The organism is Tabrizicola flagellatus, assembly GCF_046295235.1.
GTDB classification, from domain to species: Bacteria; Pseudomonadota; Alphaproteobacteria; order Rhodobacterales; family Rhodobacteraceae; genus Tabrizicola; species Tabrizicola flagellata_A.
In genome coordinates, this window is sequence record NZ_JBKBLV010000016.1 from 1 (window position 1) to 56,566 (window position 56,566).

49 protein-coding genes are annotated in these 56,566 nt (G+C 67.9%); 21 read left to right on the top strand and 28 right to left on the bottom strand.

Annotation, left to right across the window (positions count from 1 at the left end; all coding sequences use genetic code 11):
• Nucleotides 1-596: 596 nt before the first annotated feature.
• Nucleotides 597-2,159, top strand: coding sequence for a 2-isopropylmalate synthase (locus tag ACK4IU_RS08805; protein ID WP_409733879.1), 1,563 nt, complete (start codon nt 597-599; stop codon nt 2,157-2,159).
• Between the two features lie 72 nt (nt 2,160-2,231).
• On the opposite strand, the gene ACK4IU_RS08810 is transcribed toward ACK4IU_RS08805, so the two are convergent.
• Nucleotides 2,232-3,146 carry a LysR family transcriptional regulator gene (locus ACK4IU_RS08810; protein ID WP_409733881.1) on the bottom strand — a complete coding sequence of 305 codons (915 nt, stop codon included), beginning with the start codon at nt 3,144-3,146 and terminating at the stop codon, nt 2,232-2,234.
• Nucleotides 3,147-3,178: 32 nt separating this feature from the next.
• On the opposite strand from ACK4IU_RS08810, the gene ACK4IU_RS08815 reads away from it, so the two are divergent.
• On the top strand, nt 3,179-3,445 hold the full coding sequence (locus ACK4IU_RS08815; protein ID WP_409733883.1) for a DUF1127 domain-containing protein: 267 nt from the start codon (nt 3,179-3,181) through the stop codon (nt 3,443-3,445).
• A gap of 30 nt (nt 3,446-3,475) precedes the next feature.
• On the opposite strand, the gene ACK4IU_RS08820 is transcribed toward ACK4IU_RS08815, so the two are convergent.
• On the bottom strand, nt 3,476-4,234 hold the full coding sequence (locus tag ACK4IU_RS08820) for an SDR family NAD(P)-dependent oxidoreductase (protein WP_409733886.1): 759 nt from the start codon (nt 4,232-4,234) through the stop codon (nt 3,476-3,478).
• A 229-nt stretch (nt 4,235-4,463) separates the two neighbouring features.
• Here ACK4IU_RS08820 and ACK4IU_RS08825 point away from each other — a divergent pair, with 229 nt between their 5' ends.
• From ACK4IU_RS08825 to ACK4IU_RS08880, 12 genes are all read left to right on the top strand, one after another.
• Nucleotides 4,464-5,501 carry a rod shape-determining protein gene (locus tag ACK4IU_RS08825; protein ID WP_149589559.1) on the top strand — a complete coding sequence of 346 codons (1,038 nt, stop codon included), beginning with the start codon at nt 4,464-4,466 and terminating at the stop codon, nt 5,499-5,501.
• A 34-nt stretch (nt 5,502-5,535) separates the two neighbouring features.
• A complete protein-coding gene (gene mreC / locus ACK4IU_RS08830; RefSeq protein ID WP_409733889.1) occupies nt 5,536-6,537 on the top strand; it encodes a rod shape-determining protein MreC in 1,002 nt (333 codons plus the stop codon).
• Nucleotides 6,530-7,069: a rod shape-determining protein MreD gene (locus ACK4IU_RS08835; protein ID WP_149589561.1), complete on the top strand. Its 540-nt coding sequence runs from the start codon at nt 6,530-6,532 to the stop codon at nt 7,067-7,069. The genes mreC and ACK4IU_RS08835 overlap by 8 nt, the downstream gene beginning before the upstream one ends.
• Nucleotides 7,066-9,012 (top strand): penicillin-binding protein 2, encoded by a 1,947-nt coding sequence (gene mrdA, locus ACK4IU_RS08840; RefSeq protein ID WP_409733892.1) that lies wholly within the window; start codon nt 7,066-7,068, stop codon nt 9,010-9,012. The genes ACK4IU_RS08835 and mrdA overlap by 4 nt, the downstream gene beginning before the upstream one ends.
• Nucleotides 9,013-9,019: 7 nt before the next feature.
• Nucleotides 9,020-10,159: a rod shape-determining protein RodA gene (rodA, locus tag ACK4IU_RS08845; RefSeq protein WP_409733895.1), complete on the top strand. Its 1,140-nt coding sequence runs from the start codon at nt 9,020-9,022 to the stop codon at nt 10,157-10,159.
• A gap of 4 nt (nt 10,160-10,163) precedes the next feature.
• Nucleotides 10,164-11,078, top strand: coding sequence for a 2-hydroxyacid dehydrogenase (locus tag ACK4IU_RS08850; RefSeq protein WP_409733897.1), 915 nt, complete (start codon nt 10,164-10,166; stop codon nt 11,076-11,078).
• Nucleotides 11,079-11,182: 104 nt separating this feature from the next.
• Nucleotides 11,183-12,073, top strand: coding sequence for a DMT family transporter (locus ACK4IU_RS08855; RefSeq protein WP_409733900.1), 891 nt, complete (start codon nt 11,183-11,185; stop codon nt 12,071-12,073).
• Nucleotides 12,074-12,271: 198 nt separating this feature from the next.
• Nucleotides 12,272-13,639: a glutamine synthetase family protein gene (locus tag ACK4IU_RS08860; protein ID WP_409733903.1), complete on the top strand. Its 1,368-nt coding sequence runs from the start codon at nt 12,272-12,274 to the stop codon at nt 13,637-13,639.
• Nucleotides 13,640-13,649: 10 nt separating this feature from the next.
• The gene (locus ACK4IU_RS08865) at nt 13,650-14,147 is read left to right on the top strand and encodes a GFA family protein (RefSeq protein ID WP_409733904.1); all 498 of its coding nucleotides are present in this window, start codon (nt 13,650-13,652) and stop codon (nt 14,145-14,147) included.
• A 61-nt stretch (nt 14,148-14,208) separates the two neighbouring features.
• The gene (locus ACK4IU_RS08870; protein WP_409733906.1) at nt 14,209-15,585 is read left to right on the top strand and encodes an aldehyde dehydrogenase family protein; all 1,377 of its coding nucleotides are present in this window, start codon (nt 14,209-14,211) and stop codon (nt 15,583-15,585) included.
• A 4-nt stretch (nt 15,586-15,589) separates the two neighbouring features.
• Nucleotides 15,590-16,750, top strand: a complete 1,161-nt coding sequence (locus tag ACK4IU_RS08875) for an iron-containing alcohol dehydrogenase (protein ID WP_409733909.1) — start codon at nt 15,590-15,592, stop codon at nt 16,748-16,750.
• 40 nt (nt 16,751-16,790) lie between these two features.
• Nucleotides 16,791-18,023: an NAD(P)/FAD-dependent oxidoreductase gene (locus ACK4IU_RS08880; RefSeq protein ID WP_409733912.1), complete on the top strand. Its 1,233-nt coding sequence runs from the start codon at nt 16,791-16,793 to the stop codon at nt 18,021-18,023.
• Between the two features lie 92 nt (nt 18,024-18,115).
• On the opposite strand, the gene ACK4IU_RS08885 is transcribed toward ACK4IU_RS08880, so the two are convergent.
• On the bottom strand, nt 18,116-18,334 hold the full coding sequence (locus ACK4IU_RS08885) for a hypothetical protein (protein ID WP_409733915.1): 219 nt from the start codon (nt 18,332-18,334) through the stop codon (nt 18,116-18,118).
• A gap of 186 nt (nt 18,335-18,520) precedes the next feature.
• Between ACK4IU_RS08885 and ACK4IU_RS08890 the strand changes: the two genes are divergently transcribed.
• From ACK4IU_RS08890 to ACK4IU_RS08900, 3 genes are all read left to right on the top strand, one after another.
• Nucleotides 18,521-20,956, top strand: coding sequence for a heavy metal translocating P-type ATPase (locus ACK4IU_RS08890; RefSeq protein ID WP_409733918.1), 2,436 nt, complete (start codon nt 18,521-18,523; stop codon nt 20,954-20,956).
• On the top strand, nt 20,956-21,369 hold the full coding sequence (gene cueR / locus ACK4IU_RS08895) for a Cu(I)-responsive transcriptional regulator (RefSeq protein WP_409734056.1): 414 nt from the start codon (nt 20,956-20,958) through the stop codon (nt 21,367-21,369). Before ACK4IU_RS08890 ends, cueR begins: the two co-directional genes overlap by 1 nt.
• A gap of 62 nt (nt 21,370-21,431) precedes the next feature.
• Nucleotides 21,432-22,538, top strand: coding sequence for a hypothetical protein (locus tag ACK4IU_RS08900; RefSeq protein ID WP_409733921.1), 1,107 nt, complete (start codon nt 21,432-21,434; stop codon nt 22,536-22,538).
• A gap of 84 nt (nt 22,539-22,622) precedes the next feature.
• On the opposite strand, the gene galE is transcribed toward ACK4IU_RS08900, so the two are convergent.
• The 4 genes from galE to ACK4IU_RS08920 form a co-directional block, all read right to left on the bottom strand.
• A complete protein-coding gene (gene galE / locus ACK4IU_RS08905) occupies nt 22,623-23,609 on the bottom strand; it encodes a UDP-glucose 4-epimerase GalE (protein ID WP_409733924.1) in 987 nt (328 codons plus the stop codon).
• 87 nt (nt 23,610-23,696) lie between these two features.
• Nucleotides 23,697-28,349, bottom strand: a complete 4,653-nt coding sequence (locus ACK4IU_RS08910) for a hypothetical protein (RefSeq protein ID WP_409733927.1) — start codon at nt 28,347-28,349, stop codon at nt 23,697-23,699.
• Nucleotides 28,350-28,525: 176 nt separating this feature from the next.
• A complete protein-coding gene (locus ACK4IU_RS08915) occupies nt 28,526-29,284 on the bottom strand; it encodes an NAD kinase (protein ID WP_409733930.1) in 759 nt (252 codons plus the stop codon).
• A 116-nt stretch (nt 29,285-29,400) separates the two neighbouring features.
• Nucleotides 29,401-29,922, bottom strand: a complete 522-nt coding sequence (locus ACK4IU_RS08920) for a tetratricopeptide repeat protein (RefSeq protein ID WP_409734059.1) — start codon at nt 29,920-29,922, stop codon at nt 29,401-29,403.
• 237 nt (nt 29,923-30,159) lie between these two features.
• Between ACK4IU_RS08920 and glyA the strand changes: the two genes are divergently transcribed.
• Entirely contained in the window at nt 30,160-31,455 is a 1,296-nt protein-coding gene (gene glyA / locus ACK4IU_RS08925; RefSeq protein WP_409733933.1) for a serine hydroxymethyltransferase, read from the top strand.
• Nucleotides 31,456-31,498: 43 nt separating this feature from the next.
• Here glyA and ACK4IU_RS08930 read toward each other — a convergent pair whose 3' ends face one another.
• Nucleotides 31,499-32,422, bottom strand: a complete 924-nt coding sequence (locus ACK4IU_RS08930; protein ID WP_409733936.1) for an OST-HTH/LOTUS domain-containing protein — start codon at nt 32,420-32,422, stop codon at nt 31,499-31,501.
• A gap of 137 nt (nt 32,423-32,559) precedes the next feature.
• On the opposite strand from ACK4IU_RS08930, the gene ACK4IU_RS08935 reads away from it, so the two are divergent.
• Entirely contained in the window at nt 32,560-33,432 is an 873-nt protein-coding gene (locus tag ACK4IU_RS08935; RefSeq protein ID WP_409733939.1) for a DUF817 domain-containing protein, read from the top strand.
• A gap of 62 nt (nt 33,433-33,494) precedes the next feature.
• Here the strand turns inward: ACK4IU_RS08935 and ACK4IU_RS08940 are convergent, their stop codons facing one another.
• Nucleotides 33,495-33,866 (bottom strand): hypothetical protein, encoded by a 372-nt coding sequence (locus tag ACK4IU_RS08940; RefSeq protein ID WP_149588617.1) that lies wholly within the window; start codon nt 33,864-33,866, stop codon nt 33,495-33,497.
• A gap of 110 nt (nt 33,867-33,976) precedes the next feature.
• Between ACK4IU_RS08940 and ACK4IU_RS08945 the strand changes: the two genes are divergently transcribed.
• A complete protein-coding gene (locus ACK4IU_RS08945; RefSeq protein WP_409733942.1) occupies nt 33,977-34,750 on the top strand; it encodes an alpha/beta fold hydrolase in 774 nt (257 codons plus the stop codon).
• Here the strand turns inward: ACK4IU_RS08945 and ACK4IU_RS08950 are convergent.
• From ACK4IU_RS08950 to glpD, 10 genes are all read right to left on the bottom strand, one after another.
• Nucleotides 34,747-34,923 (bottom strand): hypothetical protein, encoded by a 177-nt coding sequence (locus ACK4IU_RS08950; RefSeq protein ID WP_409733945.1) that lies wholly within the window; start codon nt 34,921-34,923, stop codon nt 34,747-34,749. The two genes, ACK4IU_RS08945 and ACK4IU_RS08950, sit on opposite strands and share 4 nt — an antisense overlap.
• A gap of 109 nt (nt 34,924-35,032) precedes the next feature.
• Nucleotides 35,033-36,202 (bottom strand): iron-containing alcohol dehydrogenase, encoded by a 1,170-nt coding sequence (locus ACK4IU_RS08955; protein ID WP_409733947.1) that lies wholly within the window; start codon nt 36,200-36,202, stop codon nt 35,033-35,035.
• Nucleotides 36,199-37,683: a glycerol kinase GlpK gene (gene glpK, locus ACK4IU_RS08960; RefSeq protein WP_409733949.1), complete on the bottom strand. Its 1,485-nt coding sequence runs from the start codon at nt 37,681-37,683 to the stop codon at nt 36,199-36,201. Before glpK ends, ACK4IU_RS08955 begins: the two co-directional genes overlap by 4 nt.
• Nucleotides 37,684-37,922: 239 nt before the next feature.
• Complete coding sequence (locus ACK4IU_RS08965; protein WP_409733952.1) at nt 37,923-39,644, bottom strand: extracellular solute-binding protein; 1,722 nt, start codon at nt 39,642-39,644, stop codon at nt 37,923-37,925.
• 81 nt (nt 39,645-39,725) lie between these two features.
• Nucleotides 39,726-40,130, bottom strand: a complete 405-nt coding sequence (locus ACK4IU_RS08970; protein ID WP_409733954.1) for a DUF2160 domain-containing protein — start codon at nt 40,128-40,130, stop codon at nt 39,726-39,728.
• Nucleotides 40,131-40,132: 2 nt separating this feature from the next.
• On the bottom strand, nt 40,133-40,936 hold the full coding sequence (locus ACK4IU_RS08975; RefSeq protein WP_409733957.1) for a carbohydrate ABC transporter permease: 804 nt from the start codon (nt 40,934-40,936) through the stop codon (nt 40,133-40,135).
• Nucleotides 40,936-41,808 (bottom strand): carbohydrate ABC transporter permease, encoded by an 873-nt coding sequence (locus tag ACK4IU_RS08980; protein ID WP_409733960.1) that lies wholly within the window; start codon nt 41,806-41,808, stop codon nt 40,936-40,938. Before ACK4IU_RS08980 ends, ACK4IU_RS08975 begins: the two co-directional genes overlap by 1 nt.
• A gap of 3 nt (nt 41,809-41,811) precedes the next feature.
• Nucleotides 41,812-42,882, bottom strand: coding sequence for an ABC transporter ATP-binding protein (locus tag ACK4IU_RS08985; protein ID WP_409733962.1), 1,071 nt, complete (start codon nt 42,880-42,882; stop codon nt 41,812-41,814).
• A gap of 1 nt (nt 42,883) precedes the next feature.
• Nucleotides 42,884-43,972 carry an ABC transporter ATP-binding protein gene (locus ACK4IU_RS08990; RefSeq protein ID WP_409733964.1) on the bottom strand — a complete coding sequence of 363 codons (1,089 nt, stop codon included), beginning with the start codon at nt 43,970-43,972 and terminating at the stop codon, nt 42,884-42,886.
• A gap of 10 nt (nt 43,973-43,982) precedes the next feature.
• Complete coding sequence (gene glpD, locus ACK4IU_RS08995) at nt 43,983-45,629, bottom strand: glycerol-3-phosphate dehydrogenase (RefSeq protein WP_409733966.1); 1,647 nt, start codon at nt 45,627-45,629, stop codon at nt 43,983-43,985.
• 190 nt (nt 45,630-45,819) lie between these two features.
• On the opposite strand from glpD, the gene ACK4IU_RS09000 reads away from it, so the two are divergent.
• A complete protein-coding gene (locus ACK4IU_RS09000; protein ID WP_149588628.1) occupies nt 45,820-46,581 on the top strand; it encodes a DeoR/GlpR family DNA-binding transcription regulator in 762 nt (253 codons plus the stop codon).
• Here the strand turns inward: ACK4IU_RS09000 and ACK4IU_RS09005 are convergent.
• From ACK4IU_RS09005 to ACK4IU_RS09045, 9 genes are all read right to left on the bottom strand, one after another.
• Nucleotides 46,578-47,711, bottom strand: coding sequence for a glycosyltransferase (locus tag ACK4IU_RS09005; protein WP_409733969.1), 1,134 nt, complete (start codon nt 47,709-47,711; stop codon nt 46,578-46,580). The two genes, ACK4IU_RS09000 and ACK4IU_RS09005, sit on opposite strands and share 4 nt — an antisense overlap.
• The gene (locus tag ACK4IU_RS09010; RefSeq protein ID WP_409733971.1) at nt 47,695-49,338 is read right to left on the bottom strand and encodes a hypothetical protein; all 1,644 of its coding nucleotides are present in this window, start codon (nt 49,336-49,338) and stop codon (nt 47,695-47,697) included. Before ACK4IU_RS09010 ends, ACK4IU_RS09005 begins: the two co-directional genes overlap by 17 nt.
• A 289-nt stretch (nt 49,339-49,627) precedes the next feature.
• Complete coding sequence (locus tag ACK4IU_RS09015) at nt 49,628-50,347, bottom strand: DUF1868 domain-containing protein (protein ID WP_409733974.1); 720 nt, start codon at nt 50,345-50,347, stop codon at nt 49,628-49,630.
• Nucleotides 50,344-51,453 (bottom strand): ABC transporter ATP-binding protein, encoded by a 1,110-nt coding sequence (locus ACK4IU_RS09020; RefSeq protein WP_409733977.1) that lies wholly within the window; start codon nt 51,451-51,453, stop codon nt 50,344-50,346. The genes ACK4IU_RS09015 and ACK4IU_RS09020 overlap by 4 nt, the downstream gene beginning before the upstream one ends.
• A gap of 10 nt (nt 51,454-51,463) precedes the next feature.
• Entirely contained in the window at nt 51,464-52,393 is a 930-nt protein-coding gene (locus ACK4IU_RS09025) for an ABC transporter permease subunit (RefSeq protein WP_409733979.1), read from the bottom strand.
• Between the two features lie 10 nt (nt 52,394-52,403).
• Nucleotides 52,404-53,285 carry an ABC transporter permease subunit gene (locus ACK4IU_RS09030; RefSeq protein ID WP_409733982.1) on the bottom strand — a complete coding sequence of 294 codons (882 nt, stop codon included), beginning with the start codon at nt 53,283-53,285 and terminating at the stop codon, nt 52,404-52,406.
• Between the two features lie 70 nt (nt 53,286-53,355).
• Nucleotides 53,356-54,684, bottom strand: coding sequence for an extracellular solute-binding protein (locus ACK4IU_RS09035; RefSeq protein ID WP_409733984.1), 1,329 nt, complete (start codon nt 54,682-54,684; stop codon nt 53,356-53,358).
• Between the two features lie 180 nt (nt 54,685-54,864).
• A complete protein-coding gene (locus ACK4IU_RS09040) occupies nt 54,865-55,668 on the bottom strand; it encodes a metallophosphoesterase (protein ID WP_409733986.1) in 804 nt (267 codons plus the stop codon).
• Complete coding sequence (locus tag ACK4IU_RS09045; protein ID WP_409733989.1) at nt 55,665-56,492, bottom strand: sugar phosphate isomerase/epimerase family protein; 828 nt, start codon at nt 56,490-56,492, stop codon at nt 55,665-55,667. The genes ACK4IU_RS09040 and ACK4IU_RS09045 overlap by 4 nt, the downstream gene beginning before the upstream one ends.
• Between the last annotated feature and the right edge of the window lie 74 nt (nt 56,493-56,566).

Genomic DNA, 56,566 nt, shown 5'->3' on the forward strand with positions numbered 1-56,566 from the left:
AGAAGGGCTGCAAACGGGCCATCTGCGCATCGGTCAGCCAGAAAAGGTTGCTCATGATCCAGTCTCCCTGCGGAGGCTGAATCACGCCGCGAGCGGATGATCAATGGGTCCTGACCCTAGATTCGTCAAACAGAACGTGTGTTGGGCGTGGTCTTTTCAACCGATCTGGAATCTTCATACAGAAGTGTCCGACCTGACGTTACCAATCAGTGCCGATCGAAGGATATACAGATCAACCTATTGGTGGGCGCTGACGTAGGACAACACTCCCCATTAACCACCCCCTTAACAAACCCTTACCGTCCACACCCATTCCCCGGCAAAATCAACCCCTTACCCCCATCTGTCCACCGTGGACACCCCACCGGAGTCCCTTGCGGCCCCCGCCCCCAACAAACCCCCTTCCCTTCCCCGATTTCCCCCGTATAGTCGCCCCCCATGACCAGGGGCCATCATATCCACTCCCTCGGGGCCGTCTCGCGGCCTCTCCTGCCCCGTGGTCTCCTCCTTCTTAGCCGCCTCTGAGCGTGCCCCCGGGCGCGACCGCTCAGAGGTGACCAGCGCCCCCCACGCTCAGCTAAGACAAGGAACACCCCATGACCCAGGATAAGGTCGTCATCTTCGACACCACCCTCCGCGACGGCGAACAAAGCCCCGGCGCGACCATGACCCACGAGGAAAAGCTGGAGATCGCCGGCCTCCTCGACGAGATGGGCGTCGACATCATCGAAGCCGGCTTCCCCATCGCCTCCGAAGGCGACTTCGCCGCCGTGACCGAGATCGCGAAGCGGGCAAGGAACTCTACCATCTGCGGCCTCGCCCGCGCGAACTTCAAGGACATCGACCGCTGCTGGGAGGCCGTGAAGCACGCCCGCAGCCCGAGGATCCACACCTTCATCGGCACCTCCCCCCTCCACCGCGCGATCCCGAACCTGGACATGGACCAGATGGCCGACCGGATCCACGAGACGGTGACCCACGCGAGGAACCTCTGCGACAACGTCCAGTGGTCCCCCATGGACGCGACAAGGACCGAACCCGACTACCTCTGCCGGGTCGTCGAGATCGCGATCAAGGCCGGAGCGACGACGATCAACATCCCCGACACCGTCGGCTACACCTACCCGATGGAGTCGGCGAAGATCATCCGCATGCTGCTGGAGCGTGTCCCCGGGGCCGACACGATCGTCCTCGCGACCCACTGCCACAACGACCTCGGCATGGCCACCGCCAACGCCCTCGCCGCCGTGGAAGCGGGCGCCCGCCAGATTGAATGCACGATCAACGGTCTGGGTGAGCGGGCCGGCAACACGGCGCTGGAAGAGGTCGTGATGGCGATGCGGGTCAGGAACGACATCCTGCCGTTCCAGACGGGCATCGACACCACCAAGATCATGAACCTGTCGCGCCGCGTCTCGCAGGTCTCGGGCTTCCCGGTCCAGTTCAACAAGGCCATCGTCGGCAAGAACGCCTTCCTGCACGAATCCGGCATCCACCAGGACGGGGTCCTGAAGAACGTCCAGACCTTCGAGATCATGCGGCCCGAGGATATCGGGCTGACCCAGAAGAACATCGCGATGGGCAAGCACTCCGGCCGGGCGGCGCTGCGGGCCAAGCTGAAGGAGCTGGGCTTCGAGCTGGCCGACAACCAGCTGAACGATGTCTTCGTCCGGTTCAAGGCGCTCGCCGACCGGAAGAAAGAGGTCTATGACGACGACCTGATCGCGCTCGTCAGCGACGAGCAGACCAACGACGCCTACGAATACCTGCAACTCAAGAAGCTGCGGGTGGTCTGCGGGACCGAGGGGCCGCAAGAGGCGGACATGATCCTGTCGATCGACGGCAAGGACCACCATATCGACGCGACCGGCGACGGGCCGGTGGATGCAGCCTTCAACTGCGTGAAGATGCTCTTCCCTCACAAGGCGCGGCTTCAGGTCTATCAGGTCCACGCGGTGACCGAGGGGACGGACGCGCAGGCGACCGTCAGCGTCCGGCTGGAGGAAGAGGGGCGGATCGTCACCGGCTCGGCCGCCGATACCGACACCATCGTCGCCTCGACCCGGGCCTATATCAACGCGCTGAATCGGCTGATCGTGCGGCGGCAGAAGACCGCCCCGGGCGAGGATGTGAAGACGGTCTCATACCACGGGGAATGACGGATCTGCCCGAAGTGTCCACGGTGGACATTTCGGGCAAGCGTTTGAAAAAGAAAGACTCTCCTGTGGACGTTAACCTTCTGGAAAGGTCGGTCCACGCCCCCATTCCCGCACCCAGTCCACGAAGGCCCTGAGCGGCGGCAGAGGGTTGCGGCGGCTGGGATAGTAGAGGTAGCAGCCGGGAAAGGGCGGGGTCCAGTCGGCCAGCACCTGCACCAGCGCACCCGAGGCGAGGGGCGCGCGCACCTCGTCCTCGAAGAAATAGCCGATCCCCACCCCCGCCAGCACCGCCGCGATGCGCAGGTCGGTGTCGCGGGTCAGAAGCGGGCCGTCCACCCCGATCCGCAGCTCCTCGCCGTCCTTCTCGAACTCCCAGCGGTAGGGCGTGCCGGTCGAGGGCACCAGCGTCACGAGGCAGGCGTGACCGGCCAGGTCGCGCGGATGCAGCGGCGCGGGATGGCGGGCAAGGTAGTCCGGCGCGGCCACGCAGACCATGCGCAGCGGCCCGCCGAAGGGCACGGCGATCATGTCGCCCTCCAGCCGCTCGGCCAGGCGGATGCCGGCATCGAACCCCTGGGCCACGATGTCGATGAGCGCATCGTTCGAGGCCACCTCCAGCCGCACCCTGGGGTAGCGCGCCAGGAACCCCGGCACGATCCGCGCGAGAAGCGGGATCGCCACCCGCACCACATCCAGCCGCAGGGGGCCCGCCACCTCTCCCGCCGCGGCGAAGGCGGCGTCGAGGACGCCATCGAGATCGTCGAGCACCGGCAATAGCCGCTCGGCCAGCGCCAGCCCGGCATGGCTGGGAGCGACGCTGCGCGTGGTGCGGTTCAAGAGCCGCTGGCCCAGCCGGTCCTCGAGCGCGCGGATGGTCTGCGACAGGGCCGAGGGCGTCATCCCCAGCTGCGCCGCTGCCCGGGTGAAGCTGCCCTGCCGCACCACGGCGGCGAAGGCGCGCAGTTCGGCATAGTCGCTGCCGCGCATTGATTAGCCCCACTTCATGGCTCATTCGGATAATGTCCGATTATCGCGGCAATCCCGGCATGGCACAAGCGCGCATCCCGGATGAGGAGACTGTCATGTTCAAGCGGATCAAGGCCTGGTGGGCGGCGGAAACTGCCCTGATGCACTTGCAGGGGGTCAGCGACAGGATGCTGGCCGATATGGGGCTGGAGCGCGAGGACCTGCGCGCGCGGGTCCTGGGCCAGACGGCGCAGGTCACGGCGCCGGAGAGGCTCGGCTGCGGCACCTGCGGCATGCCGGCAGCGGGCAGTGCGGTATAGGCGCAGGAATTTTCGGAGAAATTTCTTGTGTCAGGCGCCCTTCATCTCCTGAAGCGTGTTGCCGCCGTCCACCACAAGCATCGCGCCGGTGACATAGGACGCCTCCTCCGAGGCGAGGAACAGCACGCAGGCGGCGACCTCGTCCGGGGTGCCGGGTCGGCCGGCGGGGGTGCGCTGGCCGGCGCGGATCTCGTCCTCGGAAGAGCTTTCGGTCTGGATCCAGCCTGGCAGCACCGCGTTGCAGGTCACGCCTCGCGACCCGTATTCCAGTGCGATAGACCGGGTCATGCCGGTGATCGCGGCCTTGGCGGTGGCATAGGCGGAAGAGCCGTCGATGGTGACGACCGGCCCGGTGACGGAACTGATGTTGACGATCCGGCCATAGCCCCGCGCGGCCATGCCTGGCAGTGCGGCGCGGCAGGCGTGGAAGGTGGTGTTGATGTTCAGCGCCATGTGATGCGCCCAGGCGGCATCGGACCAGCCGGCGAGCTGCGCGCGGTCCACCTCCTTGCCGGTCTGCACCATGCCGGCGTTGTTCACCAGGATCTCGACCGGGCCGAGCGCCTGCTCCACCGCGCGGAAGAGGCCCGCGACCTGCGCCGGATCAGTCAAATCGGCGACATGAGAGAAGGCGCCAAGCTCCCGCCCCCGGTCGTGGATGCGCGCAGACGTGGCGGTGACCGCGACCCTTGCCCCGGCCCCGGCCAGCGCCCGCGCGATGGCGAAACCGATTCCCCCGGGCGCCCCCGCCCCCGTCACCAGCGCCACGCGCCCTGTCACCTTGCCCATCGCCTTGCCCCCTTGCCGACGGCCCATCTTGCCAACCTATCGCAAAAGTGAAAGCCTGCGCCGGTCTCGCCCGCAATACTTCCGGCCAGAGATCGCAATTCTGCAGGCACGCGGAAGTGTGCGGATCGCGGCCACCGGGGCTTTCGCTTCCCCCCGCGCTGACTCTATAAGGAGCAGCCCCGTCGGAGCCCCCGAGTCGGGGCCGTAGCTATTGACTGAAGGACTGCACATGTCGCTTATCCCCGGCCTCTTCTCGTCGGACATGGCCATCGACCTCGGGACCGCGAACACGCTGGTCTATATCCGCGGCAAGGGCATCGTGCTGAACGAGCCCTCGGTGGTGGCCTACCACAACAAGGACGGCAAGAAGGTCGTGCTGGCGGTGGGCGAGGATGCCAAGCTGATGCTGGGCCGGACCCCCGGCACCATCGAGGCGATCCGGCCGATGCGCGACGGGGTGATCGCCGACTTCGAGGCGGCGGAAGAGATGATCAAGCATTTCATCCGCAAGGTGCACAAGCGGTCCACGATTTCCAAGCCCAAGATCATCGTCTGCGTGCCCCACGGTGCGACTCCGGTGGAAAAGCGGGCGATCCGGCAGTCGGTGCTGTCGGCCGGGGCCAAGCGCGCCGGGCTGATCGCCGAACCCATCGCGGCGGCCATCGGCGCGGGGATGCCGATCACGGAACCCACCGGCAACATGGTGGTGGACATCGGCGGCGGCACGACCGAGGTCGCGGTGCTGTCACTGGGGGACATCGTCTATGCCAGGTCGGTGCGTGTGGGGGGCGACCGGATGGACGAGGCGATCGTCAGCTACCTGCGGCGGCACCAGAACCTTCTGATCGGGGAATCGACCGCCGAGCGGATCAAGACCAGTATCGGCACGGCGCGGATGCCGGATGACGGGCGGGGATCCTCGATGACGATCCGGGGCCGCGACCTGCTCAACGGTGTCCCGAAGGAGACCGAGATCAACCAGGCGCAGGTGGCCGAGGCGCTGGCCGAACCCGTGCAGCAGATCTGCGACGCGGTGATGCAGGCGCTGGAGGCGACACCGCCGGACCTGGCGGCCGACATCGTGGACCGGGGCGTGATGCTGACCGGGGGCGGGGCTCTCCTCGGCGAGCTGGACCTGTCCTTGCGCGAACAGACGGGGCTCTCGATCAGCGTGGCCAACGAGTCACTGAATTGTGTTGCTCTCGGCACCGGGAAGGCTCTGGAATACGAAAAGCAGCTTCGGCATGTGATCGACTACGATACCTGAGGCCGACTGGCCGATGGCGATGGAAGGCTGACCCTTGGCCAAGAACCGCACCGCACCCGAGGAATACGCGCGCCCGCTGCGCCGGCTTCTGGTCTGGCTGGCGGTGCTGGTGCTGCTGGCGCTGTTCGTGCTGTGGCGGATCGACAGCCCGCGGGTGGAACGGTTCCGCGCGGCGCTGATCGACGCGGTGGTGCCGAATTTCGACTGGGCGATGCGGCCGGTGACGGCGATCGCGGGGATGATCGACGACTACCAGTCCTACACGCGGATCTACGAACAGAACCAGGAGCTGAAGCGCGAGTTGCAGCAGATGAAGGCCTGGAAGGAGGCCGCGCTGCAGCTGGAGCAGAAGAATGCCCGGCTTCTGGACCTGAACAAGGTGCGGCTGGACCCGAAGCTGACCCATGTCACCGGCGTGGTGATGGCCGACAGCGGCAGCCCGTTCCGGCAGTCGGTGCTGCTGAACGTGGGCGCGCGGGACGGGATCCGCGACGGCTGGGCGACGATGGACGGGATCGGGCTGGTCGGGCGGATCTCGGGCGTGGGCGAGCGCACAAGCCGCGTGATCCTGGTCACGGATTCGAACAGCCGGATCCCGGTGACGATCCAGCCCTCGGGGCAGAAGGCGCTGCTCAGCGGCGACAATTCGCCCCTGCCGCCGCTGGAGTTCATCGAGGACAGCGACCAGGTCCGCCCCGGCGACCGGGTGGTGACCTCGGGCGACGGCGCGGTGTTCCCGGCCGGCCTTCTGGTCGGCCAGGTCGCGCTGGGCACCGACAAGCGGTTCCGGGTGGTGCTGGCGGCGGATTATCAGCGGCTGGAGTTCCTGCGCGTGCTGCGCAGCCATGAATTGCAGCCGATCACCGACCCCGGCAGCCTGATCGCCCCGCCACAGGGCGCGCCGCTGCCCGATGCTTCGGCCCGCGCGGCCGAGGCGGCGGCCGGGGCGCCGCCGGCGGCGACCGAGGGCGGCAATGTCGAGGAAGCCGGTTCGGGCGCGGCAGAGGGACCGGCACCGGAGGCCGGCGATGGCTGAGTTCTGGCGGCAGGAACACTGGATCTTCCGCGGCCTGTTCCTGGCCATCGCGCTGGCGCTTCTGTTCGTGCGGCTCTTGCCGCTGGGCAGCGCCCCCGGCGCCATGCCGGGACCGGACCTGTTGATCTGCGTGACGCTGGCCTGGATCGTGCGCCGCCCCGATTTCCTGCCGATGCCGCTGATCCTCCTGGTCTTTCTGGCCGAGGACCTGATCCTGTTCCGCCCGCCGGGCCTCTGGGCCGCCATCGTGATCCTGGCGACCGAGTTCCTGCGCAGCCGCATCGCGCTGACCCGCGAGCTGAGCTTTCCGGTCGAATGGCTCCTGGTCTCGGGGGTGATGCTGGGCATGATGCTGGCCTACCGGACGATCCTGGGTATCGCCTTCGTCCCGCAGGCCCCCTTCGGCTTTGCCGTGGTCCAGGTCCTGTGGTCGATCGCGGTCTATCCGGTGGTCGTGGGCCTGTCGCGCCTGGCCCTTGACCTGCGCAAGCCCGCGACCGGCGAAGTGGATGATTTCGGGAGACGGCTGTGAAACGGACTGCCCGCGACACCGAGGAAAGCAACCGCACGCTGAACCGCCGCGCACTGATGCTGGGCGGCGCGATGGGGGCGATGGTCGCTGTCCTGGGGGCGCGGATGCGGTATCTTCAGGTCGATCAGGCCGACGAGTTCCAGCTTCTGGCCGAGGAGAACCGGATCAACATCCGCCTGATCCCGCCCGAGCGTGGGATGATCCTGGACCGCAACGGCAAGGTCATCGCCGGCAACGAACAGAATTACCGCGTCGTCATCACCCGCGAGGCAGCGGGCGACGTGGATCTGGTGATGCGCCGCCTCGCCGCCATCATCCCGATGACCGCCGAGGAGATGCAGGCCAGCATCGACGAGGTGAAGTCGCTGCGCGCCTTCGTGCCGGTGACGGTGGCCGAACGGCTGAGCTGGGAGGATTTCTCGAAAGTCGCAGTCAATGCTCCCGCCCTGCCTGGCGTGGTGCCCGAGGTCGGCCAGTCGCGGCGCTATCCGCTGGATACCGACTTTGCCCATGTCGTTGGCTATGTCGGCCCGGTCAGCGAAAAGGACCTCGAGGGGCTGGAAAACCCCGATCCCCTGCTGCGCATCCCGAAATTCCAGATCGGCAAGATCGGCGTCGAGAAATGGATGGAGGACACTCTGCGTGGCGAGGCGGGAACCAAGCGGATCGAGGTCAACTCGGCCGGCCGCGTCATGCGCGAACTGGAACGGCAGGAGGGCACGCCGGGTCTCGACATCCGGCTGACCATTGACGCCGATGTGCAGAATTTCGCCCAGGCGCGGCTGGGCAGCGAAAGTGCCGCGGTGGTGGTGATGGACGTGACGAACGGCGACATCATCTGCTGCGCCTCGTCGCCTTCGTTCGATCCGAACCTCTTCGTCCGCGGGATCAGCCATGCCGACTATGCCGCACTGACCGAGAACGACCACCGGCCGCTGGCCAACAAGACGGTTTCGGGGGCCTATCCGCCGGGCTCGACCTTCAAGATGGTGACTGCTCTGGCCGCACTGGAGGCCGGGGTGGCCACGCCCGAGACCAAGGTCAGCTGTCCGGGCTACATCGAGTTCGGCGAGCGCCGGTTCCACTGCTGGAAGCGGTCCGGTCACGGCACCGTCAGGCTGGGGCGCAGCCTGTCGGAAAGCTGCGACGTCTATTACTACGAGATCGCCCAGAAGGTCGGCATCGACAAGATCGCCGAGATGGGCCGCAGGCTGGGCCTGGGGCAGAAATTCGACATCCCGATGTCGGCGATCACCGAAGGCAACATGCCGGACAAGGCGTGGAAGCTGGAACGGCACAAGCAGGAATGGCGGATCGGCGACACGATCAACGCCTCGATCGGGCAGGGCTATGTGCTGACCTCGCCCTTGCAGCTGGCGGTGATGACGGCCCGGATCGCCAGCGGGCGGCAGGTGTCGCCCCGGCTGGTGCGGATGGTGCGCGACCGTGAGCTGCCGGTGGCCGAGCCCCCGGCGCTGGACATCGCGCCCGAATACCTGGCGGCAGTCCGGCAGGGCATGCACGAGGTGGTCAACGGTGAGCACGGCACCGCGAAATCCAGCCGGATCGTCGATCCGACCCTGGTGATGGCCGGCAAGACGGGCACCAGCCAGGTGCGCAACATCACCAAGGCCGAACGGGAGGCCGGGGTGATCTCGAACGACCAGCTGCCCTGGAACCGGCGCGACCATGCGCTGTTCGTAGGCTATGCGCCCTACGACAACCCGCGCTATGCGGTGTCGGTGGTCGTGGAGCACGGCGGGGGAGGCTCGACTGCGGCGGCTCCGATCGCCCGGGACGTGCTTCTGCGCGCGCTGTCGGACGGGCTGCCGTCGCTTGACGCCTATCCGTCCAGCCAGCGCGGCCGGATCGAGACCATGCTGAAGGAGCTTCCCTTGCGCGATCCCGTGACCGGCAAGCCGCCAGCGCCGACCGAGACCTGAGGTTGCGATGAGTTTCCTTGAATACCGCGTCAAGTTCGTACCTACGGGCATCCGCAAGATACTCTACATGAACTGGCCACTGGTGGTGCTGGTGACGGCGGTCGCCTCGGTCGGGTTCCTTATGCTCTATTCGATCGCGGGCGGGAACCTCGACACCTGGGCGCGGCCGCAGATGGAACGCTTTGCCGTGGGCATGGTGCTGATGTTCGCGGTAGCCATGGTGCCGATCTGGTTCTGGCGCTCGATGGCGGGGGTGGCCTATCTGGTGGCCTTCGTGCTGCTGCTGATCGTGGAATTCTTCGGCACGGTCGGCATGGGGGCACAGCGCTGGATCGACCTGGGCTTCATCCGGTTGCAGCCTTCGGAGATGATGAAGTTCACCCTGGTGATGGTGCTGGCCGCCTATTACGACTGGCTGGATCCGAAACGGGTCTCGCGGCCACTGTATGTGCTGATCCCGGTTCTTCTGATCGTGACGCCGACGGTGCTGGTGCTGATGCAGCCGAACCTCGGCACCTCGCTGATGCTGATCCTGGCAGGCGCGACGGTGATGTTCGTCGCAGGGGTCAGCCTTTGGTATTTCGGCGCGGTGCTGGCGCTGGGGATCAGCGCCATCGTCGGGGTCTTCACCCTGCGCGGGACGCCCTGGCAGTTCCTGCACGACTACCAGTACAAGCGGATCGACACCTTCCTCGACCCCTCGGCCGATCCGCTGGGCGCGGGCTACAACATCATCCAGGCCAAGATCGCACTGGGCTCCGGCGGTTGGAGCGGCAAGGGCTTCATGCAGGGCACGCAGTCGCGGCTGAACTTCCTGCCGGAAAAGCACACCGACTTCATCTTCACCACGCTGGCCGAGGAATTCGGCTTTGTCGGGGCCTTCTCGCTTCTGGGGCTTTATGCGCTGATCCTGGGGTTCTGCCTGGTGGCGGCGTTGCAGAACCGCGACCGGTTCTCCTCGCTCCTGATCATCGGGGTGGCGGCGAACTTCTTCTTCTACATCGCGGTGAACCTGTCGATGGTTATGGGCATGGCGCCGGTGGTGGGGGTGCCCTTGCCGCTCTTGTCCTATGGCGGGTCGGCGATGATGGTGCTCCTGGTTGGCTTCGGCCTCGTGCAAAGCGCCCATGTCCACCGGCCGAGGTGATCCGATGCCCACCGTCCTGTTCGCCGCGCCCGCGCTCTGGGCGGAATACCGGACCGCGCTGCCGCAGGCCCTGGCCGAGGCCGGCGTCGCCGCGCGCGTCGTCACCGAGGCTCCGCCCGAGGAGGTGGACTACATCGTCTATGCCCCCGGCGTGCCCTTGCAGGACTTCACACCCTACCGGCGGGCGAAGGCGGTCCTGAACCTCTGGGCGGGGGTGGAGCGGATCGTGGGCAACCCGACCCTGACCCAGCCGCTCTGCCGCATGGTCGATCCGGGCCTGACCGAGGGCATGGTGGAATGGGTGACGGGCCACACGCTGCGGCACCACCTCGGCATGGATCGGCACATCGTGAACCCCGGCCATGTCTGGGACCCGACCTGCCCGCCCTTGGCGCGCGAGCGGCCGGTGACGATCCTCGGCATGGGCGCGCTGGGATCGGCCTGCGCGGCGGGCTTGCGGGCGCTGAATTTCCCGGTCACGGGGTGGAGCCGGACGCCGAAGCCGGGCTGCCTGCACGGGGAGGACGGCCTGCGCCAGGCGCTCGCGACGGCGCAGGTGCTGGTGCTGCTCTTGCCGAAGACGCCCGAGACCGAGAACCTTCTGAACGCCGAACGCCTTGCCCTTCTGCCCCGTGGCGCGGTGATCCTGAACCCCGGCCGCGGCGCGCTGATCGACGACGACGCGCTTCTGGCCGCCCTTGATGCCGGCCACATCGGCCATGCCACGCTGGACGTGTTCCGGGTCGAGCCGCTGCCGCCCGACCACCCCTACTGGTCCCATCCCCGCGTCACCGTCACCCCGCATATCGCCGCCGACACCCGCGCCACCAGCGCCGCGCGGGTGATCGCGGAGAACATCCGCCGCGGCGAGGCGGGCGAGCCCTTACTGCACCTCGTGGACCGCGCGCGGGGCTACTGACCCGAGAATTGTCGGCGAAGGTTCTCGGGGGCCGGGGGAAGGTCGCGAACGGGACAGAGGGAACCCGCCCCCCGTGGCAGCACGGGCCGGAAAGAGGTGCGGCGATGCGATACGGGCAGGGTGTGGCGCTGGTGCTTGCGGCGGGGTCGCTCTGGTCGCTGATGGGCCTCGGCCTGCGCCAGATCGAGGCGGCCAGCGTCTGGCAGATCCTGTTCTGGCGTTCGGTCGGAATGGTGCCGGTGCTTCTGGCCTTCGTCTGGTGGAGATCCGGCGGCCAGCCGCTCATGACGATCCGCCAGGTGGGCCTTGCCGGAGTGATCGGGGGGCTGGGACTCGTCTTCGCCTTTGCCGGCGCGATCCACGCGATCCAGACCACCACCATCGCCAATGCGGTGTTCCTTTTCACCGCCTCACCCTTCGTCGCGGCGATACTTGGCTGGATCCTTCTGGGCGAGAAGGTACGCCCCTGGACCTGGGCCACGATCGCGCTGGCCGTCGCGGGCATGTATCTGATGGTGCGCGAAGGGCTGGAGATGGGCGCGGCTTCCGGCAACATCGCGGCCCTTCTGTCAGCGGCGGGCTTCGGCGCCTTCTCGGTTGCGCTGCGCTGGGGAAGACTTTCAGAGATGCTGCCGGTCTCGCTGCTGGGGGGCCTGTTCTCGGCCCTTGTCGCGGCGGGGGTGCTGGCAGTGCAGGGGCAACCCATTGCACCCTCGGCCTGGGACATCGGCATCTCGACGGGTATCGGCGCGCTGATCCTGGCCTTGGGCATGCTCTGCTACACCCTGGGCAGCCGGGTGATTCCGGCGGCGGAGCTGACGCTCCTGTCGCTGATCGAGGTGCTCCTGGCGCCGCTGTGGGTGTTTGTCTTTCTCGGCGAGACCGCCAGCGCCGCAACCTTCGCGGGTGGCGGGGTGCTTTTGGCTGCCGTGTCGTTGAACGCGGTCATGGGCGCTCGCGCCCATATGGCGCAGGGGCTTGCGAAAGCGCCCTGACCTGTGAATGAATGATCAAATTCACGGGGCGCGAAGATCCCGTGACAGGGAGACCATCGGATGCGGTCGGAACCGCAGGATACGGAAAGCGGCCCCTGCTGGCCGCGCAAGCCCGAGTTCGGCGGCGGAGGCCCTGCCCGTCCCGCCACCGGGGCGCATCGCCCCTGACCCGACATCCGATCACAACAGAGAGGCACCATGCCCGGAAATCTGACGCTTGAGGAATTGAAGAAGGCCGTGAAGGCCGGCGAGATCGACACCGTGATCGCGGCCGGCATCGACATGCAGGGCCGCCTGATGGGCAAGCGGTTCCATGCCGAGTTCTTCGTGAACGGGGGCTACGAGGAAACCCATTGCTGCAACTACCTGCTGACCGTGGACATGGAGATGAACACGGTGCAGGGCTACAAGTCCTCGTCCTGGGAGACAGGCTATGGCGACTACACGCTGAAGCCCGACCTGCGCACGCTGCGCCGCATCCCCTGGCTGCCGGGCACCGCGCTGGTCCTGGGCGACACGCAGGACCATGCCACGCACGAGGACGTGCCGCATGCGCCGCGCTCGATCCTGAAGGCGCAGGTCGCCCGCGCCCGCGCCATGGGGTTTGAACCCATGATGGCGACGGAACTGGAGTTCTACCTGTTCGAGAATTCCTACGAGAACCTGCGCGACGGCGGGCTGAACGCGCTGCGCACCGTGGGCGGCTACAACGAGGATTACCACATCTTCCAGACCACCAAGGAAGAAGACGTGATGCGCGCCGTCCGCAACGGACTTTACGGCGCGGGGATCCCGGTCGAGAACTCCAAGGGTGAGGCGGATGCCGGCCAGGAGGAGATCAACTATCGGTATTCGGACGCGCTGGATACGGCCGACAACCACGTCATCATCAAGAACGCGATCAAGGAGATCGCGTGGTCGAAGGGCAAGTCGGTGACCTTCATGGCCAAGTACGATCACCGCAAGGCCGGGTCGTCGAGCCATATCCACCAGAGCCTCTGGACTAAGGACGGCAAACCCGCCTTCGCCGACAAGGCGGACGGCCACGGCATGTCGGACCTGATGAAGCACTACCTTGCGGGCCAGCTGCACCATGCGCGCGACATCACCGCCTTCCTTGCGCCTTACGTCAACAGCTACAAACGCTTTACCGTGGGCATGTTCGCGCCGACCAAGGCGGTCTGGAGCGCCGACAACCGCACTGCGGGCTTCCGGGTCTGCGGAGTCCACACCAAGGCGGTGCGGGTGGAATGTCGCATTCCGGGCTCGGACGTGAACCCCTATCTTGCCTGCGCGGCGCTGTTGGCGGCGGGGCTTGACGGGATCGAGAAGAAGATGGCGCTGGAGCCGGAGTTGCGCGGCGACATGTATTCCGCCAAGGGCATCCGCGAGATCCCGCATACCCTGCGCGAGGCGGCGGAGCTGATGAACAAGTCCACGATGCTGCGCGAGGCCTTCGGCGACGACGTGATCGACCACTACCACCACGCCGCCCAGTGGGAGATTTCCGAGACCGACCGCGTCGTCACGGATTTCGAACGCGAGCGGCTTCTGGAACGCGCTTAAGGGGGACGCGATGGACAGGTGGGCAGGCGGATGTCAGTGCGGGGCGGTGCGCTATGCGTTCACCGCCCGGCCGGACAACGCCTGCCTCTGCCATTGCCGCATGTGCCAGAAACAGGTCGGCGGACCCTTCGCCGCCTGGGCCGGATCGCACCGCGACAACTTCCAGCTGACGCGGGGCAACCTGGCGCATTTCCAAAGCTCTGCCGACGCGCTCCGCGGCTTCTGCCGGGACTGCGGCACGCCCCTGACCTACGAGGCGCTCTCGCGTCCCCGGATCGAGGTCACCATCGGCTCGCTCGACCGCCATGCCGAGCTTCGGCCCGAGCATAATGTCGGGACCGAGGCGATGGAGCACTGGCTGACCGGGATCGCCACGCTGCCCTCCACCCGGACGGGCGAAGGCGACAACGGTGTCGGCGACACGACAGAGCGCTTCGACCTGATCCGGCAAAGCAACCTTCAACACCCGGACCACGACACCGAGGTCTGGCCGCCGAACCGATTGTAAGTCGGGGCTTGCCCCGACTCTTTGAAAACGGCGGGGCGGGCCCCGCCCTACGAGGACTGACATGAAGCCAATCCAACTCATCTCTCCCGTCGATGGCCGGGTCTATGCCGAACGGATGCCGCTGTCGCCCGAGGCCGCCGAGGCGGTCGTCGCCCGGGCGAAGGCCGCGCAGAAACCCTGGGCCGCCCGCCCGCTGGACGAGCGAATCGCGCTGGTCAAGGCCGGGGTCGCCAAGCTGAACGCCATGTCCGAGGTGGTGGTGGAAGAGCTGGCCTGGCAGATGGGCCGCCCGACCCGTTACGGCGGCGAGTTCGGCGGGGTGAATGCCCGCACCGACTACATGGCCTCGATCGCCGCCAAGACCCTCGCCCCCGAGATGATCGAGGACAGCGACAAGTTCCGCCGCTATCTGGCCCGCGAGCCGGTGGGCGTCGTCTTCATCATCGCGCCCTGGAACTACCCCTACCTGACCACGATCAACACGCTGGTGCCTGCCCTGATCGCGGGGAACACGGTGGTGCTGAAACATGCCAGCCAGACCCTCCTCGTCGGCGAGCGTCTGGCCGAGGCCTTCCACGCGGCGGGCGTGCCCGAGGACGTGTTCCAGAACGTCGTCCTTGACCACGCCACCACCGAAGCCCTGATCGCGAAGCGCAGCTTCGGCTTCGTGAACTTCACCGGCTCGGTCGGCGGCGGCCAGGCGATCGAGCGCGCGGCGGCGGGGACCTTCACGCCGCTCGGCCTCGAACTCGGCGGCAAGGACCCCGGCTATGTGCGCGAGGATGCGAACCTCGACCTGGCAGTGGATGTGTTGATGGACGGCGCGATGTACAACGCGGGGCAGTGCTGCTGCGGGATCGAGCGGATCTATGTCCACGAAAAGCTGTTCGACAGCTTCGTGGAAAAGTCGGTCGCCTGGGTGGGCCAGCTGAAACTGGGCAATCCATTCGACGCCTCGACCACGCTCGGCCCCATGGCGCACAGGCGCTTTGCGCAGGTCGTCCGCGACCAGACGGCCGAGGCCATCGCCAAGGGAGCAAGGCCGCTCCTCGACCCGAAGAAATTCGCCGATGACGGCGGCGCCTATCTGGCCCCGCAGATCCTGGTCAATGTCGATCACTCCATGCGGGTGATGCGCGAGGAATCCTTTGGCCCCGTGGTCGGCATCATGCCGGTGAAGAACGACGAGGAAGCCATCCGGCTGATGAACGACTCGCCCTACGGCCTGACCGCGAGCATCTGGACCGAGGACTACGACACCGCCGCCCGGATCGGCGCACAGATCGAGACCGGGACCGTGTTCATGAACCGGGCCGACTACCTCGACCCCGCGCTGACCTGGACGGGCGTCAAGGACACCGGGCGCGGCACCTCGCTGTCCTATCTCGGGTTCCATTCGGTGACCCGTCCGAAATCCTATCACCTGAAGAAAGTCTGAGACCATGACCCACAACGTTCCCAACCGGAACTGGTCCTACCCCACCGCGATCAAGTTCGGCGTCGGCCGCATCGCGGAACTGGCCGACCACGCCAAGTCCATCGGCCTGAAGAAGCCGCTCCTCGTCACCGACAAGGCGCTGGCGTCCCTGCCGATCACCCAGAACGCGCTCGACATCCTCGACGCCGCGGGCCTGGGCCGGGCGGTGTTCTCGGACGTGGACCCGAACCCGACCGAGAAGAACATGGAAGCCGGGATCGCCGTCTACAAGGCGGGCGGCCACGACGGGGTGATCTGCTTCGGCGGCGGCTCGGCCCTGGACCTTGGCAAGATGATCGCGCTGATGGCCGACCAGCCTAAGAAGCTGAAGGTCTGGCAGCTGGAGGACATCGACGACTGGTACACCCGGGCCGACGCCTCGAAGATCGCGCCGATCATCGCGGTGCCGACGACGGCGGGGACCGGGTCCGAGGTTGGTCGGGCCGGGGTGCTGACCAACAGCGAGACGCACAAGAAGAAGATCATCTTCCACCCGAAGCTGATGCCCGCAGTCACGATCTGCGATCCGGCCCTGACCACCGGGATGCCGAAGTTCATCACGGCGGGCACGGGGATGGACGCGCTGGCGCATTGCCTTGAGGCTTACAGCAGCCCCTTCTACCACCCGATGTCCCAGGGCATCGCGCTGGAAGGCATGCGGCTGGTGTTCGAGAACCTGCCCAAGGTCTACAAGGACCCGAACGACCTTGACGCCCGCGCGCACATGATGAGCGCGGCGGCGATGGGGGCGGTGGCCTTTCAGAAGGGGCTGGGAGCGATCCATGCCCTCAGCCACCCGATCGGCGCGGTCTACAACACGCATCACGGCACCACGAACGCCGTGGTGATGCCGATGGTGCTGGACTTCAACCGGAAGGCCGTGAAGGACCGGCTGACCTCGGCCGCGGCCTACATCGGCATCAAGGGCGGCTACAAGGGCTTCTACCAGCGCATCCTTGACCTGCGCGAGACGCTGAACATCCCGGAGAACCTGACCAAGCTGGGCGTCAAGGACCCGGATCTCGACATGCTGACCAAGATGGCGCTGGAGGACCCGTCCTGCGGCGGCAACCCGGTCAAGATGACCAAGAAGAACACGCGCAAGCTGTTCGAGGCCTGTCTCTGACGGTGCGCTGTAGCGCAGCCTGCGCCCTGGCGCGATGCTGATGCGCGAGACGACCGACATCGCGGTGATCGGCGCGGGTGTGATCGGCCTGACCGTCGCGCTGGAGCTGATCGACCGGGGCCACGAGGTGACCCTGGTCGATCCCGGCCCGCCCGGCATGGGGGCAAGCTACGGCAATGCCGGCACGATCGCCGGCTATGCCACCAGCCCGGTCGGCACGCCCGACGTGCTGCGGTCGCTGCCCGCGCTGCTGTTCTCGAGAACCTCGCCGCTGGCGATCCGCCACCGGGCGCTGCCCTCCCTGATGCCCTGGCTGATGCGCTTTCTCTGGCAGTCGCTGCCCACGCAGGCCCGGCACAATGCCGGGGCGCTGGCCTTCCTGTTGCGCGATGCGGGCGAGCTTTGGGACGATCTGGTCCTGCGGGTGCAGGGGGCGGGCATCCTGCAACGGCGGGGCTGCCTTTACCTTTACGAGACCGGCGAGGCCTTCACCCGCGCCTGGGCCGAGCTGGACCGCCGCCGCGCGCTGGGGGTGGAGGTGGACCTTCTCGGCCCCGAGGCGCTGGCGGCGCTGGAGCCCGGCCTGCCGCCGCAGGCGGGCGCGGCCTTCTTTCCCGCCGCGACCTTCCTCGACGATCCCGGCCGGATGATGGGCCTGATCGCGGCCGAGGTGCTGGGCAAGGCGCGGCTTCTGTCCGCGCGGGCCGAGCGGCTGGAGCGCAGGCCGGACGGCGTGGTGATCGAGGGGCCGGATCTGCACCTGCACGCCCGCCGCGTGGTGATCGCCGCCGGCGCCCATTCCCGCGCGCTGGCGCGGCAGGCGGGCGACCGGATCCCGCTGGACACCGAGCGCGGCTATCACGTCGAATGGGACATGGCCGAGCCGCGCCTGACCCGCCCCGCCTGCCCCACCGCGCGGGGGTTCTACCTCTGCCCGATGGCGGGACGGCTGCGCGCGGCGGGGACGGTGGAACTGGGCGGCCTTCACCTGCCGCCTTCGCCGCATCGCATCGCGAAACTGGTCGAGGGCGCGCGGGCCTTCTTCCCCGATCTCGGCCCGCCGGACCGCGAGTGGATGGGATTCCGCCCCTCGATCCCCGACAGCCTGCCGGTGATCGGGCCCTCAAGCGGCGGGGGCGAGGTGATCCTGGCCTTCGGTCATGGGCATCTGGGGGTGACGCTGGCGCCCGTCACGGCACGGATGGTGGCGGCACTTGTGGACGGGCGCGACCCCGGACCGGCGGCCCCGGTCTGCCGGCCCGGACGGTTCTGACAGCAAGACGCCGGCAGAACACAGTTCCGCCGGCGCACAGGGGTTCCGCATGGGTCGGTCGGGCCGGGTGAACCCGGCCCGATCCGGCGGGCTTACCTCCGCGTCACTTGCTCGTCGTCGTCATTGCCGCAGGCAAGGGCGCAGACCAGGACCAGCCCCACCACGACCGGAACGATCCAGCCCGAGCGCGGCGTCTCGGCCACGACTTCCGGCTGCCCCTCTTCTTCGACGATGACAGGGCCACCGGCAAGGGCGGCGGTCGAGGTGAGGGCCAGCGAGGTTGCTAGGATGGAAGCAGCGAGGCGGTTCATGGCAGTCCTTTCCGAAAATCGTTGAATGCGCGATCTGCGCGGGCGCGAACATAGCACACGGTTTCGTGACCGCAATTCGGGTCGGGCCAACCGGACAGAGGCACGGAAAAGCTCGCGGCGGGCTTGACCTTCCCATCATGGGAAGACCCATATAGCCGTGGTCCCGACCGAACAAGGAGGCGGACCATGACTGCGCCACCCACCGAAACCACCCTTGCCCTGCCTGTCACCGGCATGACCTGCGCCTCTTGCGCCGGTCGGGTCGAACGGGCGCTGAAGGCTGTGCCCGGCGTCAGCGCCGCCAGTGTCAACCTTGCCACCGAAACCGCCGAGGTGCGCGGCATCGCCCCTGTCGCGACGCTGATCGGTGCGGTGGAGAAGGCGGGCTATCACGTCGCCGCCCCGCCGCAGGATCTGGTGGTGGAGGGGATGACCTGCGCCTCCTGCGTCGCGCGGGTGGAACGGGCGCTGAAGGCGGTGCCGGGGGTGACGGGTGCGTCGGTGAACCTGGCCACCGAAAGTGCGCGGGTCGAGGGGCCGGCCGATCCCGCGGCGCTGCTGGCGGCGGTCAAGGCGGCGGGCTATGCGGCGCGCCTCGCCTCGACTGCCACCGAGACCCCGGTCGAACGCCGCGCGGAAGAGGCGGCGGGGCTGAGGCGCGACCTGATCCTGTCGGCCGCGCTGACCCTGCCGGTTTTCGTGCTGGAGATGGGCGGGCACATGATCCCTGCCTTTCACCACTGGGTGATGGCGACCATCGGCCAGGGGACGAGCTGGGGAATCCAGTTCCTCTTGACTACGCTGGTTCTCGCGGGGCCGGGGCGGCGGTTCTTCCTCAAGGGCATCCCGGCGCTGCTGCGGGGGGCACCCGACATGTCCTCGCTGGTCGCGGTGGGGGCGGGCGCGGCCTGGGTCTATTCGACGCTGGCCACCTTCCTGCCGGGGCTGATGCCGCCCGGCTCGGTCGCGGTCTATTTCGAGGCGGCGGCGATGATCGTGACGCTGATCCTCTTGGGCCGCCTGCTGGAGGCGCGCGCCAAGGGCCGGTCCTCCGAGGCGATCGCCCGGCTGGTCGCGCTGCAACCCGCCACCGCGCATCTGCGCCGCGACGGAAGGGTGGAGGACGTGCCTCTGGCCGAGGTCCGCCCCGGCGACGTGCTGGAACTGCGTCCGGGCGAGAGGGTGCCGGTCGATGGCCGCGTGATCGAGGGCAGAAGCTGGATCGACGAATCCATGGTGACCGGCGAGCCGGTGCCGCTGGAAAAGGCGCCGGGCGACCGGGTGATCGGCGGGACGGTGAACCAGACCGGGGCGCTGGCGATCCGGGCCGAGGCGGTGGGCGCCGACACCATGCTGTCGCGCATCATCCGCATGGTCGAGGCGGCGCAGGGCGGGAAACTCCCGATCCAGGCGCTGGTGGACCGGGTGACGCTGTGGTTCGTGCCGGTGGTCATGGCGCTTGCCCTGCTGACCTTCGCGGTCTGGCTGGCCATCGGCCCCGCGCCCACGCTGCCCATGGCGCTGGTCAATGGCGTCGCCGTCCTGATCATCGCCTGCCCCTGCGCCATGGGGCTGGCAACGCCGGTCTCGATCCTGGTCGGGACGGGCCGGGGGGCGGAACTGGGCGTCCTCTTCCGCAAGGGCGAGGCGTTGCAGGCCCTGCAGGGGGTCGAGGTCGTGGCCTTCGACAAGACCGGCACCCTGACCGAGGGCCGGCCGGTGCTGACCGCCTTTCACCCCGCCCCCGGCGAGACGCGCGAGGCGCTGCTGCCGATCCTCGCCGCGGTCGAGGCGCAGTCCGAGCACCCCGTCGCCCGCGCCATCGTCGCGGCGGCCGAGGGCATGGCCCTGCCCCCGGTCGAGGGGTTCCGCGCCCTTCCCGGCCATGGCGTCGAGGCCCGCGTCGCAGGATCCGACATCACGCTCGGCTCGGCGGCCGAGATGGCGCGGCGGGGCGTCGATGTCGCGGCCTTCGCGGATGAGGCCGGGCGGCTGGCCGACCGGGGCGAAAGCCCGATCCTCGCCGCGCGCGACGGCCGGGCGGTGGCGCTGATCGCGGTGGCCGATGCGGTGAAGCCCACCACCCCGGCGGCCATCGCGCGGCTCAAGGCGATGGGCCTGCGGCTGGCCATGATCTCGGGCGACAATGCCCGGACGGCGGGGGCCATCGCCCGCGACCTCGGGATCGACGAGGTGGTGGCCGAGGTCACGCCCGAGGGCAAGGTTCAGGCGCTGCACCGGCTGAAGGCGCAGGGCCGGCTGGCCTTTGCCGGCGACGGGATCAACGACGCGCCCGCGCTGGCCGAGGCGGATGTGGGCATCGCCATGGGCACCGGCACCGACATCGCCATCGAGGCGGCGGATGTGGTGCTGGTCTCGGGCCGCCTGCCGGTCCTGGCCGAGGCGATCGGCCTGAGCCGCGCGACGATGCGCAACATCCGGCAGAACCTGTTCTGGGCCTTCGCCTACAACGCCGCGCTGATCCCGGTGGCGGCGGGGGTGCTGTATCCCACCTTCGGGATCCTTCTGTCCCCGGTGCTGGCGGCGGGGGCGATGGCGCTCTCCTCTGTCTTCGTCCTGACCAACGCCCTGCGCCTGAAACGATACGGAGCCCGCGCATGATGACCATCGGAGAAGCCGCCCGCGCCAGCGGGGTCTCGGCCAAGATGATCCGCTACTACGAAGAGACCGGCCTGATCCCCGCCGCCGGGCGCACCGGGTCGGGCTACCGGACCTATGGGCCGAAGGAGGTGCAGATCCTGCGCTTTGTCCGCCGCGCCCGGGATCTGGGCTTTCCTATGGAGAAGGTGGCAGAACTGCTGGCGCTCTGGCGCGACCGGGACCGGGCCAGCGCCGATGTCCGGCACCTGGCCGAGGCACAGATCGCGGCGCTCGACCGGCGCATCCGCGAGATGCAGGAGATGCAGGCCACGCTGAGCCATCTGGTTCGGTCCTGCGCGGGGGACGACCGGCCCGACTGCCCGATCCTCGACGATCTCGGCGGCCATCCCGGCGGGCCCGCACGGACGGCCTGACCCCGGCTTGCACCCCGCCGCCGCTGCGGCCAAGCTGGGCGGGCACGGCAAGGAGGCAGCCCATGACCCACCCCATCGCCGCCGACGGCATCCGCTTCGACTTCCGCCCGCGGGGCGGTGTCCTGGACGGCCTTTGCGTCACGGACGAGGGCCGCGACATCGCCCCCCTGCACCGCGCGCCCTGGGCGGCGGCCGAGGTCCCGCCCGACGCCCCGCCGCATCAGGCCTGGCTTGCCGGCGATTTCCTGGCCGCGCCGATGGGGGCGTCGGAGCATGGCCTCCACGGGCGGGCAGCGAATGGCGACTGGCAGGTGCTGGACGCCCCCGCGGGCACCCTGCGCGCGGTCCTGTCGGGCGCGGTCGAGGGCGCGACGGTGGTCAAGGAACTGTCGCTGAGCGACGGCCACCCCTTCGTCTATCAGCGCCACCTGTTCATCGGCGGCGCGGGGGCGCTGCCGGTGGCCAATCACGCCATGGTCTCGGTCCCGAACGGCGCGCGGCTGTCCTTTTCCCGCAAGCGGTGGTGGGAGACGCTGGCCGAACCGCTGGAGACCACGCGCGGCCGGTCCCGACTGGCCTATCCCCGCCGGGCCGAGGACGCGGCCGAGTTTCCCGCCGCCGATGGCGGGACGGTGAACCTGCACCGCTATCCCTGGGGCACGGCGCACGAGGATTTCGTCGCAGGGGTGGAGGATCCGGCCTCGCGGCTCGGCTGGACCGCCGTCGTCCGGCCCGAGGAGGGCGATCTGTTCCTGTCCCTGCGCAATCCGGCGGTGCTGCCGATGACGATGCTGTGGCATTCGAACGGCGGGCGGGACTACGCCCCCTGGAACGGACGGCACAAGGGCTGCCTCGGGGTCGAGGAAGGCGCGGCGCTGCCGATGCTGGGCCTGTCGGCGCGGGAAACACCCGATCCGCTCTCGGCCGCGGGGCAGCCGCCGCTTCTGCGGCTTGACCCGCAGGGCACGGTGGAGGTGCGCCATGTGATCGGCGCCATCGCCTGGCCCACGGGGCAATCGGTCGCCGGGGTGATGCTGGAGGGCGATGTGCTGACCGTCACCGGCGACTGGGGGGCGGAACGCAGGTTGCCGATCCGGGGCGGCTGGCTGGGCGGCACCGCGCCGCAAGCGCCCGCGCCGAAGAAGCCCGCGCTCGACTGGGATCTGTGACCGGGCGGCAGCCCGGACTTTTCAAAAAGTCCGGACCGGAGCCTTGCCAGGCTCCGACACGATTTCCTTGAAGAAATCGTGCGCCTATTCCGAGAACCCCGGCTTCTGCGCCCAGGCCCAGGCATCGCCGATCATCTGCCGCAGGGTGGACCGTTTCGGCTCCCAGCCCAGCTCCTCGATGGCATGGGTCGAGGACGAGACGAGCATCGCCGCATCGCCCGGCCGCCGGTCGCCGATGACCACCGGAACCTCGCGGTTGGTGACCATGCGGCTGGCCTCGATCACCTCGCGCACCGAAAAACCGCGCCCGGTGCCCAGGCAATAGACCCCGTTCCCCTTGCCCGCGAGCAGCCGTTGCAGCCCAAGGACATGCGCATCCGCCAGGTCCGAGACATGCACATAGTCGCGCACGCAGGTGCCGTCCGGCGTCGGATAATCGGTGCCGAAGACCGTCAGCGCCGGGCGCTTGCCCACCACCGCGTCCAGCATCAGCGGGATCAGATGGGTCTCGGGCGTGTGCTGCTCGCCCGTCTCGCCCTCGGGGTCGGCGCCCGCGACGTTGAAATACCTGAAGATCACATGCGAAATCCCGGCGGCAACGCCGAAATCGCGCAGCATTTGTTCAATTGCCAGTTTCGAGCCGCCATAGGCGTTGATCGGCCGCTGCGGGGTGTCCTCGGTCAGGAGCACCCCGTCCTGGTCGCCGTAGGTGGCGCAGGTCGAGGAGAAGACGAAGTTCCGCACCCCCGCCGCCGCGCAGGATTCGAGCAGGTTCAAGGCGCCGGTGACATTGACGCGCCAGTAGCGGCCGGGGTCCTTCATCGACTCGCCCACCAGCGACAGCGCGGCGAAATGCATCACCGCAACGGGCCGGTGCTCGGCCAGCGCCGCGTCGATCGCGGCGCGGTCCATCAGATCGCCCTTCACCAGCGGACCCCATTGCACCGCGCCCTTCCAGCCGGTCGAGAGATTGTCGAACACGACCGGGATGAACCCGGCCCGCGCCAGCGCCTTGCAGGCATGCGCGCCGATATAGCCCGCCCCGCCCGTCACCAGCACTCGATCCGTCATCGCCCCTGCCCCCAATATCCGGCCCCGGCGCGTGGTGTGCGTTGAAACCACCGCGCTTGTCCAGCCCGTCCCCGACGTCGGGCCGGATCAGAGGAACATCAGGTCCCCCAGCGCGAGGGAACAGCCCTCCTCCATGCTGAACAGCGCCACCGCATTGGCGCTGGATCCTCCGTCGAGGTCGAGGAACAGTGCGCGGAAGTTGGTGTCCCAGTAGAGGACCGGCCCGCTGCCGAAGCTGGCCGGCAGCCCCGCCCCGGTCTGCCACATCCCGGCCAGCGTCGCCCCGGCCGCGATGCCCAGCGCCGCGCGGTCCAGCACCACCCGGTCGGTGCCCGAGGTGAAGTCGAGGAACAGGTCCTCGGCATCGGCGGTGTTGATGACGAAGTGATCGACCCCGAGGCCGCCGTGATAGACATCGCGTCCCGCGCCGCCGGTCAGCCAGTCGGCGCCCTCGCCGCCGTCCAGATGGTCGGCGCCGTTGCCGCCCGTCAGCGTGTCGCTGTCGGCCCCGCCCCAGAGCACGTCGTCATCGTCGCCGCCGTTCAGCGAATCCTGGCCCTCCTGGCCGTAGAGCCAGTCGTTACCCGCCGCGCCGTTCAGGGTGTCATCGCCGGTGCCGCCGTCCAGGTTGTCGCCGCCGTCACCGCCGTCCAGAAGGTCATGACCCTCCTGCCCGAACAGCGCGTCGGTCTCGGTCCCGCCGTAGAGCGAATCCTCGCCGAACGAGCCATAGAGCCAGTCGATCCCCTGCCCGCCGTATAACAGGTCGTTTCCATAACTGCCGTCGAGGTTGTCGCCACCGTTGTCGCCGTAGAGCGAGTCGTTGCCGAAGCCACCGAACAGCGCATCGGTCTCGGTGCCGCCTTCCAGCCGGTCCTCGCCATCGCCGCCGAACAGCCAGTCCACCCCGGCGCCGCCGTAGAGCCGGTCATTGCCCACCTCGCCTTGCAGGTTGTCACCGCCGTTGCCGCCGATCAGCGTGTCGTCGCCCGTGCCGCCCCAGAGCGCATCGGTGTCGTCCCCGCCGTCCAGGCTGTCGTTGCCGGCGTCGCCATAGAGCCAGTCCAGCCCCGCCAGACCCAACAGCGTGTCATTGCCCGCCCCCGCCGCGATCGTGTTGTCCAGCGTGTTGCCGGTGCCCAGGACGCTGACCGCCGAGGTGAACACCAGGATCTCCAGATTGGCGCCCAGGGTGCAGCTCACCAGCGTGGTCCGCACCGTGTCGGTCCCCGCGCCGGCGGCCTCAACCACCACATCCCCGGCCACGTCGATGATGTAGAGGTCATTTCCCAGACCGCCCTCCAGCCGGTCCGTCCCGGTGCCGCCGTCCAGACTGTCCTCGCCCGTCCCGCCATAGAGCGTGTCGTTGCCGATCCCGCCATCCAGCCAATCGCTGTCGTCGTCGCCATACAGCAGGTCGTTGCCGTCGCCGCCCAGGATCGTGTCCAGGCCCGACCCGCCCTCCAGCCGGTCGTTGCCGGCCCCGCCGTCGAGGAGATCGTTGCCAAGACCGCCGAAGAGCATGTCGTCGCCCAGCCTGCCCTCCAGCACATCCTCGGCATCGCCGCCATAGAGAAGATCGTTGCCGTCACCGCCAAGCAGCCGGTCGTTTCCGCTGCCGCCCTCCAGCCGGTCGTTGCCGACCCCGCCATCCAGCAGGTCGTCGCCATCGCCGCCGTAAAGACTGTCGAGCCCGTCCTCGCCGTAAAGCGTATCATTGCCCAGCCGGCCTTCCAGGATGTCGCTGCCGAGCCCGCCCGTCAGCAGGTTCGCCTGCCCGTCGCCTTGCAGCGTGTCGGCGCCACTGCCGCCGGTCAGGCCCTCGATGTCGGAAAACAGGTCGCCCTGCGCAAGGCCGGTGGACAGGGACGGGGTTTCCAGATCGACCCGCAGGGCGGTGGTGCTGTCGGCATAGGAGGCGATGTCGAACCCCGCGCCGCCATAAAGGATATCGGACCCGGCTCCGCCCAGCAGGATGTCGTTGCCTTCGCTACCGAACAGCATGTCGTTTCCGGCACGCCCTGACAGGCTGTCGTTGCCCATCCCGCCATAGAGCCGGTTCGCGGCCCCGTCCCCGGCAAGCGTGTCGTTGAAGGAGGTGCCCTCCAGATCCTCGACCACCACATAGATATCGCCCTGCGCCTCGCCCGTGTTCAGGCCCGGGGTCGTCAGGTCGGCCAGCACGCCCGCCGCGGCCCCGGCATAGCTGGCCAGGTCCACTCCCGCCCCGCCCTCCAGCCGGTCCGCCCCCGCGCCGCCGATCAGCGTGTCGTCGCCGTCCCCGCCATAAAGCAGGTCATTGCCCGCCCCGCCGGACAGCATGTCGGCCCCGCCAAGGCCAGAAAGAGTGTCGTTGCCGGCTCCGCCCTGGACAGTCTCTGCCGCAGCCGAGCCCGAGAAGCTGTCGGCGAAGGCGGTCAGGATGAACCCTTCGATGGTGAGGAACACATCGCCCAGCGCCTCGCCCTGGTTCTGGCTGGACGTGACCAGGTCGATCCGGACCGCAGCGGTGGCCGTCTCGTAGCTGACGATGTCGATGCCGTTGCCGCCCTCCAGCCGGTCCGCGCCCTCGCCGCCGATCAGCGTGTCGTTGCCGTCGCCGCCATAGAGGCTGTCATTGCCGCTGCGCCCCTCGAGCCGGTCGTGGCCGTCCACGCCGTGCAGGGCGTTGGCCTGCGCGTCGCCGAGAAGCGTGTCCGCGCCGGCGCCGCCTTCCATGTCCTCGATCGAGACATAGCTGTCGCCCGCCGCCTCGCCGGTGTTCAGGCCCGGATTGGCCAGATCAGCAAGCACGGCGGTCGTTGCCTCGCGGTAGCTGGCCCGGTCACGGCCGGCGCCGCCGTCCAGAATGTCGGCCCCGAGCCCGCCCAGCATGGTGTCGTTGCCGTTGCCGCCGAACAGGCTGTCGGCGCCGGCGCCGGCGCTCAGCCGGTCGTTTCCGTCCAGCCCGTCGATCCGGTTGTCGACCGCATTGCCGGTCAATGTGTCGGAGAAGTGGGATCCGGTGATCCCCTCGATCGAGATGTAGATCTGCCCGGCCGCCAGTTGCGTGTTCTGGCTCAGCACATCGAGGTTGACCCGGACCCCGGCCGTGGCCCCGGTGAGGACGATGGTGTCGAACCCCGCGCCGCCGTTGATCGTGTCCGCCCCGGTCGAGACCAGGAACATGTCATCGCCGGCCGTTCCGGTGATGAAGTCGATCTGGTTGGTGCCATAGAGCATGTTCTCGGGGTCGGGCGGCGTCGGCAGCGCGTGCCAGAGGCCGATGAAATCGCGCAGCTGGAAATTGCCCGGCATCAGCGGCAGGCCGTTCGACGAGATCAGCTCCAGCGTTTCGTCCCCGTAGGAGATCAGCGCGCCCGTGGCGGTGGCGGTGATCGTCAGCGCGGCCAGCGAATGGATCCGGCCCCAGGCCGACAGGTCGATCCGGTCGATGCCGAACTGGAAGTCCGCGATCACGTCATGCGCGGCATCGGCCGCGAGGACGAAGATGTCGGCCCCCGCCCCGCCATAAAGCGTGTCGCAGCCGCCGCCATCGGCCAGGATGTCGTTGCCCTGATCGCCCTGGATCACCTCGGCCCCGTCGCCGCCGATGACCATGTCCGACCCGGCCGCGCCCGTGAGCGTGTCGTCCGAAGCCCCGCCGGTCTGGATCGGCGCCAGCGTGCCGGGGTCGATCTGCAACCGGGTGATCCCGGCGCCCTCGGTGGCGATGAAGATCTCGATCACCCCGTTCACCACCCGCGCGGTCATGGCGGTGATGTTCTCGAACGGCAGGCCCTGCCCGCTGAGCAGCTGACCGCAGTTGACCAGCCGGCCGTCCGGCATCAGCGTCATCACCGTCAGCCCGTCGTCGCCGCCGCCGGCGATGACGAAGACCCGGTCGCCGACCTGGGCGGTGGCCAGCGTCAGCACCGACTGGAACCGGGTGTCCAGCGTGTCGATCACATGGTCGGTGACGGTGATCGCCCCGTCGGCGGTCAGGGCGATGACGCTGATCGACGACGAATTGGGCGAGGCGACGAGCAGATAGCTGGTCCCCGCCATCTCGACCATCCTGACCGCCGAGGGATCGGCGATCCCCAGCCCCTGCGGCGCGCCGATCACGGTCGGATTGCCCAGCGTTCCGTTGGCGGCGATCGGGAAGGCGCGCACTACGTCGGCCTCCAGCGAGAGGCTGACCAGAAAGCGTTGCCCGGCCACGGTGACCGGGATCATGTCGCCGATGTCGATGCCGGTGTGGGGTCCGTCCAGGATCTTCGATCCGACCAGGGTCATCGTGCCGTTGGCGGCCACCGAATAGGTGTGGATCGTGCTGTCGCCCATCCGCGCGGCGTAGAAATAGGTCGCCCCGCCGACCTGCACCACGCATTGCGCCGAGATCGCGCCCGAGAGGCTGCCCGGCAGCTGGATCGGGCTGTTCAGCGCGCCGGTCCCTGAGATGCCGAAGGCGTTGACCCCGGCCTGGTTCGCCCCGGTCACGATCAGGTGGGTGGTGCCGTTGATGACCACGGTCTCGATCGTTGCCGGGGCCGGCAGGGCTGTCCCGGGGGCGATGTTTTCCTGGTCGAGCAGCGTCATCGACGCCCCGACTTCCAGCGCGAGGACGCCGCCGCCAGCCCGGGTCGCGGTGTAAAGCAGCGTCTTGCCGCCCTGCACCACAAGCTCCAGATCGCAGATTCCGGAGATCACGTTCAGCGGCGCCGCCGTGAACGTCTCCACCACCAGAAAGTTGATCACTTCCGGCCCCGAACACACCCATGTACCCAAGGGTGAGGATGCCGGTCGAAGTCCTAATGCCGGGTGATCCGATCAGGGCGGAAACGCGGCAAGTGGACAGGATTTTCTGCAAAGCCGAGCGGTCAGGCCCGACTGCGCTCCGCACCGGCCAATCCGGGTCGGCGCGACGCAGGCGTTCAGACGAACTGTTCGCCGATCAGCCGTTCCTCGAGCCCGTGACCGGGGTCGAACAAGAGCCGGTGGCGCACGCTGTCCTCCGAGCGCACCTCGACGCTGACGACATCGCGGACAGAGGACCGGCTATCGGCATCGGCCATGACCGGGCGCTTCTCCGCCTCGATCACGTCAAACCGCACCAGGGCGGTCCGGGGCAACAGCGCCCCCCGCCAGCGCCGCGGTCGGAAGGCCGACATCGCGGTCAGCGCCAGCACGTCCGACCCGATGGGCAGGATCGGCCCATGCGCCGAGTAGTTGTAGGCGGTGGATCCCGCCGGGGTCGCCACCAGCGCCCCGTCGCAGACCAGTTCGTCCATCCGCACCCGCCCGTCGATGGAAACCCGCAGCTTTGCCGCCTGCGGACCCTGGCGCAGAAGCGAGACCTCGTTGATCGCCAGCGCCTCGGTCACGCGGCCCTTCGCATTCTGCGCCCGCATCGCCAGAGGGTTGATCACCGTCTCCTCAGCCGCCCGCAGCCGCTCGATCAGCCCGTCCTCGGCATAGGCGTTCATCAGGAAGCCGATCGTGCCGCAGTTCATGCCATAGACCGGCAACCGCCGCCCATGCGCCGCGTGCAGGGTCTGCAACATGAACCCATCGCCGCCCAGCGCCACGATCACCTCGGCCGACCGCGCGTCGGCCTGGCCGTAGCGCGCCGTCAGCGCCGCAAGCGCGGTGACCGCCGCCTCTGCCTTGCTCGCCGTGAATCTGATGCGCACTTGAGCCCCTCCCGACCGGCTGCCAAGTCTTGTCCGGGACACGCAGCGAACTCAACCCCTGTCCCCGCATCCAGCCCGACGCCCGCCTGTTCCTCCGGCCCTGGCCGGCTGCCCGTTCAGCAGAGGCTGTCCACACCCAGGTCACAGGCGCGGTCGAACAATCGGGTTGCCTGGGCGCCATCCTGTGGCACGCCGTCCCCCGCCTGATACATCAGGCCCAGGTTGCGACAGGCGGGACCGCTGCCCCCGTCGCAGCCCAGCCGGTAATGACGCGCGGCCTGCGCAGGATCCCGGTCAAGCCCGGTGCCGGTGTAGTAGGCCCAACCAAGGTTGCCGCAGGCCCGGCCATAGCCCTTGTCGCACCCGTCCCGCAGCAGCGGGATCGCCCGATCCGGATCGGCCGCCTGGCCGAGACCGACCAGATAGCTCATCCCGAGATCCGAACAGGAGATGACATTGCCCAGGTCGCACCCCTTGCGGATGAACTTCAGCAGCAGCGCATCGTCGCCGGCCGCCTGCGCCGCACGCGAACCGGCGAGGCAGGCATCCTGGTCGCCGGCATGACAAGCCTGCCAATCGTCGGCACGGGCAGCAGACCCCGACAGCACAAGCGCCAGCAAGGACGCACGGACGACCATCCCCGTCACAGACTTGCCTCCTTCCCGGCACAATGTCTTTCACGTCGCACTCTGACCATGGACGCATCCCGCCGCAAGCCGGCGACAGTTGCCGCTGTGGGGCGAGGGCGCCGCCGCGTCCGTCACCTGCGGCAAGAATATTTCGCGGCCGGTGCCGGACCTGTCGCTTTCTTGCCTTTCCCGTCGCATCCGCTTGGTCTAAATACCGCCGCACACCCACGCCCGGAGGACCTGACGATGAACGCCCCCCACCGCGATACCGGCTTCTTCACCGAACCCCTGTCCTCCCGCGATCCGGAACTGTTCGGCGCGATCACCCAGGAGCTCGGCCGCCAGCGCCACGAGATCGAGCTGATCGCCTCGGAAAACATCGTCTCCCGCGCCGTGATGGAGGCGCAGGGCTCGGTGATGACCAACAAGTATGCCGAGGGCTATCCCGGCAAGCGCTATTACGGCGGCTGCCAGTATGTGGACATCGCCGAGAACCTGGCGATCGAGCGCGCCTGCAAGCTGTTCGGCTGCGGCTTCGCAAACGTCCAGCCGAACTCGGGTTCCCAGGCCAACCAGGGCGTGTTCCAGGCGCTGCTGAAACCCGGCGACACCATCCTCGGCATGTCGCTGGATGCGGGCGGCCACCTGACCCATGGCGCGGCGCCGAACCAGTCCGGCAAGTGGTTCCACGCCGTGCAGTATGGCGTGCGCAAGCAGGACCTGACGCTGAACTACGACCAGGTCCAGGAACTCGCGACCGAGCACAAGCCCAAGCTCATCATCGCCGGCGGCTCGGCCATCCCCCGCATCATCGACTTCAAGCGGATGCGCGAGATCGCCGACAGCGTGGGCGCCTACCTGCTGGTGGACATGGCGCATTTCGCGGGCCTCGTGGCCGCGGGCCTCTACCCCAGCCCCTTCCCGCATGCCCATGTGGCGACCACCACGACGCACAAGACGCTGCGCGGCCCGCGCGGCGGCATGATCCTGACGAACGACGAGGAGATCGCGAAGAAAGTCAACTCGGCGATCTTCCCCGGCATCCAGGGCGGCCCGCTGATGCATGTCATCGCCGCCAAGGCCGTGGCCTTCGGCGAGGCGCTGCGCCCCGGCTTCAAGGATTACCAGGCTCAGGTCATCAAGAACGCCCAGGCGCTCGCGGACGAGCTGATGAAGGGCGGACTCGACATCGTCACCGGCGGCACCGACACGCATCTCATGCTGGTTGACCTGCGCCCCAAGGGCGTCAAGGGCAACGCCACCGAAAAGGCGCTCGGCCGCGCGCATATCACCTGCAACAAGAACGGCATCCCCTTCGACACCGAAAAGCCGACAATCACCTCCGGCGTCCGCCTCGGCACGCCCGCAGGAACGACGCGCGGCTTCGGTGAACCCGAATTCCGCCAGATCGCCCGATGGATCATCGAGGTCGTCGACGGCCTCGCCGCCAATGGCGAGGACGGCAATGGCGCGGTCGAGGCCAAGGTGAAGGCCGAGGTCGAAGCCCTCTGCCAGCGCTTCCCGATCTACCCGGAGCTGTGAGGGCGAACGCCCGGTAGGGTGGGCAATCCGCCCACCCGCTCCGCTACGTCCTGCTGGGCACGGCCCCGCCATCTCCGAGTCGCCAGGTCTGTTCTGCTGTCCTGTCGCCGGACGAGGTCCGTCTCGCCCGGAAGCAGAGAACGCAGCCATCGGCCGTGGCTCGATGACGCAGGTCGAACAGGCGAGACTCCTGCAAGGCATGCTGCCACGTCCTGCAGCCGAACCGCTCCGGGGTCTGGTCCGGGTACTTCTGGACAAGCCATTTCCCCGCTTCTGCCACGGAAACCCAGCTTTCCCCGGCCCCGGCCAGGGCCTGCGCAGCCTCTCGGAAACCGCTGACAAGGCTGCTCGCGGGCCAGTCCACCGTCCCGTCCGGCAGGATCCCGTGGATTGCCAGGTTCTGGAATGTATCGGACCGGAGATGTTCCACCGCCTCTTGCCGCGCCCGATCCATGTCCGCAGCCCATTCTCGAAGCCTTTCGAGATGCCGACCGATCCGGTCGCAACTTACGGCAAGCTCTGCCTGCGCAACCCGGCACCCGTCTACAGACCACAGATCATGCCGCGCCATGAAGTGATGGACCAGATCGTTGCGAAGCCCCAGCAGATCGCGCAGGTCCGCTTCCGTTCGGATTTGCTCCTCCTCGGTCAGACCCAGCCGCAGGGTGACCCAGACCGTGGGGGCACCTTCCGTCGCGTCGGGGCCGTCCCTGTCCACCACCTCGCCCGGCTCGCCGGCGACAAGGACAGAGCCTGAGAGTTTCTCGATCAACTTCCCAAGCGTCTGGCGCGACAGCCCCGCGCCGCAGTCCGCGAGCACGGCCTCGAGCCCCTCAGGCCCGGCCGACAGGTCGTGATGCGCGAGGATGGCCTTCAGCTGGCCTTCGTACTGCTGCAAACGCAGTAGGCAGCGACCGATCAGCCGGCTGACCTCGTCCTGCTGCGCCTTCAGGTCATCGTCCGACATCGCGCCTCGCCGCTGCCAACGCGACCATGCCAGCACATCAGCAGCCCGTTTCCAAGCCCGGCGCGCGGGACGAACCCTGCCTTGACCCGAGCGCCGTTCCGGGGTGACATCCTCCAGCCCCCTGCCGAAGGATCCGCATGACTGACCGCGACACCCGCACGCTCGAACACCGCATGGGCGACTGGGCCCGGGCCCGGCTGCCCTTCGCGGTGGCCGAACTCGTGATGTTCGTCCTGAAACAGGGCTGGGCCTGTCTCTTCGGCGCCCTCCTGCTTCTGGCGATCCTCGGCACCAAGGCCATCTGGCAGCCCGACTGGCCCCTTCACCGCTACGACGCCCTCTTCCTCATCGCCATCGCGATGCAAGTCATCTTCCTCTGGACCAAACTCGAAACCTGGGAGGAAGCCCGCGTGATCCTCCTCTTCCACCTCACCGGCACGGCGATGGAGTGGTTCAAGGTCGGCGCCGGCTCCTGGGCCTATCCCGAGCCGGGGATCTTCAAGCTGATGGGCGTGCCCCTCTTCTCGGGCTTCATGTATGCCGCGGTCGGCAGCTACATGGCGCGCGTGATCCGCGTCTTCGACATGGCCTTCGCGCCCTACCCGCGCTTTCCGCTGACCGTCCTCCTGGCCGCCGCGATCTATGTCAACTTCTTCGCCCACCATATCCTGCCCGACATCCGCCCGGCGCTGTTCGTGGCCACCGTGGCGCTTTACGGCCGCACGCGGATCTGGTTCCGCATCCACGACCGGCACTGGTGGATGCCCTTGCCTGTCGCCGCCTTCCTGTCGGCGCTGGCGCTCTGGGTGGCCGAGAACGTGGGCACCGCGACCGGCACCTGGATCTACTCGGGCCAGATCCAGGGCGAAATGGTCAGCTTCGCCAAGCTCGGCTCGTGGTATCTGCTGGTGTACGTCGCCTTCGTCACGGTGACGCTGGTCACCCGCCGGGCGCTGCATGCCCGGGCACTGGACCCGGGCCCATCCGGGGAAATTCTTGCGAAATCGTAAAGGCTGAAAACCAGGCCCTTGTTCTGGAAACCACTCCGTCCCTGTCCACCGTGGACAGGGTCTCAGAAATAGCCCCGCCAGGCGAGGAAGCCGAAGATGGCCACGGCCAGCACCAGCACCCCGAAGCCGACCGAGCCGACAATGCCCGCGAACAGGTCGCGCCGGCGGCTCACCGGGTCGATCGCGATCAGATGCTTCAGGCAGACATCGTAGGCCTCGGTCACCTCGCCCATGTCGATCTGCCCCAGAAGCTTGGGGTTCTGCGCCTTCTGGGCCGCGCCGGCCAGCAGCCTGCCCGCATCGCGCACCTTGCGCGGCAAGAGGCGACCGGCCCGCTTCAGCTTGGCGGCGAGTCCCTTGCCGCCCAGTCCCAGCCTCTCTTCCAGAAGCTGCGCCACCCGATCCGCCATCTGCTGGATCGTCACCGCACTCATCTTGCCACCCTCCACCGCCCCCGCAGAACCTAGTGTCGTTTGCCGGGACGATCAACCGCCCTGCGTCGGGTTCGCTGGCCTGAAGCTCTCGAAATCGCTATGGAAAACCCATGCTCGCCACGATTCGCCACCCCGCCGCAACGGCCCCCGAGGCCCCGACCCTGGTCATCGCGCACGGGCTATACGGCTCGGGCCGGAACTGGGGCGTCATCGCCCGCCGCCTGGCCGACCGGCGCGAGGTGGTGGCAGTGGACATGCGCAACCATGGCGAGAGCCCGCGCTTTCCGACCCAGAGCTATCCCGAGATGGCCGCCGACCTGGCCGAGGTGATCGAGAGCCTAGGGCCGCAGCCGGTGGACCTCTTGGGCCATTCGATGGGAGGGAAGGCCGCGATGCAACTCGCGCTGACCCGCCCCGAGCTGATCCGCCGCCTGGTCGTCGCCGACATCGCGCCGGTGGCCTATGCCCACGACCAGACCCGCAACGCCCGCGCCATGGCCGAGATCGACCTGTCGCGGATCACCACGCGGGCCGAGGCGGACGCGGCGCTGTCGGCCCGGATCGACGACCCCGCCCTGCGCGCCTTCTTCCTGCAATCGCTCGATCTGCGCCAGCGCCCGCCGCGCTGGCGGCTGAACCTGCCGGTGCTGGAAGCCGAGATGCCGAAGATCGTCGGCTGGCCGGGAACCCTGGGCGTGTTCGACCACCCCGCCCTGTTCCTGACCGGCGCCGAAAGCCGCTATGTCCTGCCCGAACACCGCGAGACGATCCGCGCCCTGTTCCCGAAGGCACGCTTCGCGAAGATCCCCGGCGCGGGCCACTGGCTGCATGCCGAAAAGCCACGCGAGTTCGAGGAAACCGTCCGGGTCTTTCTGGAGGCCTAGCCCTCGATCTGCCGGGCGACCAGCCAGCTTACCGGCAGGGCCAGGGCCGCCCCGGCCGCTGCCGCCCCGACGATCGGCCAGAGCGTGCCATAGCCCAGGGTCAGGACCAGGATTACCCCAGACCCGGCAAGGGCGGTGCCGATCATCGAGAACAGGATCATCATCAGGCGCATGGCTGCAACCTCCTGCCGTTCGCGCATCGGATCCTGTCTGGCTGGCTTTCGCTGCCGGCGCATTGATCGGCGTCAAGGCCGCACGCAGCGGATGCCGAGGCGATCCCGCTCAGGCCGCTGCCAGGATATCGCGCAATTGCGCCTCGGTCAGGGCGACCGGATTGCCCTTCATCGACGAGGCCGACATCGCGGCGGCGGCAATCCCGGCGTGGTCCTCGTCTGCGACCCCGAGCGCGGCGAGACCCGGCAGCCCCTCGGCCCAGGCCCAGGCCTGCAACGCGGCCGGAGCCTCGGCCTCACTCGACCCCAGCACCTCGGCCAGAACCGAACAGACCTCGTCCAGGCGGGCGCGCGCCTGGCCGCCCGCCGCCGCCCGGTTCACGGCAAGCACCGGCCCCAATAGCGCGCCGCAGATCGCGCCATGCGCTGCGCCGGTCATGCCGCCAATCACCCCCGCGAAGCCGTGCACCGCCCCGAGCCCCGCGTTGGCCAGCGCCAGCCCGCCGCAGAGGCTGGTCCAGGCCATCCGGTCGCGCGCCGCTACGTCCTCGTCCTGCATCAGCCGGATCAGCGCCGCGAGCCCGGGTCCGATCGCGGGCCGCGCAAGCGCGTCGGTGTAGGGCGTCGCCTTGACCGAGACATAGGGCTCGATCACCTGCGTTACCGCATCGAGGCCCGAGGCCAGCGTCACCTCCCGCGGGCAACCGTCTGTCAGCGCCGGATCGACGATGGCCAGCCACGCCACCATCCGGTCGTCGCGCAAGGAAACCTTGCGACCCTCGACCGCGATGACCGCATTCTTCGTCACCTCAGCCCCCGTCCCCGCCGTGGTCGGGATCGCGACGAAGGGCAGTGGATCGGCCGTCAGCGGCCGGCCCTTGCCCACGACTTCCAGGTGATCCAGCGGCCCGGAGGGCGCCGGGATCAGCGCCGCCAGCGCTTTGCCCAGGTCCAGCGCCGCCCCGCCGCCGACGGCCACCACGCAGTCGGGGCGGTGCGCGCGGGCGGTGGCCAGGGCGGACTCCAAGTCAGCGAGGGAGGGTTCGCCCGCGCAGGGCAGGGCCAGGGTCTCCGGCCCCAGCGCCGCGATCAGCCAGGCGGCGCGGGCGGGGTTTGCGCCGTGGACGACAAGCACCCGGGCCCCGAAGGCGCGGATAAGGCCCGGGGCCTTCGCCGCCTCGCCGCGGCCAAAGAGGATGCGGCCGGGCTGGGTGATGGCGAAGGCCGTTGGCAACCCAAGAATTTTCGCCGAAAATTCCTCGGCGCGCGGAGCCGTCATAGGCTCATCGTGGCGGTGATGGCCTTGCGCCAGCGCGCGTATTTCGCGTCGCGGGTGGCGGCGTCCATCTGTGGCGAGAACCGGCGGTCGAGCGCCCAGGACTTCGCGAATTCATCGGGCCCGCCGGCCACGCCCGCCTGCATCGCAGCCAGGTAGGCGGCGCCAAGGGCCGTCGTCTCGGTGACCCTGGGCCGGTCCACCGGGGCGCCGAGGATGTCAGCCAGGAACTGCATCGTCCAGTCGCTGGCGGTCATGCCCCCGTCCACCCGCAGGACGCCCTGCGCCTCCGTGCCCCAGTCGGCCCGCATCGCCTCCAGAAGGTCGCGGGTCTGGTAGCCCACGCTTTCCAGAGCCGCGCGGGCGAACTCGGCGGGGCCGGAATTGCGCGTCAGCCCGAAGACCGCGCCCCGGCAGTCGGGCCGCCAGTAGGGCGCGCCGAGACCGGTGAAGGCGGGGACGAGGATCACGCCCTGCGCCTCTTCGGCGGCTTCGGCAAGGGGCTGAGTCTCCTTCGCCTCGCGGATGATCTTCAGCCCGTCGCGGAGCCACTGGACCACGGCGCCCGCGATGAAGATCGAGCCTTCGAGGGCGTAGGTGGGCTGGCCCTTCAGCTGGTAGGCGATGGTGGTCAGCAGCCGGTTCTTCGAGGGCACCCTGTCGGCGCCGGTGTTCAGAAGCGCGAAGCAGCCGGTGCCGTAGGTCGATTTCATCATGCCGGGGGCAAAGCAGGCCTGGCCCACGGTCGCGGCCTGCTGGTCGCCCGCGACGCCCAGGATCGGGATCTCGCGGCCGAAGAGGTCGGGGCGGGTCAGGCCGAAGGGGGCGGCGCAGTCCCTCACCTCGGGGAGTAGCGACATCGGCACGTCGAGGAGGCGGCAGATATCCTCGTCCCAGGCCCCCTCGGCGATGTTGTAGAGAAGGGTGCGCGAGGCGTTGGTGGCGTCGGTGGCATGGACCTTCCCGCCAGTCAGGTTCCAGATCAGCCAGGTGTCCACGGTGCCGAAGGCCAGCTCGCCGCGTTTCGCCCGGTCGCGGGCGCCCTCGACGTGGTCGAGCAGCCACTTGACCTTGGTCCCCGAGAAATAGGGGTCGAGGAGGAGGCCGGTCCTGGCGGTGATCATCGCCTCGTGGCCCTGATCCTTCAGGGCGGCGCAGGTGTCCGCCGTGCGCCGGTCCTGCCAGACGATGGCGGGGTGGATCGGCTGGCCGGTCTTGCGGTCCCAGATCAGCGTCGTCTCGCGCTGGTTGGTGATGCCGATGGCGGCGATGTCACCGGCCTTGATCCCGGCCTTCTCGATCGCGGCCCGCGCGGTGGCCGCGACGGTGGACCAGAGATCGGCGGGGTCGTGTTCCACCCAGCCGGGGCGGGGGTAGTGCTGGGGAAATTCTTCCTGGGCCTGGGCGACCGGCCTCTGCGAGGCGTCGAACAGGATCGCGCGGGAAGAGGTGGTGCCCTGGTCGATGGCGAGGATATGGGTCATGTCTGTGGCCTGCCGGAAGATGTGTCCACGGTGGACAATCGCTGTAGTAGAAAGGATTACAATGGCTTGGTCGCGGGCGTTAGGGAAATCTCAAGGTTTGGATCCGTGCCGGAAACCCCATCGCGCGACCCGGAGTTTCTGAAAACTCCGGACCGGAGCCTTTGAAGGCTCCGATCCGATTTCTTCTAAGAAATCGGGCCCGGGCGGAACAGTTGCGCGCCGCCCGGGACCGTTTCAGCTTACTGCCAGGACTTGATCAGCTCGTCGTAGCTGACGGTCTTGGGCTCCTCCTCCTCGTTCTCGAGCTTGGCGACCGGGGCGCCCGGCGCGTCAAGCCAGACCTGCGGATCCTGCGGCTCGTTCAGCTTGGGACCGATGTCGCCCTGGACGCCGGCGCGCTCAAGCCGCTCCAGCACCTTCTCCTGCTCGGCGCAGAGGGCATCGAGCGCCTCCTGCGGGGTCTTGGCCCCCGACATGGCGTCGCCGATGTTCTGCCACCACAGCTGCGCGAGCTTCGGATAGTCCGGCACGTTCGTCCCGGTCGGCGACCACTGGACGCGGGCCGGCGAGCGGTAGAACTCGATCAGGCCGCCCAGCTTGGGTGCGCGGTCGGTGAAGTGCTGGCTGTTGATCGTCGACTCGCGGATGAAGGTCAGGCCGACGTCGGACTTCTTCAGGTCCACGGTCTTCGAGGTGACGAACTGGGCATAGAGCCAGGCGGCCTGGGCACGGTCCACCGGGGTGGACTTGAGCAGGGTCCAGGACCCGGCATCCTGATAGCCGATCTTCATCCCCTCTTTCCAGTAGACGCCATGCGGCGAGGGGGCCATGCGCCACTTGGGCGTGCCGTCCTCGTTCATCACCGGCAGGCCGGGCTTGACCATGTCGGCGGTGAAGGCGGTGTACCAGAACATCTGCTGGGCGATGGAGCCCTGCGCCGGGACGGGACCCGCCTCGCCGAAGGTCATGCCCTGCGCTTCCGGCGGCGAGTACTTCTGCAGCCACTCGATCGCCTTGGTCACGGCATAGACCGCGGCTGCGTCGTTCGTCGCACCACCGCGCGCCACGCAGGAGCCGACGGGACGCGAGTTCTCGTCCACGCGGATGCCCCATTCGTCGACCGGCAGGCCGTTCGGCTCGCCCACATCGCCCATGCCGGCCATCGACATCCAGGCGTCGGTGTAGCGCCAGCCGAGCGAGGGGTCCTTCTTGCCGTAGTCCATGTTGCCATAGACGCCGGTCGCCGGACCGCCGATGTAGGACATGTCGCGGCCGGTGAAGAATTCGGCGATGTCCTCGTAGGCCGACCAGTTGACCGGAACGCCGAGGTCATAGCCATACTTGGCCTTGAAGTCCTCCATGGTCTTGGGGTCGGTGAACCAGTCGTAGCGGAACCAGTAGAGGTTGGCGAACTGCTGGTCGGGCAGCTGGTAGACCTTGCCATCCGGGCCGGTGGTGAACTTCAGCCCGATGAAGTCGTTCAGGTCGAGACCGGGGTTCGTCACCGCAGCGCCTTCGCCCGCCATCCAGTCGGTCAGGTTGCGGGCCAGCTGATAGCGCCAGTGGGTGCCGATCAGATCCGAGTCGTTGATGTAGGCGTCATAGATGTTCTCGCCCGACTGCATCTGCGTCTGCAGCTTTTCCACCACGTCGCCTTCGCCGATCAGGTCATGGGTGACCTTGATCCCGGTGATCGCGGTGAAGGCCGGGGCCAGCACCTTGGATTCGTATTCGTGGGTGGTGATGGTTTCCGAGACCACCTTGATCTCCATGCCCGCATAGGGCTTGGCGGCGTCGATGAACCACTGCATCTCGGCTTCCTGCTCGGCGCGGCTCAGCACCGACAGATCGCCGATCTCGGCATCGAGGAAGGCTTTCGCCGCCTCCATGTCGGCCCAGGCGGGGCCCTGCATGGCCATGAGCGCAAGGGCCATGGCGGTTGCGGTTGTGCGAAGTCTCATGTGAATCCTCCCAGATTTGAGACGTTTGCCTTGGTTTTGCCCGGTCCGGTCGCCCGATCCGGGGTCGTCAGTGCCCCTCGCCTAGACCCAGCGGAAAACCGCGGCGGCATAGGCGAGGGAGAGGAGAAGCGCGCCCCAGAGTGCGTCGGGGCCCGCGAAGTAGAGCCAGGCCAGGTGGATGAAGGCCGAGCCCAGAAGGGTGATGAACAGCCGGTCGCCGCGTGTTGTCTCGATCCGCAGGATGCCTACCCGGGGCGTTTCCGGGAAACGGATGGCGAGCAGCGTCATCAGGATGAGAAGTGCGGCGATGCACCAGAAGAACAGCGCGACGGGGAAGGTCCAGGCCATCCAGAAGCCGGGGATCAGCTGGCCGGTCCAGTCCTTGACGCCATCCTTCACCGGCACGGCGGCGTAGAGCATGGCGAGGATGGCAAGCATGATCGCGGCGGCGACGAGGTAGATCGTGGTCCAGCGGGCAGAGGTCATGGTCACACCCTCCCCAGGGCGAAGCCCTTGGCGATGTAGTTGCGGACGAAGTAGATCACGAGCGCGCCCGGCACGATGGTCAGGACCCCGGCGGCGGCGAGCACCCCCCAGTCCATCCCGCTTGCCGAGACGGTGCGGGTCATGGTCGCGGCGATGGGTTTGGCGGCCGTGGTGGTCAGCGTGCGGGAGAGGAGAAGCTCGACCCAGGAGAACATGAAGCAGAAGAAGGCGGCGACCCCGATCCCGCTGGCGATGAGCGGCATGAAGATCTTCACGAAGAAGGTCGGGAAGGAATAGCCGTCGATATAAGCGGTCTCGTCGATTTCCTTGGGCACTCCGCGCATGAAGCCTTCGAGGATCCAGACGGCCAGCGGCACGTTGAACAGGCAATGCGCCAGCGCCACGGCGATGTGGGTGTCGATCAGGTTCATCGCCGAGTAGAGCTGGAAGAAGGGCAGCGCGAAGACGGCCGGGGGGGCCATGCGGTTGGTCAGAAGCCAGAAGAACAGGTGCTTGTCGCCCATGAAACTGTAGCGGCTGAAGGCATAGGCGGCAGGAAGCGCCACGGTGATGGTGATGACCACGTTCATCGTGACGTAGATCATCGAGTTGACATAGCCCATGTACCAGGACGGGTCGGTCAGGATGACCATGTAGTTGCGGAAAGTGAGGTTCTGCGGGAACAGCGTGAAGGACGAGGTGATCTCGGTGTTGGTCTTCAGGCTCATGCCGATCAGCCAGTAGATCGGGATCAGCAGGAACAAGAGGTAGATCGTCATCACGACGGCGTTGGCACGGAAGCGCATCAGCGGTTCTCCTCGCGGTCGAGGTTGGTCATCACGGTGTAGAAGACCCATGAGATCAACAGGATGACCAGGAAGTACATGATCGAGAAGGCGGCGGCGGGGCCGAGGTCGAACTGGCCGGTGGCCATCTTGGCCAGGTCGATCGACAGGAAGGTGGTGGAGTTGCCGGGGCCGCCGCCGGTGACGACGAAGGGCTCGGTATAGATCATGAAGCTGTCCATGAAGCGGAGGAGGACGGCGATGAGAAGGACGCCCTTCATCTTCGGCAGTTCGATGTAGCGAAAGACGGACCAGCGGGTCGCCTGGTCGATCTTGGCGGCCTGATAATAGGCCTGCGGGATCGACTGGAGGCCCGCATAGCACAGGAGCGCCACCAGCGAGGTCCAGTGCCAGACATCCATGACGATGACGGTGATCCAGGCGTCGATCGGGTCGTTGGTGTAGTTGTAGTCGATGCCCATCGCCGCCAGGGTGTGCCCGAGAAGGCCGATGTCAACCCGGCCGAAGATCTGCCAGATCGTACCCACGACGTTGAACGGGATCAGGAGCGGCAGCGCCATCAGGACCAGGCAGAACGAGGCCCAGAAGCCCTTTTTCGGCATGTTCAGCGCGATGAAGATGCCCAGCGGCACCTCTATGGCCAGGATGATGAGCGAGAACATCACCTGCCGGCCAAGGGCCGCGCGCAGGCGGTCGGAATGGATCATGTCGTCGAACCATTCGATCCCGGTCCAGAAGAACTGGTTGTTCCCGAAGGTGTCATTGAAGGCGTAGTTGACCACCGTCATCAGCGGCAGGACGGCCGAGAAGGCCACCAGCGCGAGGACCGGCAGGACCAGGAACCAGGCCTTGTTGTTCTGGGTCTTTTCCATCGGTCAGGCCCCCATCGGAGAAACGCGCCAGTCGTTGGCGTAGACGTTGATCTTGGCCGGCGCGAACGCGACGCGGGGGTCGGGCGGAACGGTCATCCCCTCGGGCAGGATCGCGTTCAGCGGCTGGCCCTGGAATTCTGCCCGGACGATGCGATGGCGGCCCACGTCCTCGACCCGTTTCACGGTGACCGGCAGCCCTTCGTCCGAAATGGCGACATAGTCCGGGCGGATGCCGATCTGGGTGCGGCCAGTTGTTGGCCCGTAGGCCGCACCCAGCGGCACCGAGACGCCTTGCAGGCGCGCCTCGGATCCTGCGATCTCGGCGTCGAGGAGGTTCATCCCCGGCGAGCCGATGAAATAGCCGACGAAGGTATGGGCCGGGGTCTCGAACAGCTCTTCCGGCGTGCCCATCTGCACCACCCGACCGTCGTGCATCACCACCACCTTGTCGGCGAAGGTCAGCGCCTCGGTCTGGTCGTGGGTGACGTAGATCATCGTGTGACCGAACTCGCGGTGCAGCGATTTCAGCTGCGTGCGCAGTTCCCATTTCATGTGGGGGTCGATGACGGTGAGCGGCTCGTCGAAGAGGATCGCGTTCACGTCCTCGCGCACCATGCCGCGGCCGAGGCTGATCTTCTGCTTGGCATCCGCGGTCAGCCCGCGCGCCTTGCGGTTCAGGTCGGCCTCCATGCCGATCATCTTCGCGATCTGGTCCACCCGGCGGGCGACATAGGCCGCATCCATGCCCCGGTTGCGCAGCGGAAAGGCCAGATTGTCGCGCACGGTCATCGTGTCGTAGACCACCGGGAACTGGAACACCTGCGCGATGTTGCGTTCCGTGGTCGGCGCGTCGGTCACGTCGCGGTCGCCGAACAGGACCCGGCCCTGGCTGGGGCGCAGCAGGCCCGAGATGATGTTGAGAAGCGTGGTCTTGCCGCAGCCCGAGGCGCCGAGCAGCGCATAGGCCCCGCCGTCGTCCCAGACGTGGTCCATCTCCTTCAACGCGTAGTCCGCGTCCGAGGTCGGGTTCGGCAGGTAGCTGTGGGCCAGGTTGGAAAGCGTGATCCGGGACATGTCAGGCCGCCATCGCATAAGGGGCAGGCGCGGCAAGCCGGCCCGTCGAGTCGAACAGATAGACATGCGCGGGATCGACAAAGACCGAGGTCTGCGATCCGGCGGTCAGGGGATGGACGCCATGGACCAGCCCGACCCAGCGGTCCTGCCCGTGGGTCAGGTGGACGAAGGTTTCCGACCCGGTGATCTCGGTCGCGCCGAGGATGCAGCGGAACTCCACCGCATCGCCGGAATGGCGGTTCAGCGTGACATGGTTCGCGCGGAACCCGGCCTGATAGGTGCCGTCGGGCAGATGGTAGGCTTCGCCCTTGGCAGGGGCGTGGGCGCTTTCGCCAAAGGTCAGCCGGCCTGCCTCCTTGCGGGTGGTCACGAAGTTCATCGGCGGATCGGAAAAGACGCGGGCGGTCGTCGCGTCCTCGGGCAGCCGATAGACCGTGGGCGTCGGGCCGAACTGGGTGACGCGGCCTTCCCAGAGCGTCGCGGTGTTGCCGCCGAGGAGAAGCGCCTCTTCCGGTTCGGTGGTGGCATAGACGAAGATCGCGCCCGACGACTCGAAGATGCGTGGGATCTCGATCCGCAGTTCCTCGCGCAGCTTGTAGTCGAGATTGGCGAGAGGCTCGTCCAGAAGCACCAGCCCCGCACCCTTCACGAGCGCCCGGGCCAGCGCGCAGCGCTGCTGCTGGCCGCCCGACAGCTCCAGGGGCTTGCGTTGCAGCATCGGGGTCAGGCGCAGCATCTCGGCCGTCTGGCGCACCGCCCGGTCGATCTCGTCCTTCGGGCGCCCCATCAGGCGCAGCGGCGAGGCGATGTTCTCGTAAACCGTCAGACCGGGGTAGTTGATGAACTGCTGATAGACCATCGCCACCTTGCGATCCTGCACGCGCTGTCCGGTGACGTCCGCGCCCTCCCAGAGGATGCGGCCCGTGGTGGGCTTGTCGAGCCCCGCCATCAGCCGCATCAGGCTGGTCTTGCCTGCCAGAGTGGGGCCGAGAAGCACGTTCATCGTGCCGTTCTTCAGGGTCAGGTCGGTGGGGTGGATGTGCACCCTGCCCGCGACCGATCGTGAAACCCCCTGCAATTCCAGCGTCATTCCCAGCCCCCTATTCCGCCGCCGGGCGCGCGGCCCGGGCGGCGTCCGCCATGAAGCGGTCCAAAGTCTCGATCTGGTCGGCGGTCATCCGCAGGCCCAGCTTTGAGCGCCGCCAGACCACGTCGGCCGCGCTGCTTGCGTATTCGTGGTTCATCAGCCAGCGCACCTCGGCTTCGGTCAGCGTGGCGCCGAAGTCCTGGCCCAGCGCCTCGGCTGTGGTGGCGCCGCCCAGGATCCGTTCGGCGTCGGTCCCATAGGCGCGCACCAGTCGAGCAGCCCAGTAGTCGGTCAGGAACGGGTGGTTCTGCTTCAGTCGCGCGGTCAGCGCCGCCACCCCGTCATGAGGGAAGTCGCCGCCGGGCAAGGGCACGCGGGCCGTCCATGCAGCTTTCGCCTGCGGAAAGAAGGGCGCGAGTTTCGCCAGCGCGGATTCGGCCAGGCGGCGATAGGTGGTGATCTTGCCGCCGAACACATTCAGAAGCGGCGCGCCGTTCTGGTCGAGCGACAGGACATAGTCGCGCGTCGCCGCCGTGGCCGACTTGGCGCCGTCGTTGTAGAGCGGCCGGACGCCGGAATAGGTCCAGACCACGTCTTCGCGCGTCACCGGACGGTCGAAATACTCCGAGGCGAAGGCCAGGAGATAATCGCGCTCTTCGTCGGTGCAATGGGCATCCCGGGGGGCGCCCTTGTGGTCCTTGTCGGTGGTGCCGATCAGGGTGAAGTCCTGTTCGTAGGGAATGGCGAAGATGATCCGCCCGTCCGCGCCCTGGAAGAAATAGCAGCGGTCGTGGTCGAAAAGCCTTTTCGTCACGATGTGCGAGCCGCGCACGAGGCGCACGCCTTCCGACGAGTTGATCCGGGCCACGTTGCGGATTACCTCTTCGACCCAGGGTCCGCCGGCGTTCACCAGGGCGCGGGCACGGTGGATTTCGCGGCCGTGGGGTCCTTCGGTGGTGACCTGCCAGAGATCCCCCTGGCGGTCGGCGCTGGTGACGCGGGTGCGGGTCAGGATGCGCGCGCCGCGCTGCGCCGCGTCGCGGGCGTTCAGCGCGACGAGCCGCGAATCCTCGACCCAGCAGTCGGAGTATTCGAAGGCCTTGGTGAACTTCGGCTTCAGCGGCCGCCCGGCGGGATCCTTGCGCAGGTCCAGCGTGCGCGTCGCGGGCAGGATCTTGCGCCCGCCCATCGTGTCATAGAGGAAAAGCCCCAGCCGGATCAGCCAGTCGGGCCGCCGCCCGCGCGCCCAGGGCATGACCCAGCCGAGGAGCCGCGAGGTCGGCGTGTCGCTGTCGAAGCGCATGTCGGGCGAGAGCGGCAGGACGAAGCGCATGGGCCAGCTGATGTGCGGCATGGCGACGAGGAGCGTCTCGCGTTCCTCCAGCGCCTCGCGGACGAGGCGGAACTCGAAATATTCGAGGTAGCGCAAGCCGCCGTGAAACAGCTTGGTCGAGGCCGAGGAGGTGCCTTGCGCCAGGTCGCCCTGTTCGGCCAGCGCCACCGTAAGGCCGCGACCGACGGCATCGCGGGCGATGCCGCAGCCGTTGATCCCGCCGCCGATGATGAAAAGGTCGCTGACGACCCCGGCCGATGCCTCTGTCACCTGAGTTCCTCCCCCGTCGCATAGCTGCGCCGAATGGCACCACGACGTCAATGACATTTTTTCGTTTTAGCGCGTTTTTATGTGAAACGAACATCTGCGCGCAGATTCCGGCGCCAACGCTGCGATTGCACGGTGATCTTTCTGCAAACGCAAACAAACGAAACGGATCGCACGGTTGCAGAAAATCGCTGACAGGTGCTGTCCGTCGTGGCAGAAGGCGGGGAATCGCAGCGGGAAGGACCACGCAGTGGCGCTGAATTTCCGGCAGACCGAGATCCTGGAACTGGCCCGGGCCGAGGGTCGCGTCATGGTCGAGGACCTGGCGCAGCGCTTCGACGTGACCTTGCAGACGATCCGCCGCGACCTGGCCGATCTGGCCGATGCGGGGCATCTGGACCGGGTGCATGGCGGGGCGATGCTGCGGACGGGGGTGGCCAACATCGGCTACGAGGCGCGGCGGCGGATGAACGAGGGCGCCAAGGCCGCCATCGCCAAGGCCTGCGCTGCGGCGATCCCGGACAATTGCAGCCTGATCCTGAACCTCGGCACCACGACCGAGGCGGTGGCGCGCGAGCTGCTGACGCATCGCAACATCACCGTCATCACCAACAACATGAACGTGGCGAACATCCTGGTCGCCAATCCGGGCTGCGAGATCGTGGTGGCCGGCGGCGCGCTGCGGCGGACGGACGGGGGCCTGGTGGGCGAGTTGACGACGCAGTTCTTCGAGCAGTTCAAGGTTGATTACGCGGTGATCGGCGCCTCGGCGCTGGACCGCGACGGCGACCTGCTGGACTTCGACCTGGCCGAGGTCCGGGTGTCGAAGGCGATCATCCGCCAGTCGCGCAAGGTGTTCCTGGTGGCCGACCATTCCAAGCTGGACCGCTCGGCCCCGGCGCGACTGGCCTCGCTGGCGGAAATCACCGCGCTATACACCGACCAGCCCCTGCCCGCAGAGCTCATGCGCAAATGCGCCGACTGGGGAACCGAGGTGCAGGTCACCGGCTAGGCCGCAAGGAGCGGCGCCATCTGGCGGGCAAAGCCGTCCGAGGCGACCCAGGTGCGCAGCCGGTCGAAGGCCTGCGAGGCGATCCGTTCGCGCAGCGGCGCGTCGCCCAGCAGGCGGCGCAGGACGTCGGACAGGTCCGACAGATCCCAGGCCAGGGGCACATAGGTCTCCCATGGGACAAAGATGTCGGGGTTGGTCTCCACATGGCTCATGTCGGGTTTCAGCACTACCGCGCCCGAGATCACCGCCTCGAAATCGCGCCAGCAGACCTCGCCATAGCCGAAGGGGCTGAAGCAGATCTTGCTGTGGCGCAGTTCGGACAGGAACTGCGCGATATGCACGCCCATGCCGCGCACCACGGTCATTCCGGAAAGAGCGGCGGCCGCCGCATCGGCCTCGGCACGCATGGCGCCATACCAGGGCGTGCCGTTCACGTCGAACCGGGCATGCAGGTCGATGTCGCGCCCCCGGAACGAAGGCGGGCGTTGCAGGAGGGTGGGCAGGATCGTGGGTGCCGTGACGAAGGACGGGCCGACGACCAGCTTGTCGAGGAAGCCGGGCGGAATCGGGAAGCAGACCTCCGGCTCGGGCAGGTTCAGCCTGCGGGCGTAGTGGTCCGTCAGGTTCGTGTCGCCCAGCGTCGGCCGGCCATAGGCGTTGCGGTCGCGCAGCAGATGCTTCTTGACATAGAGGTCCACCATGCCGTCCATCCGAAAGGCATTGCGCAGGTCGGTCGGCGCGAACCAGTCGAGGCAAACGATCCGCGCACCGGGATGGTCGGCCCGCAGCCGGCCGAACAGGCGGGCGAGATCGGCGTCGGACACGTCGAAAGGCGTCTGGAAGGCGACCACCGTTGCCCCTCGGGCGGCAATCGGCAGGCCAGCCAGCATGTCGCCCAGATCCGCCTCGCGGATCTCGGTCCCGTAGAGCCGCCTGAAGTCCGGCGCGTAATGGTGGAACGGAAAGATCTGGCTTTGCGGCAAGCGCTCGGGCTGGGTCACCAGCAGCAGGCGGGACCGCGAACCGGGCGAAAAGGGTTGCGCCATGGCCCGCTTGCGGAACCGGGCGGCCCGTCGCCGGTCGAGAAGCTTGCGGATGCGGATGAGCTGGGCCTCAATCGCCAAGGACATCGCTCACCACCCTTTCGCCTTTCGGCGCCTTGCCTCGAAGCCTGTCCTCGAGCGCGATAAGTCTTCGGGCTTCGTCCTCATCCATCTTCCTGACGAAATGGTCGTGCAGCCGGTAGACGTCGGCGGGCTTGCGGTGCAGCGGCTTTCGCGACAAGAACTGCCGCATCGCCCCGATCGGCCGGTCCGGTTGCGCCATTGCCGCCACGCGCAGGCCGTCCAGCAGGTTTGCCATCCGCGCCCAGCGCAGGCGTGGGAGGGGCGGGTTGCGGAACCCTTCGGCATAAGGAATGTCAGCGAAGGCCGGATAGGCGCGGGCAATGGCGTCGTCGTGCAGCCGCTGGTCGCGCGTGACCGCAAAGGGCAGCGAAAGGCCCAGCTCCACGAACTCGGGCGAAAGGAAGGGGCAGCCGACCCGCGCCGCGGGGCCGAGGATGGCGGTCGAGACGAAGGCGATCTCGCGCCGCGTCCGGTTCCAGAACCAGAAGGCCTGGTAGGGGTCAGGCGCAGCGTCGAAGGCGCGGATCGCCTCGGCGATGCGGGCGATGGCGGCCTCTTCGAGACCGGGCGAATGGATCGCCCCGGCCCCGCCCGAATGACCCGGGCGGCTGATGACGCTGCCATGGCCTGCGACCAGGCGACGGGCGATGCCGTCGTAGTCGCCCCTGCGGGCACGGTCGAAGAAATCGGCCGCCGAATCGTCGGGATTGGTCAGGATGTCGCCGCCGATCCCGTCCAGGGCCGCCACGCCCGGCGTGCCGGCCAGGTAGTCGTGCATCGGCATCATCTGCGCATGTTCGTCGGCGCAGAACTGGGTCAGGAACATCGCGCGCAGCGCATCGCGCAGCCGGCCGCGCGGATGGCCGAGCAGGCCGTGGCGCACGCCTGCCCGTTCCGTCAGCGCCCGCGCCGCCTGCACCTCGCGGTCGAGGATCCGGCCCCCCTGGTGAAAGGTTGCCGCCATGTCGGGCTTGCGGCCCTGGTGCAGCATCTCCAGCAGGATGTGCCGCGAATCGCGGCCGCCGGACAGGGGCAGGACGATCGGCCCGTCCCAGTCGGCCAGAAAGCGGCGGATGGCGGCGCGCGGCACCTCGATGAAGGCTTCGACCGCCTGCGACCGGCTCAACCCGGCCTCGCGCGGGATGGGCACGTTGCCGGAAACGCTTGCCACCCCGTCGCGCCAGACCAGCCTGCCAGCGGGAGGCAGCACCTTGATATGCCGGAAGGGCGTGTCCTCCGCCAGGAAATGCCCGAGGCGGTGAAAGACGGCCAGCGCAACGGGGTCCGGTTCGGCATCGACCCCAAGCGCCAGGAGTTGCAGGATCGAGGGCGAGACGGCGATCTCGGACCCCTTGCTGCAATAGAACAGGCTGAAATAGCCCAGTGCATCGACTTCGGCGGTCAGGGTGCGGCCGTCCCAGTCCCAGCCGCCGTGCAGGCCGAGCGCGGTATCCGGCGGCGTGGGTCGGTGGCCGAGCCGGGCCGTTGCGGCTCCGGAAAGCGCCACCCCGGCCGGCCCGTGGCGCAGATGCAGGACCGGGGCAAGGGCTGCGCCAGGCATGAGGGCAACGCGGCGCACCTGCGCCTCGGCGTTCCCGGCGATGCGGCTGGACCGAGGCGAGCCGGTCAAGAGCCGTCCCGGGTGCCGAGATGATTCCTGATGGGTGAACGGATCCAGGCGGTTTGCAATGCACTTACTCCAATGACAGGCGCGACCCCGTTCCACGTCTGCCACGCAGGCGGTCCCGATGTCGGCTTCCGTTGAGAATTCCGGAAATGTCGCCCGATAACGCCTGTTGATCAAGCCTTTTGTGCGCAACCCTCGCGTGTCCGACACTCGGCCCTGACCGGCCCGCGGCGCGGGGTCGAGACCGTTTCGGCGCCCTGTCGGCGCGGGTGGCCGCGCCCCGCCCGCGAATTCAGGACAGGCGCGCGACAAGGGGAAAGGCGTGCATGTCGGCAAAGGTGCAGAACTCGATGCCGGCCAGCACGATCTCGGGCTGGAGGGCGGCAAGATCCTCGGCCAGCCTCGCCGAGAGATCGGCCATTGCGGCGGCCTCTGCGGGCGTCAGCCAGCGCAGGAGATAGGCCAGCGTGATGTGGAAGCGGTAATCGGCGAAGTCCGGGCGCCGGATCCCGGTCGCGGCGCGCAGGGTCTCGCGCGCGGTGCGGAGCGCGGTCTCGTCCGCCTCGGTCGCGCCGGTGACCTGCACGGTCGTTCCCGCGAAGATCCCGGTCGGTCGGATGGCGGTGGCCGAGGGCAGGTTCACCCCGGCAAGGCGGGGCAGGAAGTGGTCGGTCGCGGCCTCGACCGGCAGGGCGGGGTCGAGGCCCTCGGGCCAGCGCCCGCCGGTCCGGTCGCGGTCGGTCACGCCCTCGAAGACGGTCATGTGATAGGAGGAGGGCGGCAGGAAGGCATAGGCGCCGGCGGGGGCGACGGCGCGGAGACGGGCGGCGGTGGCGGTCAGCGCCTCGTGCGCCGGGCCGGGCGGGATATGGCAGATGAAGGTGTTGCCGGCATAGGGCATCACGTCCCCCGACGCGGTGAACTTCTGCCCGACCGCGGCAGGCGCGGCCCCGCCCGTCGCGGTGCCGGTCAGCCAGGCGAGCGTCGCGGTCCGGTCTGTCGCCATGGTCATGCCGTCACCGCGACCGGGGTTTCGGCCGCCTGCGGCTCGATCCGCCGGCCGGTGTCCGCGTCGAAGAGATGCAGGGCGCCCAACGGCACCGAGACGCCGACCGGCGCACCTTCGGCCGGGCGCACCTTTTCGGTGCTGAGGACGGAAAGGGGCAGGTCCTCGACCATCAGGTGATAGAGTCGTTCGGCGCCCAGCTCCTCGACGAAATCCACCCGCGCGTCGATCTGGCCCAGGCCGGGCGCGGTGAGGGACAGGGTCTCGGGGCGCAGGCCCGCCTGCACCAGCCGCCCGGCCGCCGCCTGCGCCAGCGCGCGCGGCAGGGGCAGCGCCGCACCCGAGTCGAGCATCAGCGCCTGGCGGCCGGAATCGACCCGGCCGGGCAGGAAGCTCATCGCCGGGCTGCCGATGAAGCCCGCGACATAAAGGCTGGCCGGGCGGTCGTAGATCTCGTCCGGGGTGCCGACCTGTTCGATGGTGCCCTTGTTCATCACCACCAGGCGGTCGGCCAGCGTCATGCCTTCGTGCTGGTCATGGGTGACGAAGACCGAGGTCGCCTTGATCTGGGTGTGGATGCGCCGGATCTCGTGCCGCATCTGGACCCGCAGCTTGGCGTCGAGGTTCGACAAGGGTTCGTCGAACAGGAACACCTTCGGCTCGCGGATGATGGCGCGGGCCATGGCGACCCGCTGGCGCTGGCCGCCGGAGAGCTGCCCCGGCCGGCGGTCGAGGAAATCGCCCAGCCCGACCGAGGCGGCAGTGGCCGCGATGCGGGCCTGACGTTCCGCCTTCGGCACGCCCGCGACCTTCAGCGCATAGCCGATGTTTTCCGCGACCGTCATGTGCGGATAGAGCGCGTAGTTCTGGAACACCATGGCGCAGCCGCGTTCGCGGGGTTCGAGGTCGTTCACCACCTGCCCGGCGATGGCGATCTCACCGGCGGTGATCTCTTCCAGCCCGGCGATCAGGCGCAAGAGCGTGGACTTGCCGCAGCCCGAGGGGCCGAGGATGACCACGAACTCGCCGTTGCGGATGGTGAGGTTCACCCCCTGCATGATCGTGGTCTTGCCATAGGTCTTGGCGACGTTGCGGATGGCGATCTCGGCCATGGGAGCCCCCTTACTTGTCGGTGTTGATGAGGCCGCGCACGAACCAGCGCTGCATGAAGATGACGACGGCGATCGGCGGCAGCATGACGACAAGGGTCGCGGCCATCGCCAGATGCCAGGTCGGCGTGCCCCCGCCGGTGGTCAGCTGGTCGGGCACGAGGTCTGACAACTGCACGACGACCATGCCGTAATTCGCCCGGTCGGTGATGACCAGGAGCGGCCAGAGATACTGGTTCCAGGCATAGACGAACATGATCGTCGCCAGCGCCGCGATGTTGGTCTTGGACAAGGGGATCAGCACGTCCCACAGGAAGCGCAAGGGGCCGGCGCCGTCCATCCGCGCGGCCTCGACCAGTTCGTCCGGGATGGTCAGGAAGAACTGGCGGTAGAGGAAGGTGCCGGTGGCAGTGGCAACGAGCGGCAGGATCAGGCCGGTGTAACTGTTCAGGAGGTTCCATTCGAGGCTGACCTCGATGCCCGACAGCGTGTTCAGAAGCCAGCTGATGCCGGTCGCGTCCAGGATGGTCTGGAAGGGCGACAGCGCGTTGGCAGCGACCGCGTAGGTCGGGACGATGCGGACCTCCAAGGGCAGCATCAGGGTGATGAAGATCGCCCAGAAGATCAGCATCCGGCCGCGGAAGTCGAAGAACACGAGCGCGAAGGCGGTGATGCAGGCCAGCGTGACCTTGCCCACCACCACGCCCACCGCGACGATGAAGGAGTTGACGAATTTCGGCCCGAAGTCCGATTGCGCCCAGGCTTCCCTGAGGTTCGGCCAGAACTGGTCGCCGGGCCAGAGCTCGACCGGGGCGGTGTTGACCTCCTGCAGGGTCAGGGTCGAGGCGACGATGGCCAGCCAGACCGGCACGAGGATGATCGCGAGGCCAAGGCCCAGGATCAGGTGCGTCATCAGGTTCAGGACGGGGGTGCGTTCGATCATGGGGCGGCCCTCAGGTGTAATGCACGCGCCGCTCGATGTAGCGGAACTGGATGAAGGTCAGCGCCATGACGAGGCACATCAGGATGATCGACTGCGCGGCGGCGCCGGAATAGTCGAAGCCGCGGAACCCGTCGGAATAGATCTTGTAGACCATCAGGTCGGTCGCCCGGAACGGCCCGCCCCCGGTAAGCGTGTCCACGATGCCGAAGCTGTCGGTGAAGCTGTCGGTGATGTTGATGACGAGGAGGAAGAAGAAGGTGGGCGTCAGGAGCGGCAGTTGCAGGTCGATCATCCGGCGCAGCGGGCGCGCGCCGTCCATGGCGGCGGCCTCGGTCAGGCTGCGGGGGATGGACTGGAGGGCTGCGAGGAAGAAGATGAAGCTGTAGGCGACCTGCTTCCAGGCCCCGGCGATGACGATGGCGGTGACGGCCTGCCAGGGGTATTTCGACAGGTCCCACCAGCCGGGCGAGATGGTGTTGATGTAGCTGAAGATGCCGGCGCCGGGGTTGAAGACGAACTGGAAGGCAAGGCCCACGGCGGGGGCGGCCACGGCATAGGGCCAGATGATGCCGATGCGCCAGACGCGGTAGCCGGCCAGCTGGCGGTCCACGAACAGCGCGAGCGTCAGCGCCATCCCCATGGCCAGCGCGGTCGTCGCCAGCGCGTAGATCACCGAGACCCGGACCGAGCCCCAGTAATAGGGGTCCGACAGCACCTTGCGGAAATTGTCGAAGCCGACCCAGGTGTTGCCGCCGCCCCAGGGCTGTTCCAGCGTGAAGGCCCAGTAGAGCGCCTGCGCCGAGGGCCAGTAGAAGAAGGTGAAGATCACCAGAAGCTGCGGGGCCAGCAGAAGCGGCACGATCCAGCTGAACTTGAAATGGGCGCGGCGCATGGGGTCTCCGGCAGAAGGGAGGGGCGCGGCAGGAGGTCGCCGCGCCCGCGGGTCGCAAGGATCGAGGCGATTACGGGAAGGACTTGCCCGGATAGGTCGCGGCAAAGCGCTTCAGATGGTCGTTGCCGCGGGCGACGGCGGTGTCGAGCGCCTCTTTCATCGTCTTCTGGCCGGCCAGCGCGGCCTCGACCTCGGCCGTCCATTCGGCGCGGATCTGGATGAAGCTGCCGAGACGGATGCCGCGGGTCAGGGGCGTCGGTTCGGTCCAGGTCAGCGACTTCATGGCTATGTCGCGGTTGAGGTAGGGTTCCTTCGAGTAGAAGCCTTCGGCCTTCAGCGCCTCGTAGGTGGACTTCGTCACCGGGATGTAGCCCGAGTTTTCCAGCAGGAACTGCTGTTCCGGCTTGGTGGCGAGGAAGGCCAGATAGGCCGCCGCGCCCTTGTATTCCTCGTCGGTCTTGCCCGAGAGCACCCAGAGCGAGGCGCCGCCGACGACGGTGTTCTTGCGCTCCACCCCTTCGTAGGTCGGGATGATCTGCACGTCCCAGGCGAAGGCGGGCTTCAGCTTGTGGACGGTGTTGTGGTCGGCGATGGACGAGAAGAACACCGCGCATTCGCCTTCGACGAAGCTGTCGCGCGAGGATTTGCCGGCCGCGGGCGTGCGCAGCTGGGCCAGGCCCTCGTCGAGCCAGCGCTTGATGTTTTCCATGTGCTGGACGTGCAGCGTGGTGTTGAACAGAAGCTCGCTGTCCAGCCCGTCATAGCCGTTGTTGTTCGAGGCGACCGGCACGCCATGGGCCATCGAGAACTGTTCCAGGTCGATCCAGGACGAGGGCGCATAGGCGTAGGGGCAGTCCACGCCCGCGGTCTTCAGCGCCTTGAAGGCGGCTTCCATGCCTTCCCAGGTGATCGGCGCCTCGGTCAGGCCGGCCTTGGCGAAGAGGTCCTTGTTCCAGTAGTAGACCGGGGTGGAGGAGTTCCAGGGCATCGAGAAGAACTCGCCCGACTTCGACGAATAGTAGTTGGCGATGCCGGGGAAATAGTCGGCCCAGTCGATGGTCACGCCGGTGTCGGCCATCAGCTTGGTGACCGGATAAAATTCGCCCGACATCATCAGGTCGGCGGTGCCGGCGTCGAAGGATTGCAGCAGCGTCGGGTGCTTGCCGGCGCGGAAGGCGGCAATGGTGTTCTGCACGGCCTTTTCATAGCCGTCCTGGCCGACGCAGACGGCCTCGTACTGGTCCTGGCTCGCGTTGAAGCGATTGCAGGTTTCCGCCACCACGGCGCCGAGGTCGCCGGTCAGGCCATACCAGTATTCGAATTTCGCACGCTCGGCCGAAGCGGTGCCGGCCGTGGCGGCGAGGGCCACAAGCGTGGCGGTCGCAAGCTTTTGGGTCATCGTCCCTGTCTCCGTTGTGGAAGGTTGGATCGCTGCGCCCTTATGCGGGGATTCGATGACGGATTGACGACAGATAGGCAAAAATACCTATACCAATCATAATGTTATACATAAAATGGCATTACCCTGCCGGGAAGGCCCGGCAGGGGTGGGAAGGCTTCGGTTGTCGGCCGCCGGGTCCTAGTGGAACAGGCCCGGCGCCATGGTCAGGTGGCGTTCGCCGTGATCCTGGAAATGCACGGTGACGCCTTCGGGATGCAGCAGGACCACGGCCATCTGCGCCGGGCCTTCCAGCTGGCGCTGGCGGCCCGGCACGCCCGGCACATGCGGCGTGACGGAATAGTGCGACCCTGCCAGCGTGGTCATCGGGATGCCCTTCCAGACCGCCGAAGTCGGCAGGTGGACATGGCCCGCGATGACCTGCCGCACCTCGGGGTGGCGGGTCAGCACCTGGACGTAGTCGGTAGCGTTTTCCAGGATGATCGCATCGACCGGCAGGAACAGCGGGTTCGCGTGGTGGTGCTGGACGATGATGACCGGACGGTCTGCGGCCTCGTCCAGCCGGGCGGCGAGCCAGTCGAGCCGGCCTCGGCAAAGGCGCCCCCCGACCAGCCCCGGTTCGGTCGTGTCGAGCAGGACAATCCGGTGCCCGCCCGCGTCGAAGGCGGTGGAGACGCGGCCCAGCGGGTCGTCGAGGGCCTCGCCGAAGACCGACAGGTAGGCTGTGCGGTCGTCGTGGTTGCCGAGGGTCAGGTAAACCGGCATCGGCAGCTCGGAGATCAGGTCGTGCAGGTGGCGGTAGGCCGCGACCTCGCCCCGGTCGGCGAGATCCCCCGCCAGAAGGACGAAGGCCGCGTCGGCGTGGTCGCGCTGGATCGTGTCCAGCGCCTCGCGGGTGCGTGCGCCGGTGTCCAGCCCGTTCACCGGAACGCCGGGCGGGCCAAGGTGCAGGTCGGACAGGATGACGAATTTCAGCGGGTTCATTCCGCAAGCCCCATCGCCTTGAGGTATTGCGCCGAGGGGATCACGCCTGCCTTGTCGCGCAGTTCCAGGATCAGGCGCGGATTGGCGCCGGCGGCGCGGGCCTGGGCCAGCGCGGCGAAGACCGAGGGCCAGAGGATCGTGCCATGGCCGATCTGCCAGTGCCGGTCGGCGAAGCCGTCGGCGTCCTGCAAGTGGACATGGCCCAGACGGCCGGCAGCGGCGCGGATGTAGAAGTCCACCGGCGGCGCCCCGGTCGAGATGTGGGCGTAATGTGCATGCCCGGTGTCCACCGACAGTTCCAACGCCTGCCAGCCAAGCTCGGCGCAGAGCATGGCGCGGTCGGTGGGCTCCATGTCCTCGATGTTCTCCAGCACGAAGGTCACGCCCATGTCCTCGGCCCGCCTCAGCGCCCCGCCCAGCGTGTCGCGGGCGGCCTCAAGCATCCGGGCGGTGTCGGAGGGATAGAGACCGCGGTGGTTGTAGCCCCAGGTGGTGAAGGGCGAATGGATCACGACATGCGTGCCGTTCACCGCGGCGCAGACATCCAGCGCCTGCTCCATCCGGCGGGCGACGATGCGGCGCACCTCGGGGTCGTAGGAGGCGATGGTGAAGCCCCAGAACGGCCCGTGGATGCCACGGCGGCCCTCGTGGCCGTCGAGCAGCCGGTTCACCTCGTCGGCCAGGCCGGACCAGTCGCCGTCGAGCACCGACACCTCGACGAAATGTTGCAGTTCGAGGTCGCGCGGGGCCTCGAGCAGCCAGTGGCGGTGGGCAGCGAGGCTGTCGCGGCAAAGTGCGGCGCCGAGGATCGGTCGTGAAGTCATGTCGGGAGATTCCTGCGTCTGTGACGCGGGGATGCTGCCGGGACGATGCGACAGGGACGTGCAATCCGGATGAA

What these genes read in the sequence shown, in the direction of transcription:
- ACK4IU_RS08805 (WP_409733879.1), top strand. Translation starts at nt 597, where the DNA reads ATGACCCAGGATAAGGTCGTCATCTTCGACACCACCCTCCGCGACGGC.
- ACK4IU_RS08810 (WP_409733881.1), bottom strand. Translation starts at nt 3,146, where the DNA reads ATGCGCGGCAGCGACTATGCCGAACTGCGCGCCTTCGCCGCCGTGGTG.
- ACK4IU_RS08815 (WP_409733883.1), top strand. Translation starts at nt 3,179, where the DNA reads ATGTCCGATTATCGCGGCAATCCCGGCATGGCACAAGCGCGCATCCCG.
- ACK4IU_RS08820 (WP_409733886.1), bottom strand. Translation starts at nt 4,234, where the DNA reads ATGGGCAAGGTGACAGGGCGCGTGGCGCTGGTGACGGGGGCGGGGGCG.
- ACK4IU_RS08825 (WP_149589559.1), top strand. Translation starts at nt 4,464, where the DNA reads ATGTCGCTTATCCCCGGCCTCTTCTCGTCGGACATGGCCATCGACCTC.
- ACK4IU_RS08835 (WP_149589561.1), top strand. Translation starts at nt 6,530, where the DNA reads ATGGCTGAGTTCTGGCGGCAGGAACACTGGATCTTCCGCGGCCTGTTC.
- rodA (WP_409733895.1), top strand. Translation starts at nt 9,020, where the DNA reads ATGAGTTTCCTTGAATACCGCGTCAAGTTCGTACCTACGGGCATCCGC.
- ACK4IU_RS08850 (WP_409733897.1), top strand. Translation starts at nt 10,164, where the DNA reads ATGCCCACCGTCCTGTTCGCCGCGCCCGCGCTCTGGGCGGAATACCGG.
- ACK4IU_RS08855 (WP_409733900.1), top strand. Translation starts at nt 11,183, where the DNA reads ATGCGATACGGGCAGGGTGTGGCGCTGGTGCTTGCGGCGGGGTCGCTC.
- ACK4IU_RS08860 (WP_409733903.1), top strand. Translation starts at nt 12,272, where the DNA reads ATGCCCGGAAATCTGACGCTTGAGGAATTGAAGAAGGCCGTGAAGGCC.
- ACK4IU_RS08865 (WP_409733904.1), top strand. Translation starts at nt 13,650, where the DNA reads ATGGACAGGTGGGCAGGCGGATGTCAGTGCGGGGCGGTGCGCTATGCG.
- ACK4IU_RS08870 (WP_409733906.1), top strand. Translation starts at nt 14,209, where the DNA reads ATGAAGCCAATCCAACTCATCTCTCCCGTCGATGGCCGGGTCTATGCC.
- ACK4IU_RS08875 (WP_409733909.1), top strand. Translation starts at nt 15,590, where the DNA reads ATGACCCACAACGTTCCCAACCGGAACTGGTCCTACCCCACCGCGATC.
- ACK4IU_RS08880 (WP_409733912.1), top strand. Translation starts at nt 16,791, where the DNA reads ATGCGCGAGACGACCGACATCGCGGTGATCGGCGCGGGTGTGATCGGC.
- ACK4IU_RS08885 (WP_409733915.1), bottom strand. Translation starts at nt 18,334, where the DNA reads ATGAACCGCCTCGCTGCTTCCATCCTAGCAACCTCGCTGGCCCTCACC.
- ACK4IU_RS08890 (WP_409733918.1), top strand. Translation starts at nt 18,521, where the DNA reads ATGACTGCGCCACCCACCGAAACCACCCTTGCCCTGCCTGTCACCGGC.
- cueR (WP_409734056.1), top strand. Translation starts at nt 20,956, where the DNA reads ATGACCATCGGAGAAGCCGCCCGCGCCAGCGGGGTCTCGGCCAAGATG.
- ACK4IU_RS08900 (WP_409733921.1), top strand. Translation starts at nt 21,432, where the DNA reads ATGACCCACCCCATCGCCGCCGACGGCATCCGCTTCGACTTCCGCCCG.
- galE (WP_409733924.1), bottom strand. Translation starts at nt 23,609, where the DNA reads ATGACGGATCGAGTGCTGGTGACGGGCGGGGCGGGCTATATCGGCGCG.
- ACK4IU_RS08920 (WP_409734059.1), bottom strand. Translation starts at nt 29,922, where the DNA reads ATGGTCGTCCGTGCGTCCTTGCTGGCGCTTGTGCTGTCGGGGTCTGCT.
- glyA (WP_409733933.1), top strand. Translation starts at nt 30,160, where the DNA reads ATGAACGCCCCCCACCGCGATACCGGCTTCTTCACCGAACCCCTGTCC.
- ACK4IU_RS08930 (WP_409733936.1), bottom strand. Translation starts at nt 32,422, where the DNA reads ATGTCGGACGATGACCTGAAGGCGCAGCAGGACGAGGTCAGCCGGCTG.
- ACK4IU_RS08935 (WP_409733939.1), top strand. Translation starts at nt 32,560, where the DNA reads ATGACTGACCGCGACACCCGCACGCTCGAACACCGCATGGGCGACTGG.
- ACK4IU_RS08940 (WP_149588617.1), bottom strand. Translation starts at nt 33,866, where the DNA reads ATGAGTGCGGTGACGATCCAGCAGATGGCGGATCGGGTGGCGCAGCTT.
- ACK4IU_RS08945 (WP_409733942.1), top strand. Translation starts at nt 33,977, where the DNA reads ATGCTCGCCACGATTCGCCACCCCGCCGCAACGGCCCCCGAGGCCCCG.
- ACK4IU_RS08950 (WP_409733945.1), bottom strand. Translation starts at nt 34,923, where the DNA reads ATGCGCCTGATGATGATCCTGTTCTCGATGATCGGCACCGCCCTTGCC.
- ACK4IU_RS08955 (WP_409733947.1), bottom strand. Translation starts at nt 36,202, where the DNA reads ATGACGGCTCCGCGCGCCGAGGAATTTTCGGCGAAAATTCTTGGGTTG.
- glpK (WP_409733949.1), bottom strand. Translation starts at nt 37,683, where the DNA reads ATGACCCATATCCTCGCCATCGACCAGGGCACCACCTCTTCCCGCGCG.
- ACK4IU_RS08965 (WP_409733952.1), bottom strand. Translation starts at nt 39,644, where the DNA reads ATGAGACTTCGCACAACCGCAACCGCCATGGCCCTTGCGCTCATGGCC.
- ACK4IU_RS08970 (WP_409733954.1), bottom strand. Translation starts at nt 40,130, where the DNA reads ATGACCTCTGCCCGCTGGACCACGATCTACCTCGTCGCCGCCGCGATC.
- ACK4IU_RS08975 (WP_409733957.1), bottom strand. Translation starts at nt 40,936, where the DNA reads ATGCGCTTCCGTGCCAACGCCGTCGTGATGACGATCTACCTCTTGTTC.
- ACK4IU_RS08980 (WP_409733960.1), bottom strand. Translation starts at nt 41,808, where the DNA reads ATGGAAAAGACCCAGAACAACAAGGCCTGGTTCCTGGTCCTGCCGGTC.
- ACK4IU_RS08985 (WP_409733962.1), bottom strand. Translation starts at nt 42,882, where the DNA reads ATGTCCCGGATCACGCTTTCCAACCTGGCCCACAGCTACCTGCCGAAC.
- ACK4IU_RS08990 (WP_409733964.1), bottom strand. Translation starts at nt 43,972, where the DNA reads ATGACGCTGGAATTGCAGGGGGTTTCACGATCGGTCGCGGGCAGGGTG.
- glpD (WP_409733966.1), bottom strand. Translation starts at nt 45,629, where the DNA reads ATGTCATTGACGTCGTGGTGCCATTCGGCGCAGCTATGCGACGGGGGA.
- ACK4IU_RS09005 (WP_409733969.1), bottom strand. Translation starts at nt 47,711, where the DNA reads ATGTCCTTGGCGATTGAGGCCCAGCTCATCCGCATCCGCAAGCTTCTC.
- ACK4IU_RS09015 (WP_409733974.1), bottom strand. Translation starts at nt 50,347, where the DNA reads ATGACCATGGCGACAGACCGGACCGCGACGCTCGCCTGGCTGACCGGC.
- ACK4IU_RS09020 (WP_409733977.1), bottom strand. Translation starts at nt 51,453, where the DNA reads ATGGCCGAGATCGCCATCCGCAACGTCGCCAAGACCTATGGCAAGACC.
- ACK4IU_RS09025 (WP_409733979.1), bottom strand. Translation starts at nt 52,393, where the DNA reads ATGATCGAACGCACCCCCGTCCTGAACCTGATGACGCACCTGATCCTG.
- ACK4IU_RS09030 (WP_409733982.1), bottom strand. Translation starts at nt 53,285, where the DNA reads ATGCGCCGCGCCCATTTCAAGTTCAGCTGGATCGTGCCGCTTCTGCTG.
- ACK4IU_RS09035 (WP_409733984.1), bottom strand. Translation starts at nt 54,684, where the DNA reads ATGACCCAAAAGCTTGCGACCGCCACGCTTGTGGCCCTCGCCGCCACG.
- ACK4IU_RS09040 (WP_409733986.1), bottom strand. Translation starts at nt 55,668, where the DNA reads ATGAACCCGCTGAAATTCGTCATCCTGTCCGACCTGCACCTTGGCCCG.
- ACK4IU_RS09045 (WP_409733989.1), bottom strand. Translation starts at nt 56,492, where the DNA reads ATGACTTCACGACCGATCCTCGGCGCCGCACTTTGCCGCGACAGCCTC.